This window comes from Asaia sp. SF2.1, assembly GCF_000505765.1.
Classification (GTDB): domain Bacteria; phylum Pseudomonadota; class Alphaproteobacteria; order Acetobacterales; family Acetobacteraceae; genus Asaia; species Asaia bogorensis.
Genome location: NZ_AYXS01000013.1, coordinates 1 through 57,671, shown reverse-complemented (window position 1 = coordinate 57,671; position 57,671 = coordinate 1). Strand labels below are relative to the sequence as shown.

Below are 57,671 nucleotides of genomic sequence, written 5' to 3'. Positions count from 1 at the left end.
TGAGCCAGCGCCGCGAGGTTATGCCGGACCGTAGTGCCGTCATCAGCTCCGCCAGCGACATAGCCGAAAATCGCGCGTGGCAGATGCCGTTTTGCAAGATGCTCGAAATCGTTGAGGTTCAGGATAGACGAGGCAGATTTCAGCATGGCTCATGTCTCACGTTGATAGGCTGTTGCGCTCTTGTGTCCTCGGATCTTTTGTCCAGCGGGAGAGGGGCAATGGGGCCGACAATGAAGAGATAGGATAGTGCCCCGAGCAGGCCAAAGAACCCGGTCGCGCAAAGCGGGACAAGGAATGAACCGTGGGTCAGACTGACCATTAGCCCCGTGAAGCTCGCAATCACGATACCGGCGATATTGGCCGCGCTGTTCTGCATCCCACCAAGTGTCGCAACAAGGTCCGGGCTGGGGGCGAGGTCGGCCGGCAGCGACCAGATATTCGCACCAGTAAAAGCAATGCCCCCGAAGGAAAGTGAAAGGAGCGTGATGCAAAGCCATGTCTCGGTCACGAAGGCGGTCAGGGCAATGACCGACGAGAGAAGCAATCCGCCAACGAGGCAGGTTTTGCGTGCGGCAGTAAGGCTCCACCCATGGTGGTGGAGGCGATCGGATGACCATCCTCCGAGCCAGGCAGCCGGAATGGCGATGACACCCGGGATCATGCCGATCAGCCCAAGATCCTTGAGCGAAAACCCGTGGGCTGTAACGAGGTAGCTCGGAAACCAGGTAGCGAAGAAATAGAAGACGAAATTGGCGCAGAAAAAGCCGAGCATCATACCCCAGACGGAGCGATGTTTCAGTAGGGCTTTCCAGCTACCGGGAGGGGCTTTCAGGGCTGGTGGCTGGGCGGCTTGCAGGCGCGCAAGCTCGTCTGCGCTGACCCTCGGATGGGCATCCGGGTCGTGATAGAGACTAAACCATACTGCGACCCAGACAAGCCCAAGTGCTCCTGCCGCCACAAAGGCGAGACGCCATCCCAGCCATGCGATGAGCAGCGCCACGACAGGCATCGAGAGAGCCGCGCCAGCGCGGGAGCCGCTATCGAATATGCCGGCTGCAAGGCCCCGCTCCGCCTTGGGGAACCAGAGCGATGCCACCTTGGCATTGGAGGGATAGCTACCAGCCTCACCGACGCCAAGCGCCAGTCTGAGCCCCAATATGCTCAAGGGGCCGCGAACAAGCGCCGTCAGAGCCGTGCAGACGGACCACCAGATCACGGCAAAAGCATAGGCAGAGCGCACCCCCACCCGATCCACGATCATGCCGAATGGCAGTTGCATGAATGCGTAGGTCCAGAAGAACCCACCCAGGATAACACCGAGGACAGCCGGATCGATATGCAGTTCGCGCGCCATGAACGGGGCGGCAATCGCGATTGTCGCCCTGTCGATATAATTGATGGTGGTGGCTGCGAAGCAGAGGATGATCATTAGCCAGCGAAGTCGGGGCATGATCTCTCTCCGATCATGAGCGAGGGAAGGAGTGTCAGTGTGGCAGACAGGCTGGGCCGGCTGACCGCCCAGTTCTCTGCAGGCCCAAAACGGTGGGGCCCGCAGAGAAGGGGAGGGTTCAGGCCTTGCGGGGTAGAACCCGACGCAGATACTCGCGATTGGTAGCGCTGACGCTCAGGCCGTCACCGCCGTAGTGCTCGACCAGAAAGGCGCTTTTGAAACCATGGGCGAGGGCCATCTTGATGGCCGCGCGATAGCTGATCACCCCGAATTCGAGGGGTGCCGGGGCCGTGACGACCATGCCAGTGGTCGCGTCTTCCGTGCGGTAGTAATTCTTGACGTGCCAGTAGCGGGCAAACGGTGCGACTTTCTGCATCGTCGAGGCCCAGTGCTCGACAGGGCGATGCAGCCGGACCAGATTGCCCAGATCGGCATTGATGCCCACTGCAGGGTGATCGACATCCTGTACGAAGCGTACCGCGCTGTCTGCCGCGCCCAGATAGGTATCCTCATACATCTCCAGCGACAGACCGACCCCGACTTCCTGGGCATGACGTGCAAGTTCGCGGATGCGATCGACCGCTTTCTTCCATACGGACGGGTCATCGGGATTGACGCTGCCCTGCGCGGTCCAGAACCAGAGCGCCGCCTTTTGCGGGGGCGTAAGGGGATAAAATAGGCCGAAAGAGACTTCGGCAATGCCAAGTCTGGCCGCTGTGTCGATCACCCTGTGGCTATAAGCCAGATTCTCGTCGCCAGCCTCGGGATCGATGACCGAGCGCCGTGCGGTGGAAAGGCCCGGCATGGTCAGGCCCGCTTCCCGGACGAGATCGGCGAAGATTTTCAGGCGGGCTTCCGGCAGATCAGCGAGGCGTATCCAGGAGTCCGTGGGGTCGATTTCCGTGAAACCTGCATCAGTCACTTCAGACAGCGTGGCGGCCCATTGCTCCGGCGTCTGGTCCTGCACGCTCGATCCATCTGGCAGGATATTGGCATACTGGATCATGGCGGCGGCGATGGGCCAGTTGGTGCGATCATAGGTGGTCGACATGGTCGGTTCCTTCATGATGATGGAGGGCGAGAGGCCCTGATATCGGGCAAGGCGCGTGCGCGTGCGCTCAATGCACGGGGCGATGCCGGGGGTGATGAGGGGGCGAATGCTCGGGGTTGTTGGTGCGCGGCAGGAACGCTGCGATGACAAGGCCGATCACGCCGGAGAGGGCGACGGCGTAAAGTCCGGCTATGGGGGTATGCCAGAACCCGGTGGCAAAGCTGCGGATGTTCGGGGCGGCGAACCCGCCGAGATTACCCAGCGCATTGATGAGCGCGATCGCGCCGGCGGCCTGAACCCCGGTGAAATGGGCAAGCGGGAAATTCCAGAACACGGCCTGCACCGTGACAACGCCCGCTGCGGCAATGCACAGACCGATCAGAGCGACAGGTCCGTAGCCAGAGCCTGATATTACGAGCCCGATTGCCGCCGCCGCGAGACAGCCCAACAGCCCGAAGCGCGGGGCATCGTGCTTCTGGACGAGTTTCGTGACAACATAGGTGGAGAGAATGGCGCAGGCCCAGGGAATGGCGCTGACCAGCCCGACACGCAGGCCGATTTTCTCATGCAGGATGGTCGAGACCTGCTCGGGCAGGTAAAAGACCACGCCATAGCTGGCAATCTGCATCACCATATAAAGCGCCAGAAACTGGAGCAGCTTGGTGGAATGAAGCAGGGCACCCAGTCTGACACTGTGGCCCCTCGCCCCAGCCTTACTGGCGGCCTCGCGCTCGAGGACGGTTGAGAGCGTCGCTTTCTCTTCTGTCGTCAGCCATTTGACGTCCTGTGGCCTGTCGGGCAGCACGAAATAGGTGGCGATCCCCATCGCTACGGCCAGTCCGCCCTCGAGCAGGAACATCCACTGCCATCCGGCAAGACCGAAGGCGCCATCAAGACCAAACAGCGCACCCGAGAGCGGATTGCCGAAGGTCATCGCGAGCGGATAGCCGAAATAGAACACGCCCAGGACGCGGGTGCGCTCTTTTTCAGGAAACCAGAATGTCAGATAGAGCATGATGCCGGGAAAGAAGCCGGCTTCTGTGACGCCCAGCAGCGTACGCAGCAGCACAAAGGACAGATTGCCCTGGGTGAACATCATGGCGGCCGAGACAAGCCCCCATGTCACCATGATGCGAGCCATCCAGCGTCTGGCCCCGACGCGATAGAGAATGAGATTGCTCGGGATTTCGAACAAGGCATAACCGACGAAGAAGATGCCTGCACCGAAGGCAAACATGGCATCCGAAACGCCGACATCGGTTTGTAGCGCCTGCTTGGCCGATGAGATATTCGACCGGTCAAGAAAGGCCACGATATACATGAGGATGAGGAAGGGCAGCAGCTTTGCAAAGGCCTTGCCGGTTGCTCGGGCGCGCAGCGTGTCTTGCGAAGGCGTTTCGGCGCGCGGACTTGTTTTCTGATCGGGGCTCATGGTGCATGTGCTCCTCGCTCGCGCTGGTCTTGTGAGACTGGCGCGATGCTGGCCGGGCGGAAGAGAGGGTCAGGCGATCCGCCCTGCGAGTTCGTCCTCGATGTGAGCCCGGATGATCTCATCGAAGCTCTGCTCTGTCGTGAAACCCAGGGAAAGGGCGCGGCTCGCGTCAAATCCTCTGGCCCATCCGGCCACGATGCGGGCTATGGCCTCGTCGGGCTCCCGGCGGATGAGCGCGACAGCTTTTTCTCCGGCAACGCGACGCAGGGCGGCAATCTGTTCTCCCACCGTGATCGACAGGGCGGGCAGGGAGAGATTGGGTCGCTCGCCCAGACGGTTCAGATCGAGCACTGCGGCATGACGCAGGAATTGCACAGCCGAACGAGGGCTCGTCATCCAGTGGCGTGTGGTGTCAGGCACGGGCAGAGTTGCCTCAAGCCCGACCAGCGGCTCGCGTATGATACCGGAAAAGAACCCGGAGGCCGCGCGGTTCGGTTTGCCGGGGCGGACGCAAATGGTCGGCAGACGCAGGCCGATACCATCGAATATCCCCCTGCGGCGGTAATCGGCCAGCAGCAATTCGCCCATGGCCTTTTGCGTGCCGTAGCTGGTTTGCGGTGTCAGGATGTAGTCATCGGGAATGACATCAGGGAAATCACCGCCGAATACGGCGTTGGATGAGGCAAAGACAACGCGGGGTTTCCAGCCCTCACGTGCGCCATGATGGCGAATGGCCTCAAACAGCGCCCGTGTCCCATCGAGATTGACGCTATAACCCTTTTCGAAATCGGCCTCGGCCTCTCCAGACACAATGGCAGCGAGATGGAAAATGATGTCCGGGCGACCGCTCAATAGCCGGTCGGCGGCGCCTGGCTGGGTGAGGTCGCATGTCATGGTTTCGCATCGTCCCGAGAACCCGGCTGGCGCTGAAGGTGCGACCACATCCGCGAGCGTCAGGATTTCGGGGCCGTCTGTGCCGGGGAGGGGATTTGCGACCAGGCTTTCAGTGAATTTGCGCCCGATCATGCCTGCGGCGCCAATGACGAGGATATGCATCTGTGTCACCTTTTCGTTCGGACTGGGCCGAATGGAGATGAACGAAACCTATCCGAAAGTTAATGGCGCGCTAGAAGCAAGATTGAACCGACCGATCAGGAATTCTGATCGACTCCTGTTCAATGGCGCTGAAAACCAGCTGTGCCGCGGGGGAAAGCGGTCGTCCCGGCTGGCTGATGAGCGAGAAGGGCCCGAGGAAATCGGGCATGACAACTGAAAGACGGCGTATGAGCCCGGCTTTTTCGTAATGTTGGCTCACGCTGCAGGGGATGACCGCCAGCAGGCAGGAATGAAGCAACAGGTCGATGGTCGCGAACATCGAAGACGCTTCGATGGGATGAGCAGGCAAGGGCAGAAGTGCCGTGGTGAATGCGGCTTCGATCGCCCGTCTCATGGGGCTTGGTGCCGTCTGGAGAATCCATTTTTCGTTCGCGACGTCCTGCAGTGTCAGGGTGCCGGGGTCGGGCATCGGGTTATGGATGCTGGTCACGACGCATAGCGGCTCCTGGGCGAGCTCACGGCAATCGAGCGCCATCGGGCCGTGCAAGCCGAGTGCGCGCCCAATGACAAAATCGAGGCGACCCGTTTCCATACCCAGCAAAAGCGCATCGCTCGTGTCGATGGTCAGTGAGAGACTGATGCCGGGTTGCGTCTGAGCGATGCGGGCAAAGACGGGCGAAATGATGTCGGGCAGGGCGGCGACAATCGAGCCCACACGCACCGTGCCATAGGTCCCTTCCTGCATTGCGTTCATATCGAGCTGAAGACGGTCGATATCATTGAGCATCAGGCGGGCATGACGCGCGGCCAAAACGCCGCTTGGGGTGGGAAATACCCCCTGTGACGAGCGCTCGAAAAGACGCGTGTTCAGCGCGTGTTCGACTTCCTGCAGCAGCTTGGACACCGAAGGCTGGGAGAGATTCATCCGCTCGGCAGCGCGGTGCAGGTTATTGGTTGCTTCAAGTTCCAGAATGAGCCGGAGGTGACGCAGCTTGAGACGGTTGATGAGAGAATGGGCGGTCATGAGATGGTTATCCGCGTCACATATCGAGTGGACAGCCGCTGGGGCTTAGGGGCGCGCATGGGGCTTCAGATGCGCTCTCGCGCCATGACAATTGCTGAATCATATGCTGTGTCGCGCGCAACTGCCGGGGCTTCACGCCTGATGTCATGATACAGGCGCACCTAGTCCTGCGGGCTCGACGACATCTGAGGGATGCACTGGCGCAGGAGTGTCATGACAGTAAGGGCTGCTGGAGTTGGAGCGCGTTCACGCACGGTCATGATCCCCCACGGGGCGACATTAAAGGAAAAATCGATCGGCAGAATGGCGATCTGACCGAAATCCGATTGCAGGGCGGCGGCCGGGGCCGAAAGCAGGGTGAGCGCCTGACTGCGCGTGATGTAGGCGAGTGTCATCATCCAGGAATCTGATGAGACGATGCGGGTTGGCAGGGGCAGTTCGCGCTCGAGAAATAGTTCCTCGAGGCGCTGGCGCGACCGGCTGCCGCGACGTTGGAGAATCCAGGGGAATTCAGACAGGGCTTCGAGCGTGTGCGGCCCTGAAGCTGCGAGCGGATGGTCTGGAGCTGCTGCGACAACGAGTTGCTCTGATGCAATCTCCTCGTAGCTTACAGGATGAGCCGACGGAATGACGGGACGCCGGCCCAGCATGATGTCGATCTGTCCATCAATGAGCATCTGAAAAAGACTGTCGCTCGGGCCACTGCGTATTTCGAGCTCGATTTCAGGATAATCATCCTGTGCGATGCGCAGCATGTCGGCGAGTGACTGCACCACAGGACCATCGATGGCGCCAATCGAGACATGGCCAATCCTGCCATCGACAAGGGCGTTCAGTTCAACGCGCGTACGTTCGAGTTCATCAAGCATGACAAGCGCATGGCGGGTCAGGACCTCGCCTGCAAAGGTGGGGATCATCCGTCGCCCCTCCAGCCGGAACAGCCGGATTTTCATCAACTCCTCGAGATCGCCGATGAGTTTTGAAGCGGCAGGCTGGGCCATGCCAAGGCTCTCGGCCGCGGCCAACAGCGTCGAGTGGCGCGAAAAAGCCGCGAGAAGTTGCAGATGCCGAAGCTTGAGGCGCGACGCGATGAACCAGAACGGGCCAAGATGGGAATGTGACATGGCAAGTTTCATATTAAAATAGGTATGGATCGTATCGATACGAATATTGGACGCTCCCCGTTCCGGGTGAATATTTCTACGTCCACGACATCGCTGGAACATCCCGTTTCCAGCGTCCATCAAAATGATCGTGAGGAAATATCATGGCCGTTCAGACAATCAGAAGTGCTGCTGTCATCGGTGCGGGCTATATGGGCGGCGGTATTGCGCAAAGCATGGCGGCGGCCGGCATGCGCGTCACGCTGGCCGATATTTCGCCCGAGGCCACACAGCGTGCGCATGAACGCCTGCTGGGCGAGGCGCGCGCCTTTGAGGATCAGGGGCTCATCCTGCCGGGCAGCTATGATCGTATCATGACCAACCTCACCACGGCTGCCTCGATTGAGGATGCCGTGCGCGACGTCGATTTCATCGAAGAGGCCGTTTTCGAGCGTGAAGACGTCAAGAAAGAGGTCCTGGGGCGCATCAGCGCAGCCGCGCGGCCGGATGCCATTATCGGAACCAACACCTCCACCATTCCGGTGCACGTGCTCGCCCCGTTTGTGACAGGGCAGGCCCGTTTTCTTACCGTACATTTCAGCAATCCGGCCCCGTTTATTCCGGGTGTCGAACTTGTATCGGGTGTGGAGACGACGAAGGAGGTCGTGGCAACGGTCAAGGAGATGCTGGGCCGTGTCAACCGTCAGTCAGCCGAGGTGGCAGACCGACCGACCTTCGTGCTGAACCGCCTGCAATATGTGCTTTTCAAGGAAGCGAACACCATTGTGGAGGAGGGGATTGCCACGCCGCAGGATGTAGACACGATCGTACGCTCCACCTTCGGCTTCCGCTTGCCTTTCTTCGGGCCTTTTGCGATTGCCGATATGGCGGGTCTGGAAGTGTATGTGAATGGTTTCGTGACGGCCGAGAATGCGTTTGGCGAGCGTCTTTCATGCCCGGACACGGTGAAGAAGCTTGTTGCGGAGGGCAAATACGGGGTCAAGAACGGCGCGGGATATTACGGGCAATATACACCGGAGGAGGCGGCAGCGCTCGTGGCCTACCGGAACAAGGCCTATGCTAAGATGGCGGAACTGCTGCGGGAGCTCGGCCCGTCGCCTCTTGAAAAGAAATGATCCTGGAAGCCCTGTCCTTTTCACAGCTCTTACGGGCGCCGTAAGAGCTGTTCGTTGTAAGGTTCAAAAAGGGCAAGGGCGCCGTAACGTGGTGTCTGGAACATAAGGGGCACATATTGCAAAGTAGAGCGTATTGGGAAAACCTCTCCGATACGGTGTCAGGACCTCCCCGTGGGACGCGATTTGTCACATGGTCACCAAGCCGAACTACATCTCGGCCTTAATCCCCATCAGGTCGAATAGGACGATGCCCGGCACAGGGCTGCGGTTTATTGTGTGCAACGATTTATTTACGAAGTTCGTTTCTCGTTAACTTTATACTTACAAATATTGCCTAAAAACGATTTCATGGTCCGGGCGGGAAAACTTCGAGTTTACATTGCGCTACAGAGTGATTTAAATGGAAAGTCATTCACGTTGGCGGAACGGAACTTCGAGATCATGTCTGATAGGGTGAGTTTCCCGGGATTGTCGTGCTGAACGCCGAAAGCTCCCGTCGTGCTGCGTTGCGCGCGCATGTGCATGAGGCGCACGAGCAACTCGATCACCTTATCGGAGAGCTCGCGTCAGTGGGGGACTATCGGCGCTATGTTGCCGGTGTTGCCGGTTTTCGCCTCGCTGCCGAAAATGCCCTTCATGGGCAAATCTACCCCACATGGTTTGAGGGCTGGCGGCCTGTCAGCATGCAGCGCAGCCTGAGTGAGGATCTGCGGTGTCTCGGGATCGTTCCGCCCGAGATGAGGGCGATTGCGGCGCCCGCAACGGATTCTGAACTTATGGGTATGCTTTACACGCTCGAGGGATCGGCACTGGGCGGGCGAGTGATTGCGCGACGCGCTGCGGTCCTTGGCTTCGATACGGCCTATGGAGCCAGTCATCTGGCCGAACAGACGGCGAAGCCGGAAAACTGGCGCAGGTTCCTGGACCTTCTGGAAAATGCTCCCGAATTTGATGCGGATGAAGCAGGGCGGGCTGCTGCCACTCTGTTCCGTCATGCGCGTGATGCCGTGAAGCAGGTCGATCGCGCCGAGGAAAAAGTCGATGGCTGAGTTTGGTCAGGTCGATCTGACGAGTTGTGATCGCGAGCCGATCCACATTCCAGGGAGCATCCAGCCTCATGGCTGTCTGATCACCTGCACGATCAGCGATTTTGTTGTTCTGCGGCACTCGGCCAATGCACCGGTAATGCTGCATCATGAGGGGCTGGGGATCGGGGCTGACCTGATCGCGCTTTTTGGTGCGGACGTCATTCACGACATCCGTAATGGCCTGACGCTGAGCGTGACGCAGCGTCGCCCGGTCTTCCTGCTCAATCAGGCGCTGGGACCCGATCTGTTTTTCGATCTGGCGGTGCATATTGTCAACGGAGAGGTGGTGCTCGAATGTGAGCCCGCCGCGCCGACACACCGTGCCACCAAGTTTCTCACCCAGCTTCACGGCATGATGGACCGTGTACGCAAGACGACTGATATCACCCGCCTTTTCGATGTCGTGACCATGCTCATGCGCGGCCTGCTCGAATATGACCGCGTGATGGTCTATCGCTTTGCCGATGACTGGTCTGGCAAGGTCGTCTCGGAAGCGCGGGCGCTTTCGCTGGAAAGCTTTCTGGGGCAGCATTTCCCAAGCGCCGATATCCCGGCTCAGGCGCGCGAACTCTATCGCCGTTCGCCCATTCGCATGATCGGGGACGTAAAGTTTGTCCCGGTGCCGCTGGTCGAGGGGGAGGGGCTTTCACCGCTCGATATGTCCCTGGGGCAGCTTCGCAGCGTTTCACCGATCCACTGCGAATATCTGACCAATATGGGGGTTCGCGCCTCCATGTCGATCTCGATTGTCATCGATGGCGCCCTGTGGGGCATGATTGCGTGTCACCATTACGCGCCCCGCATGCTCCCGATTGCCGAGCGCGCCGTCGTACAGATGTTTGCGGAGTTCTTTGCGCTTCAGGTTATCGTCATCCTCAAGACCACGCGCCTTCAGGTTGCGGAGCGAACGCACGGGCTGATCGAGAGCGTCCTGCGCAATGCCGCCTCTGTGTCCGATATGCCCGCCTATCTGCGCGGGCAGATCAGTCGTCTGGCACCGCTCATACAGTCCGATGGTATTGCCATCTGGATCGATAATGAATGGACGGGACACGGGATTGCAGCACCTCGCGAGGTGCAGGACCACTTCGTGGAGCTGGCCCGCACGAAGGCTGGAACACAGATCTGGCAGTCGGATCATCTGGTCAAGGATCACCCCTGGATCGCGGCGCATACAGCGCATGTTGCTGGTGTGCTGATCATTCCGATCTCGCCCCAGCCGGAAAACTACGTTTTCCTGTTTCGTCGTGAAATCGTGCAGACCATCAACTGGGGCGGGGATCCGCACAAGACTTATCAGCATGGGCCACACGGCCCGCGCCTGACACCGCGCCAGAGCTTCGCGATCTGGAAAGAGCAGGTGCATGAGCGCTGCCTTCCCTGGTCCAGCTTCGACATTGAGGCCGCGGCACAGCTGCGCTCGGCCCTGATCGAGGTCATGGGCGTCTATCATCAGCAGCAGCTTTCCGAGCGGGCTGACGCCGATTTGCGCCAGCGCATGCTTAATGAGGAACTCAACCACCGCGTGAAGAATATTCTGGCGGTTGTGCAGTCTCTCATCGGTCGCCCTGTGGCCAAAGAGCGCACCATTGAGGAATATGTCGAGATTCTGCGTGGGCGTATCAAGGCGCTTGCGAGTGCGCATGATCAGGTTGCGCGCACCGATGGCGGTGGATTGCTGCGCACCCTGCTGGAGGCCGAACTCGAACCCTACCGGCATCAGCCCACCGCCGTCATTCTTGATGGCCCCAATCTGTGGCTCTCCGGGCCTGCCCTGTCGGTTGCCGCCCTGACATTGCACGAACTGGCAACCAACGCGGCGAAATATGGCGCGCTGTCGGTGCCGAGCGGCAATCTGCATATCCGCTGGTTCATTGACGAGGCTGAAGGCTGCTGGGTGCTCGAATGGACCGAGACAGGCGGCCCACACGTCAATCCGCCCAAAGGCAACGGGTTTGGCTCCATTTTGCTCGAACGTGCGATTCCGCATGAACTGGGCGGAACGGCGAAGCGGGAGTTCAGGCCGGAAGGCCTTTTCATCCGCCTGACTTTCCCGGCCCGTCATGCTGTTCTGGTGGCCGAGACAGCGACCGTTCCCGAAACCGAAGGGCCGATTATGGCCGATACCGCCCAGACGGAGCGTCTGCATGCGGCCAATGTGCTCCTGGTCGAGGACCAGCTTTTGATTGCGATGGAAACAGAGCAGGCTCTCAGCACCTATGGTGTGCGTCATATCCGTACCGTCTCGTCGGTCTATGAGGCATTGCAGGCCATCAAGGACCGCTGCCCGGATATCGCGCTGCTCGATTTCAATCTGGGCAAGGAAAACTCCCACGAAGTGGCGACGCTTCTGCGCAAGAAGAATGTGCCGTTCATCTTCGCAACGGGCTATGCCGACCGGACGATGATTCCGGCTGAGTTCAGGGATGTTCCTGTTCTGCGCAAGCCCTACTCAATCAGGAGCGCTGTTCAGGAATTGCTCCGTGTTTTCCCTGAGGGAGGGGACGCCTGAGGCTAGGGACTGCGGCCTTTTCTGAACAAAATTAACGGTGTTTACCGCACTCTGACGTTCTTGACTTGTTCCTGCGCGATGCCCATTTCGGGTGTATGAAAAAGACCCTCGCCGCACGTCTGGAAATCCTCTCCGATGCCGCCAAATACGATGCGTCCTGCGCATCCAGCGGCGCGCGTTCGAAGAAGAAACCGGGTGAGGAAGGGCTGGGCTCGAAGGCCCCGAACGGGATCTGCCATGCCTACACGCCCGATGGACGCTGTATCTCGCTGCTCAAGATCCTGATGACCAATTTCTGCATCTATGACTGCGCTTACTGCATCAATCGTTCATCGTCGAAAATCGAGCGCACGCGGTTCACAGTCGAGGAAATCATCTGGATCACGCTCGAGTTCTACAGACGTAATTATATCGAGGGTCTGTTCCTCTCTTCGGGCGTCATCCGTTCCTCCGACTATACAATGGAGGAAATGGTGCGTGTGGCGCGTGAACTGCGTCTGGTCCACCATTTTCACGGCTACATCCACCTCAAGACAATCCCCGATGCGGCACCGAATCTCATTGAAGAAGCCGGTCTCTATGCAGATCGCCTTTCCATCAACGTGGAAATGCCGACCGATGCCGGATTGGCGGCTTATGCGCCCGAAAAGGATGCGGGCCATATCCGACAGAGCATGGGTGCGCTACGCCTGCGTATACAGGAGTCAGGCGACAAGACACTGAGCGGTCGCAAGCCAAGACGCTTTGCGCCGGGTGGCCAGAGCACACAGATGATCATCGGAGCCGATAAATCGACCGATCGCGATATCCTGCGCAGCAGTGCCTCGCTCTATTCCGGTTATGCGCTGCGTCGCGTCTATTATTCGGCTTTCAGCCCCATCCCAGATGCCTCGCTGGCCTTGCCTGCCCAGTCTCCCCCGCTCCTGCGGGAGCATCGCCTGTATCAGGCAGACTGGATGGTTCGGTTCTATGGGTTCTCCTTCGAGGAGATCGTTGCTGAACGGCAGGATGGCATGCTCGATCTGGAGCTCGATCCAAAGCTTGCCTGGGCTTTGCAAAACCGGGCCCAGTTTCCGCTCGATCTGAACCGTGCGAGCCGTGAGATGTTGTTGCGCGTACCGGGCCTTGGTCCGCGAAGTGTCGGTGCCCTGCTTTCGGCGCGCCGTCATCGGATCATCAGGCTGGAAGATGTGGAGCGTCTGAACGTGTCCCTGCGCAAGATCAAACCCTTTGTGGTGACAGCGGACTGGTCGCCCGGCCGTCTGATCGACAAGGAGAATCTCGCCGCATCGTTCCGCCCGCAGCCGCAGCAATTGAGCTTGCTGTGAAGTCGATTTCTCTCCCGGCAGATGCCGGGTTTGAACAGTGGCGTGGCACGGCGAGGGCTGCGCTATTACAGGGGCTGAGGCCAGACGACATCGAATGGGCTAGTCCTGACGCAGACCAGCCGGAACTGTTTGGAGCTGCTGAGCTGGTTGCTGCTTTTGAGCCGACCGCTGACGGCCCGACTCTCTCTGGCGCGCATGTCAGCAAGGCAGGGCTTGCCATGCTTCGTTCGATCCTGCGGTACCGCGATCCGAAGCGTTTCGCTCTTGCCTATCGCCTGCTTTGGCGGCTCCAGACAGAGCCCGCGCTTCCCGCAATCGCGACAGATCCGGATGTGCGTAAGGCGGCACGTATGGACCATCAGATCCGTCGCGACGCGCACAAGATGAAGGCATTCCTTCGGTTTCGAGAGGATAACGCAGAAGAGGGCGCGCGGAGGCGTTTTATCGCCTGGTTCGAGCCTGAGCACTATATTCTTGAGACGGTGGCCCCGTTCTTTGCCGAACGCTTTTCAGACATGGACTGGCTTATTCTAACGCCAATCGGGTCGATCCTTTTTGAGAACGGCAAGGCAGCCATCGAGAGAACGCCGTGCGAGCCTCCGGACCTCAAGGACGATGTCGAGACGTTGTGGCACCGTTATTACCAATCGATCTTCAACCCTGCGCGCATCAAGACGAAGGCGATGCGTTCGGAAATGCCAACCAAGTACTGGAAGAACCTTCCTGAGACGCGGCTGATCCCATCAATGCTTGCCAATGCTGAAAACCGTGTGGCAGCCATGGTTGCGTTGCAGAATGATGGAACGGCCCCCGGTTTTCATGAGCGCCATCAGGCGGAATGGCAGCGCAAGGCGGAGGAGGTCAGGGTAGCAGAGGCAGGTCTGACGGGACTTCCGGCGCTGGCGACGGCTCTGGAGCGCTGCCAACGCTGCTCATTGTGCCGTCATGCGACACAGGTGGTGCCCGGTATCGGGCCCGAGAACGCATCCCTCATGATGATCGGTGAACAGCCGGGCGATCAGGAAGATTTGCAGGGCAAGCCTTTCGTCGGCCCGGCTGGACAGGTTCTTGACCGTGTTCTTGCAACTGTGGGCATCGAGCGTGAGGATGTCTGGATGACCAATGCGGTCAAGCACTTCAAATTTGTCTCGAAAGGTCGCCGGCGAATTCATCAGACGCCGGACAGAACCGAAATCGTCGCGTGTTCGGACTGGCTTCGTCAGGAGATTGCCCTCGTCCAGCCAAAGCTCATCGTCACGCTGGGTGCAACCGCCTTGCAGTCACTTGAGGGGAAGAGTGCGAGGCTGGGGGCAAGCCGGGGGCATGTGCGCGGCGCCAATGGTCTGCGCCCCCCAAGCCTTGCTACCATCCACCCGTCCTATCTGCTTCGCCTCCCGGACCCGCAGCGGGCGCAGGAGGAGGAAGCCCGTTTCGAGCAGGAACTCGCCATCGCGCGCGACTGGCTCCGTGCGCAGCGGGCAGCGACGTAGCCAGCGCATTGCAGCAGGCTCCTGTCGAAACTTGAGGAGCGCGAAGGCTGTCGTCGCGCTCCTCATCCTCTCCCGCGTATTGACGCCGCGACCGCAACGCCTCCGGTGCGCCTCAGCTTTCCTGTGTCTCGCGCATCCAGACTGCGGCGTTACCCGGCAGAAAGCCCGGCTTTTCGACAGGATGGCTGGCCAGGATTATATCGCCCTTTGGAAGAGAGACAGGATCGCTGCCACAGTTCAGCACGACGCGGATCGGGCCATTCGTGAACTCGACCACGTTACGGCGTTCTTCTGCCCAGCTGAGCGCACCATGACCGAGCCCGGCGGCTTTGCGTTCGGCGAGCAGTGCGCGATAGAGCGCGAGTGTTGAGTCAGGGTCCTTTTCCTCTACCGAGACCGCATAGGTCTTGTAGTGATCGGGCTGGGGCAGCCAGAGGTTGCCTGTTTCATTGAAGCCAAGCGATGGCCCGTTGTCGCTCCACGGCAGGGGGATACGGCAACCGTCGCGACCGATTTCCTTGCCATCGGTGCGGAAAAAAGCGGGATCCTGCCGGTACTTCCGGTCCAGCGTGGTGTGATCCGGCAGGCCAAGCTCCTCTCCCTGATACAGCGTGGCGGAACCAGGCAGGGCAAGCGTCATGAAGATTACGGCCCGTGCCCTGCGCAGGCCGAGCGCCTCGTCAGGTTGCTCATGGGCCGCATCGATTCCCTGCGGGCGTGCGCCGGCGTCCTTCAGTCCCAGCCGTGAGGCATGGCGTACGGTGTCATGGTTGGACATGACCCATGCTGTTATGGCGCCAACCTTGTGCATGGCCTCAAGGGAGTCGGTGATGATTTCCCGATACTTGGCAGCGTTCCAGCGACAGAGCAGATAGTCGAAGTTGAACGTCTGCTGCATCTCGTCAGGCCGGACGTAGCGTGCAAGGCGTGAGAGCGGCTTGACCCAGGCCTCGGCAACCAGCATCCGGTCACCGGGGTAGCTGGCCAGAAGCCTGTGCCAGCTGCGATAGATTTCATGCACGCCGTCGCGGTCCCACATGGGGGCGTCGCTCGGGGTCTTGTCGTCGTCCTCACCCACCATCGTGGCGCGCTCGGTATAGGGCGGCAGGCCTTTTTCCTTGATCAGACCGTGAGCCACGTCGATGCGGAAGCCGTCGACGCCGCGATCCAGCCAGAAGCGCAGGACGGACTCGAATTCTGTCCGGACCTCGGGATTGTCCCAGTTCAGGTCGGGCTGACAGCTATCGAACAGATGCAGATACCATTGCCGGGGTTTGCCGTCCTTGCGCTCAGGTTCACGTGTCCAGGCTATCCCGCCAAAGACGCTCTGCCAGTTATTGGGTGGCTCATCGCCATTCTCTCCCTTGCCGTCACGAAACAGATATCGCGCACGGGCAACACTGCCGGGTTCGGAAGCCATCGCTTCCTTGAACCAGACATGCTGATCCGAGGTATGGTTGGGCACCATGTCGGCAATGACGCGCAGGCCGTGATCATGCGCCTGCTTGATCAGGGCTTCGTAGTCATCGACCGTACCGAAAATCGGGTCGATCTTTCGATAATCGGAAATGTCGTAACCCGCGTCCCCCTGCGGGGACTGGAAGCAGGGCGAGATCCACAAGGCATCAATCCCGAGATGCTCGAGATAGGGCAAATAGCTGATGATGCCCGGTAGATCGCCAATGCCATCACCATTGGAGTCTGCAAATGAGCGTGGATAGACCTGGTAGATAACCGCGTCTTTCCACCAGACAGGATTTGAACCGTTCTGAGACATCGCATTGTTTTCCATGAGATTAGTCTCGGGAAACATCTGGCCGGCAGCCGGGTTGGCTTAGTCACACTAAATTGCACCGATCCACCCACCCCGCAGGATGGATGGATCGCAGATTCCAGATCAATTGCCGCCGGGTAAAAGGCAAGGACGACTTACTTCTGATATCCCGCCTGACGGATGACGCGATTGGTGGCGGCATTGGCGGCTGAGAGGCCAGCGTCAACGGTGGTTGAGCCTGCCAGAACGGAGGCGATTGTCTGGCCAACCTGCGTGCCGATGCCCTGGAACGGGGTGATATCGACAAACTGCGCACCGACATAGGGGCGCGGCTGGGCCGTCTGGCCTGAGGGGTTCGAGCTTTCGATGGCCTTCAGCACGAAAGACGAGAAGGGTGCGACCCTCTGGTATTCAGCAGACTGATAGGACGAGCTGCGCGTGCCGGGGGGAATATTCACCCAGCCATCCGTCTTGGCCACAAGCTGGATATATTCCTTGGAGGTCGCCCACTGGATGAACGTGCTGGCGGCCTCGGCGTGGGTGGACGATGCCGGAATGGCAAGGTTCCACGACCAGAGCCAGGTCGGGCCACCCTTGAAGCTGCCGGTGGGCAGGGAGGCAAAACCGACCTTGTCAGCCACAGAGCTCTGCTTGGGGTCGAATACCGTGCCCGCGGCACTGGTGGCATCGACCCAGATGGCGCAATGCCCGGTAGCGAAGAGGGACAGGTTCTCATTGAACCCGTTTGCACTGGCACCCGGCGGCCCGAACTGCTTGAGAATAGAGCTGTAATAGGTGATGGCGTTATGCCAAGCTGGGGTATTGAGCGTCGGCTTCCAGCTCATATCGAACCACTGACCGCCAAAGCTCGTGACCATGGTGGTGACCACCGTCATGTTTTCGCCCCAGCCCGGTTTGCCGCGCAGGCAGATGCCATAGGTATCGGTCGATTTGTCGGTCGTCTTGGCGGCAAAGTCGCGGATCTGGTCCCAGCTTGGCGTTTCGGGCATCGTGATCCCGGCCTTGGCGAAGAGATCCTTGCGATAAAGCGTCATGACGCTTTCGGCATAGAAGGGCAGGGCATAGACCTTGCCCTCATAGCTTACGCTCTCACGCACAGGCGCGATGATGTCCGGCAGGTCATAGGCAGCAGACAGATTATCGAATTTGTAGAGCCAGCCCTGCTTCGCCCAGAGCGGAACCTCGTAATTGCCGATGGTGAGGATATCGAACTGACCGGCATGGGTGGCAATATCGGTCGTCACGCGCTGGCGCAGCACGTTTTCCTCAAGCGTGACCCAGTTGAGGTGGATATCGGGATGCGCTTTCTCGAACACGCTCGACAGCTTGCGCATCTCGATCATCTGCACGTTGTTGACGGTCGCAATCGTCAGGGTCGTATCGGCCTTGGCCTGGGCGCCAAGTCCCAGCCCGAGGGCGGCGCTGGCCAGAAGCAGGGATTTCTTCATGTGGGCTGTCCTTGGAAAAACTCTGGTGAGGTAAGGCGCTAGGGTAGAGTCTGGCTGGCGGCAGAGGGGCCGGCCATGCGGGACAGGCAGAGCCATGTTCCGCGAGGGAGCGGCTTAAATGTAACAGCCATTCCCTGTCGCCAGGCGCTCAGGGCACGGCGAACAGGGCAGGGTGATATCAGGGCCGTTGGCAGCGGGGTCGGTATGATGCCTGAGCATGGATCAAGTAACTCTTGGCGTTCGGGTTCCTGCGTCCCATTCCTTGAGGAAACGCGTCGGCACACGCTGTCATCCTTTCGGTAAATTAACAAGAAGATGACAAGCCTGTAACATGAATGTGTTATGCGTGTCCGTGCCTTGTGGGGCGGGCAGGCATTGGCAGGTCGCGCCTTGCGGTGCGGGCGGTAGAGGCTCTGTAACAATCCATACAATCTGTAGTGCTTTCGCCCTAGTTCTCCGCATTCTTCTTGCTAATACGGAGGTCAAGGACATCGTTCTTGGTGTCTTCACAAATATAGGAAGATGACGAGCATGATCTCGAAGAAAACTTTCTGCATGTTGGCACTCGCTGCCGCGCCTTCTCTTGCGGCTCTTGCCTATGCACATCCTCCGGTTCCCGGTCCTGTTGATCCCGTTCCCCCGCCGCCGGGCCACATGGGCATGATGATGCCCCCGCCGCTGATGGGCATGCTGCGCGGTGTGGATCTGACGAAGGAGCAACGCGACAAGATCCATGCTCTCATGCATGCCCATCGTCAGGATCGTCGCGAGGCGATGCACCAGCGCCGTGATCTGGACACCCAGATTGGCGCCCTGCTTCTTGCCAAGGGGCCTGTCGACAAGGCGAAACTCGATGGGCTGATCAAGCAGAAGGAGGCTCTGAACGCCAAGGATGAAGAGGCGATGGCCGCCGATGCCGTGGCTATCCATGATGTTCTGACACCCGAGCAGCTCGACAAGGCCCGCGTGACGCAGGACAAGCTCGACGCGCTTGAAGGCCAGATCCGTGATCTGCTGCGGCCTCCCCATGTAAAGGGCGCCGCCGACAAGGATGACGACGACGCACCCTGATCCCGCAACGCCGCGAGGTGCTGCCGAGGGGGCGGGTAGCCGCCCCTGAAGGTCGGGTCCATGACGATCACTGCTGCTCAGCCTGTGTGGGTCGGGCGGCCTGATTGATGTGTGACCGGGAAGAGGAGGGGCAGGTGGGGCAGATCGCTGTCCCGCCTGCCCTTTTTCTGTCATCGTGATGCTGAAGCGGGGGCAGGCGGGCGCAGGGCAGGTTTTGCCTTGACTTTGCCGCCCCACCGCTTTAGCTCCCTGTCCAGATTTGAAACGCCACCCCGCGAAGACTCGCGCAGTGGCGTCTTTCTGTTGCTTATAAGGGTTCAACGTGTTCGACACGCTTTCTGGCAAGCTTTCCGGTGTATTTGAGGGTCTGTCCAAGCGCGGCAGGCTGTCCGAGGCGGATGTTGCCGAAGCGATGCGTGAAGTGCGTCTGGCTATGCTGGATGCCGACGTGGCGCTCCCCGTTGTGCGCGACTTCGTCAACAAGGTGAAGGAAAAGGCCGTCGGGACGGAGGTGCTGGAAAGCATTTCTCCCGGTCAGGCTGTTGCCAAGATCGTCAATGATGCCCTGATCGAGGCGCTTGGCGGTGCGGGCAATGTGCCGTTGAACCTTGCTGCTGCGGCGCCGGTGCCCATCCTGATGGTCGGTCTTCAGGGCTCGGGCAAGACCACGACATCGGGCAAGATTGCCCTGCGTCTTCTGACCCGTGAGCGCAAGCGCGTTCTGCTGGCCTCGCTCGACGTGCAGCGTCCTGCCGCGCAGCTTCAGCTTCAGCAGCTGGCCGAGCGCGTCGGCGTGGGCTCGCTTCCCATCATCGCTGGCCAGCAGCCTGTCGAGATTGCGAAGCGCGCTCTCGAGACGGGGCGTCGCGAAGGCTATGACGTCGTCATTCTCGATACGGCAGGTCGTCTGTCGATCGACGAAGCCCTGATGCAGGAAGTGCGCGACGTACGCGACGCGACCAGCCCGGTCGAGACACTGCTCGTGGTCGATGCCATGACGGGTCAGGACGCGGTGAACACTGCGCAGCGCTTCAACGAGGCGGTCGGCATCACCGGTGTCGTCATGACCCGTATGGACGGCGATGCACGCGGTGGTGCGGCGCTGTCGATGCGTGCGATTACCGGCGCGCCCATCAAGCTGGTGGGTATGGGCGAAAAGCTCGAGGCGCTGGACGATTTCTATCCCGAGCGTGTGGCCGGGCGTATTCTCGGCCTCGGCGATATCGCCGGGCTGGTCGAGAAGGCCAGCGAGACGCTCGACCATGAAGAGAGCGAACGCGTCGCCAAGAAGATGATGGCGGGCAAGTTCGACCTTGACGACTATGCCTCGCAGCTGCGTCAGATCGGCAAGATGGGTTCCATCTCCGGTATCATCGGCATGCTGCCGGGCATGGGCAAGCTGAAGGACAAGCTTGGCGATCAGGATCTCGATACCTCGATCTTCCGGCGCCATCAGGCCATTATTTCCTCGATGACCAAGGACGAGCGCAAGACGCCCTCAATCATCAAGGCCTCCCGCAAGAAGCGTATCGCTGCCGGTTCCGGCACGACGGTTCAGGAGGTCAACAAGTTGCTCAAGCAGTTTGACGACATGTCTACCATCATGAAGCGCATCAGCAAGATGGGCCTCGGTGGCATGAAGCAGATGCTTTCCGGTCTCATGTCGGGCGGTGCTCCCGGCGGGCGGCCCGGCGGTGGCTTTGGCGGCCCGCGTCGCTAACCCCAACCGGCATGATTTTCACATAGTTTTCGATACCCTGGAGTAAAAATATGAGCGTTAAGATCCGCCTTTCGCGCGCTGGTGCCAAGAAGCGTCCGTACTACCACATCGTGATTGCTGACAGCCGTAGCCCCCGCGATGGCCGCTTCATCGAGAAGGTTGGCGCCTATAACCCGATGCTGCCTTCCGACCATGCTGACCGCATCCGTCTGAACGACGAGCGCATCAAGCACTGGCTGTCGAACGGCGCACAGGCGACCGATCGCGTTGCCCGCTTCCTTGGCAATGCCGGCCTGATCGAGAAGCCCGTTTACAACGAGCAGCCCAAGCAGTCCGCGCCGAAGAAGCGCGCCCAGGAGCGTGCAGCCGCCAAGGCCGCAGCCTGAGCCATAGACCAGGGATAGGCTTCAGTAATCCATGACGACCGTCAGCGCCCCTTCGGATGTATCGAAAGATATTCTGGTCGCGACCGTGGGCAGGCCCCATGGCGTGAAGGGGCTCGTGCATCTTTTCGCGGCAACCGATGACCCGGCTTCGGTCGAGGATATCGGGGCATTGCATGACGAGAAGGGGCGCGTATGGCGGGCGGAATGGCAGGGTCATGGCATCGCGCGTCTGTTCGACGCGTCGGGTCGCCCCGTTACTGACCGCGATGAAGCGTCGCGTCTCGTGAACCTCAAGCTCTATGTCGGCCGGGACTGCCTGCCCGATACGGATGAGGACGAGTTCTATCATGCCGATCTGATCGGGCTGCGCGCCGAAACCCGCGAGGGTGCGGTTCTCGGCACGGTCGCGGTCATTCATGATTACGGCGCGGGCGTCAGCCTGGAAATCACGGCAGCCGGGCAGGGAGGCAAGGGTCAGGATCTGATCGTGCCTTTCACCCATGCCTGCGTGCCCGAAATCCTGTTCGATCAGGGCCGGATCATTGTCGAGCCGCCGCATGAGGTGGAGGTCGAGGGTGATCTGTCGGGCAAGGCCGATGTGGCGGTGCGGTCATGACCTGGCGCGCAGATGTTCTCACCCTCTTCCCGGACATGTTTCCGGGGCCGCTGGGGTTCTCCCTGGCGGGGCGGGCGCTTGAAGAAGGCGTCTGGTCACTGGGTGTGCATGATCTGCGTGACTTCGGGCGTGGGCGTCATCGCGCCGTGGATGACACGCCATTTGGCGGTGGTGCGGGCATGGTGCTTCGGGCCGATGTGGTTGCGGAAGCGCTGGACTCGATCGAGGCCGATGGCCGCCCGGTCATCTACCCGACGCCGCGTGGTGCGCGCCTGACGCAGGCGCAGTCGCGCGCATTTGCGTCGGGTGACGGGGTTGTGGTGCTGTGCGGGCGCTTCGAGGGCGTCGATGAGCGTGTTCTGGAGCGACGCAATGTCGTGCAGATTTCGCTTGGCGATTTCGTGCTGTCGGGCGGGGAAATCCCTGCCTATGCACTGCTCGATTCCTGCGTGCGCCTCCTGCCCGGTGTGATGGGGTCCGAGCTGAGCGATGCCGAAGAAAGCTTCGGTGACGGTCTGCTTGAATACCCGCATTACACCAAGCCAGCCTCATGGGATGGCATGGATGTGCCGGACATCCTGCTTTCAGGACATCATGCTGCGATTGCGGCCTGGCGTCACGAGCAGGCCTGCCTTGTGACACAGGCCAGACGCCCCGACCTCTGGGCGGCCTATGCTGAAGCCAAGACCAACAGATAAATTTTCGTTTTCTCGGAGAAGTACCATGAACATTGTCCAGCAGTATGAGGCGCGCGAAATCGAGCGTCTGACCGCCGCCCGTCCGGTTCCCGAATTCCAGGCCGGTGACACCGTGCGCGTTGGCGTGCGCGTCGTTGAAGGCACGCGTGAGCGCGTACAGGCCTATGAAGGCGTTGTGATTGCCCGTTCCAACAAGGGCCTGAACAGCAACTTCACGGTTCGCAAGATTTCGAACGGTGAAGGCGTTGAGCGTATCTTCCCGCTCTACTCCCCTTCCATCGCCGAGATCGCTGTTGTCCGTCGCGGCAAGGTGCGTCGTGCAAAGCTGTATTATCTGCGTGAGCGTAGCGGCAAGTCGGCTCGTATTGCCGAGCGTCCCCGTGACGTTGCCAAGACGGCTTCCTAAATCAGGATAGTCGAAACCGGTTCATGACAAAGGAGAGTACGGTGGCGCGAACATTGTTCGATAAAATCTGGGATGACCATGTGGTCGAACGCCTCCCGGACGGCACCTGCGTCCTATACATAGACCGGCACCTTCTCCATGAGGTGACAAGCCCGCAGGCTTTCGAGGGCCTGCGGATGTCCGGGCGGCGCCTGCGCCGTCCGGATGCGACGGTGGCCGTGGTCGATCACAATGTGCCGACCTCCGACCGCTCGCTGCCGATCGAGGAGCCGGAATCCCGGCTCCAGATCGAAACGCTCGAAAAGAACGTTGCCGAATTCGGCGTTCCCTATTTCAAGCTGCGCTCGAAAGACCAGGGGATCGTGCATGTGGTGGGGCCCGAACAGGGCATCTCCCTGCCTGGCATGACCATCGTCTGCGGTGACAGCCATACATCGACCCATGGTGCGATGGGCGCTCTGGCCTTCGGTATCGGCACTTCCGAGGTCGAGCATGTCATGGCCACGCAGACCCTGCTGCAGAAGCCGGCCAAGAACATGCGCATCACGGTGGCAGGCCAGGTTGGCCCCGGCGTGACGGCGAAGGACATCATGCTGGCGATCATCGGCAAGATCGGGACCGCTGGCGGGACCGGCCATGTGATGGAGTTCGCAGGCGACGCCATCCGTGCGCTCGACATGGCCGGGCGCATGACGCTGTGCAACATGTCGATCGAAGCAGGTGCCCGCGCCGGGTTGATTGCGCCGGACGAGACGACTTTTGCCTATGTTGAAGGTCGCCGCTTTGCCCCCAAAGGCGAGGATTTCGAGAAGGCCTGCGCCTATTGGCGTACGCTGGCCACCGATGAGGGCGCTGTGTTCGACACTGAGGTGACGCTCGATGCCGCCTCCATCCAGCCCAATCTGACCTGGGGCACCAGCCCTGAGGACGTGATTGCCATTGATGGTGTCGTGCCCGATCCGGCAAGCTGCAACGATCCGGCCCGTGCGCGTCAGGTACAGCGTATGCTCGATTATATGGGTCTCGAAGCCGGTCAGAAGATCGCCGGGACCAAGATCGACGTAGCGTTTATCGGCTCCTGCACCAATAGCCGCATCGAGGATCTGCGCTCAGCAGCCGCCATTGCCAAGGGCCGCCATGTGGCACCGGGCGTGCGCGCCATGGTCGTGCCGGGTTCGGGCCATGTGAAGGCCGCTGCCGAGGCCGAGGGGCTGGACCGGATCTTTCTCGACGCCGGATTTGAATGGCGCGAGGCAGGGTGCTCGATGTGTCTGGGCATGAACCCGGACAAGCTGACATCTGGCCAGCGTTGTGCCTCGACCTCGAACCGTAATTTCGAAGGGCGTCAGGGGCCGGGTGGCCGGACGCATCTTTGCTCGCCCGCGATGGCGGCGGCTGCGGCGGTCACAGGCTGCTTTGTCGATGTGCGGGAGATGGCATGATGGACAAGTTCACCACACTCACCGCCATTGCGGCTCCGATGCCGGTCGAGAACATCGACACGGACCAGATTATCCCGGCACGCTTTCTCAAGACCATCCAGCGAAGCGGCCTTGGCAAGAACGCCTTTGCCGCGCAGCGCTATAACGAGGACGGATCGGAAAAGCCGGAATTCGTGCTGAATCGTGAGCCATACCGCCAGGCCGAAATTCTGGTCACGCTGGACAATTTCGGCTGCGGGTCATCGCGTGAACACGCGCCCTGGGCGCTGCTGGATTTCGGTATCCGCTGCGTGATCGCGCCGAGCTTTGCCGATATCTTCTTCAATAACTGCTTCAAGAACGGCATCCTGCCGATCCGTCTGCCGCGCGAAATCTGTGAGAGCCTCATGGAAGATGCGCAGATGGGGGCCAATGCCCGCATCACTGTCGATCTGGAGAAACAGGTCGTACAGCGCCCCGATGGCAGCACCATTGCGTTTGAGGTTGATGCGTTTCGCAAGCACATGCTGATCGAGGGGCTCGATGATATCGGGCAGACCCTGCAGCATGACAGCGCCATCGCGTCCTTCGAACAGAAGCGTCAGAGAGACGAATCCTGGCGCCCCACCATTGTGATGGAGACGGTTTCGTGAGCCAGGCCCATAAGCTACTCGTTCTTCCCGGTGACGGGATTGGCCCCGAGGTCATGCGCGAAGTCGTCAAGATTGCGCGCTGGCTGGATGAGGCCAAGGGCCTCAAGCTGGAAATGACGGAAGAACTCGTCGGGGGGGCTTCGCTGGCTGTTCACGGCGTGCCATTACGCCCCGAAGTTGTGGCGCTGGCCAAGGAAGCCGATGCCGTGCTGTTCGGCTCGGTAGGCGATCCGAAATGGAGCGAGGTCTCGTTCGACAAGCGTCCCGAGGCAGCTATTCTGGGCCTGCGTCAGGAACTCGAGCTTTTCGCCAATCTGCGCCCGGCTCAGGTCTTTCCGCCTCTGGTCAATGCCTCTTCGCTTAAGCCGGAGCTCGTGGCCGGTCTCGACATCATGATCGTGCGCGAGACGGTGGGTGGCATCTATTTTGGCGAACCACGTGGCATTGAAACGCTGGCCGATGGCTCACAGCGTGGAATCAATACCGAGGTCTATACGACGTCGGAAATCGAGCGCGTGGCCCGTGTTGCGTTCGAACTGGCCCGCCTGCGCGATAATCGCGTCTGCTCGGTCGAGAAGTGCAACGTGATGGAAAGCGGCCTGCTGTGGAAGCAGGTTGTGACCGCGCTGCATGCGCGTGAGTACAGCGATGTCACGCTCAGCCATATGCTGGCCGATAACTGCGCCATGCAGCTGGTCCGCAACCCGAAGCAGTTCGACGTGATCGTGACCGGCAATCTGTTTGGTGACCTTCTCTCCGATCTGGCCTCCATGCTGACCGGCTCGCTGGGCATGCTGCCCTCGGCCACGCTGGGCCCGGTGCAGGAGAGCGGCAAGCGCCATGCGCTGTACGAGCCCATTCATGGTTCGGCACCGGATATTGCAGGGCAGGGTATTGCAAATCCGCTGGCGCAGATCCTCTCTTTCGCCATGCTGCTGCGTTATTCGCTTCAGCGTGAAGATGAGGCCTGTCTGATCGAGAAGGCGGTATCAAATGTGCTCGCCAGTGGCTTGCGCACGGCCGATATCATGTCCGATGGTATGAACCGCGTCGGCACCGAGGAAATGGGCGCCGCTGTTCTTCAGGAAATGCAGAAGCTGGCCTGAGAGCCAGCCGGAGGAAGATATGTCCCTGATCGCTGCCCGGCTCAACCGGATCTCCCCAAGCCAGACGATCGCCATCACGCAGAAAGCGCGGGCCCTGAAAGAAGCAGGGCGGGACATTATCAGCCTCTCTGCCGGTGAGCCGGATTTCGACACGCCGCAAAACGTCAAACAGGCCGCCTGCAACGCCATCGCCCGTGGCGAGACGCGTTACACGGACGTCGCCGGTACGGCCCCGCTGCGAAAGGCGGTTGCCGCCTGGCTGAACCGTGATTTCGGCCTTGATTACAAGGCCGAGGAGATTGTCGTCTCCACTGGCGGCAAGCAGGTCATCTATGACGTGTTCACGGCCACGCTCGATGCCGGGGACGAGGTGATCATCCCGGCACCTGCCTGGGTCTCCTATCCCGATATCGTGGCGCTGGCCGATGGCACGCCTGTCATCGTGCAGACGAAGCCAGAGAAGGGCTTCCGGCTCGACGCCGAAGCCCTTCGTGCAGCGATCACACCCAAGACCAAGTGGCTGGTGCTCAACTCGCCCTGCAACCCGACCGGCGCGGTTTACTCTGAAGCCGATCTGCGTGCGCTGTGCGACGTGCTGCTCGATCACCCGCGCATCTGGGTGCTGACCGACGATATCTATGCCAAGCTGGTCTATGACGGCCATGTGAGCAAGACACTGGTGCAGGTCGAGCCGAAGCTGCGCGAGCGCGTGGTGACCATGAATGGTGTGTCCAAGGCCTATGCCATGACGGGCTGGCGCATCGGTTTCTCGGCTGCACCCGTCGAACTCACCAAGGCGCTCATCAAGCTTCAGGGACAGAGCACGAGCAATCCTTGCTCTATCGCTCAGGCCGCAGCGCTTGAGGCCGTGACAGGGCCGCAGGATTTCATTGGTGAGATGGTATCTGTCTATCAGGGCCGACGTGATCTGGTTCTGTCCATGCTGGCTCAGGCACCGGGTCTGACCTGCACAAGACCAGAGGGCGCATTCTATGTGTTCCCCTCCATCGCGGGGCTGATCGGCAAGAAGACAACGTCCGGCAAGGTCATTGAGAATGACGAGGTCTTTGTCACTGAACTGCTAGAGGAGACGGGTGTCGCCGCTGTTCATGGCAGTGCCTTCCTGACGCCTGGATATTTCCGTATCTCTTATGCGACCGATACCGAGAGTCTGCGCGAGGCTTGCACCCGTATCCAGCGCTTCTGCGCCTCTCTGAGCTGAAGCAGTGAGTTTTCGTCTTGCGCAGCGCCTGCACGGCCTGCCGCAGCCTGCCACCATAGCCATGTCCGCCAAGGCGCGCGCCCTGCGTGCGGCGGGTGTGGATGTGATTTCTCTCGCATTGGGCGAGCCCGATTTCCCTTCACCGCCCGAGGCGGTGGAGGCGGCCTATCAGGCGGGGCTGCGCGGTGATACGAAATATCCGCCCGTTGGCGGGCAGCCCGCGCTCAAGGCAGCCGTCGCGAAGAAATTCCTCGACGAGAACGGGCTGAGCTACGCGCCGGAAGAAATCCTGATCGGCAATGGCGGCAAGCAACTCATCTATAATGCGTTTGCCGCAACCATCGACCCGGGCGACGAGGTGATTGTTCCCGTGCCCTATTGGGTAAGTTATCCGATCATCGCACAGATGATGGGTGGCGTTGCGGTGCCGGTACCCTGCCTCGAAAGCGATCGGTTTCGACTGCGTGCCGAAGCTTTGCGCACTGCGATCACATCGCGCACACGCTGGCTTGTTCTCAATTTCCCGAACAATCCCAGCGGGGCCATTCTCGAACGCGATGATCTGGAGGCGATCGCCGCCGTGCTGCGTGACGCACCGCATGTTCTGGTCATGGCCGATGAGATTTATGAGCATCTGACTTTCGACGGACGCCGTCATGTGTCTCTCGCTTCTGTCGCGCCGGATCTGAAAAACCGCATCCTGACGATCAATGGCATGGCCAAGGCCTATGCCATGACCGGATGGCGTGTCGGGTTCTGTGGTGGGCCTCAGCCCTTGATCAAGGCCATGACGAGCATACAGAGCAACGCGACGTCAGGCATCTGCACGCTGGCGCAGGCGGGGGCAGTGGCCGCACTGTCCACACCCGCAGCGCGACGCGCTGCCATGCGCGACGTGTATCAGCAGCGGCGCGACATTGTTGTTACTGCCCTGCGCGCCATGCAGCATGTCTCCTGCGCCATGCCGGAGGGCGCTTTCTATGCGTTTCCGGGTATTGGTGCAGCGCTGGGCAAGATGACAGCCAAGGGGCGTGTTCTGACCGATGATGTCGCGTTTGCTGAGGCGCTTCTGGAAGAGGCGCATGTGAGTGTGGTGCCGGGCAGTGCCTTCGGTCAGCCCGGTCACATCCGTCTCTCCGTCGCCGCCTCGGATGATATGCTGCGCGAAGCCTGTCAGCGCCTTTCGCATTTTCTAGATACGCTGGGCTGACCATTCTTATGGGGGCAATATCGCCGTAGGGGTTGTCAAACCGGGTGCGGATTAAACCTGCTCTGGCCAAAGGGGCGCCGTCTGGACGTGTGCTTCGGGGGATGCGACCATGAGCCATGATCACACCCTTTCCAGAATTCAATACGCTTGATTTTCCTACCCCAAGCCGGGAGAGCCTCGATAAGGCTTACGCGGTTATTGGCGAGACACTCGAATCCGGTGATATCGCCGCGGCCATCGAACTGTTCGATACGCAGCGCCGCGCCTACGAATCCTGGTCCGCGCTGGTCGAACTGCGTTTCGCTCAGGATACGCGTAATGCCGATTATGTGGCGGCTCGCGACTATGCCGATACGCTGACGCCTTACGCGACCGGGCTTGAAACCGATATCAAGAAGCGCCTCCTCGCGTCGCAAGAAGAGACCGCGAAGCATCTCTCTGCCCATGTGCTTTCCTTGTGGGAGGCCGATATCACCACCTTCGATGAGCGTATCGAGAATATGCTGGCCGAAGAGGCCCGTCTTTGCGCAGAGTACACGGCGCTCCTCGCAACGGCCGAGATTCCGTTTCGTGGCGAGACGCACAACCTCTCCGGCATCGAGCCATTCCAGCAGGAGTCGGATCGGGCCACGCGTCATGAGGCTGAAGCGGCGCGCTGGGGCTTTTACGAAGCAAATGGTGAGACGCTGGACCGGATCTTCGACGACCTGGTGCGCGTACGTGTCGCGATGGCCCAGACGCTCGGCTTCAACTCCTATGTCGAGCTAGGTTACCGCCGTATGCGGCGTACGGATTATACGGCGGCAGATGTTGCCCGTTTCCGCGAGCGTATTGCCACCCATGTAACACCGCTGGTTCAGGCCCTGCTGCAGCGTCGTCAGCTTGAAATGGGGTGGGATAGTCTGAGGGCCTGGGATGAGGCGCTAGTCGATCCAAGGGGAAATCCGGCCCCGGCCGGCGATTATGATCTGATGATCACCCGTGCCCGCGAGATGTTCTCGCGCCTCGATGAGAGCGGCGAAATGGCTGCTTTTTTCGCTGAAATGGTCGAGCGCCATTATGTCGATCTCAAAAACCGCGGGGGGAAGGCCGGGGGTGGTTTCTGTACGTCGTTCTCCACGCAGGGTACGCCATTCATCTTTGCCAATTTCAACGGAACACATGGCGATATCGGCGTCTTTACCCATGAGATGGGTCACGCCTATCAGAACTGGAAAAGCCGCACACAACCGGTAATTGACATGCTCTGGCCCACCATGGAGGCAGCCGAGATTCATTCGATGGGGCTGGAGTTCCTGACCTGGCCAGAAATCGACTTGTTGGTGGAAGATGGGGCAGGCGAGCGTTATCGCCGGCTGCACCTGATCGAAAGCCTGTGCTTCCTGCCCTATGGCGCCTGTGTGGATCATTTCCAGCACGAGATTTACGCCCACCCGGAAATGACACCGCAGGAACGCCACGCAACATGGCGGCGTCTGGAACAGCAATACATGCCTTGGCGTGATTGGGGCGATCTGGCCTATCCGGCCAAGGGCGGCCGCTGGCAGGCCCAGCGCCACATCTATAATTCGCCGTTCTATTATATCGATTACACGCTCGCGCTATGCGTCGCGTTGCAGATTTGGCTGATTGCCCAGGTCGATGCACCACGTGCGCTCGATCTTTATCGCGGCCTCTGCGAGGTCGGCGGGAGCGAGGCTTTCTGTACCATCGTGCGTCAGGCCGGGTTGACTGTACCGTTCGAGGACGATGCTCTGGCTGAGATTGTGCACGAGGCCGAGCAGATGCTCATGATGTGACGCCGGCACACTGATCCGGCGCGGCCGGATCAGGTATCGCGCCGACCCAGCCCCTTGGCATTCGTGGTTCGGGGCAGGTCGGTGCGATCGGGCACGTCAGCCGCGGCGATTCCATTTATCAAGCAGGTCGAGCACGGCCTGTGTGGACATGGCACGCGCATTGCCCAGCGTGTTCGCCCCATCGGCATTGAGCAGTTTGCGCCCCGGCGTGACGATCAGGACTGTGGGTACTTCGTGAATGGTCACGCCGTATTGCTTGGCGATGTCGAGATTCTTGTCGATGCGACCGACATTGACCGGCACGACAACGAATTGCGATTCGAGCCACTGTGCCACTTCGGGCTGCTCGAAGATGCCAGCAAGCATGCGGCAGTCAGGGCACCAGTTGCCGCCAAAGTCGATCAGAACCTTGCGCTTGGTACGGGCCGCTGTGGCGAAGGCTTCCTCAACCTGCTTTTTGGCCAGTGCGATATCGGGATAGACATCCTTCGCCGGGGTGATCTGCACATCCTTGTCGAGCACCGGCGGCGCGGGTGGCCCGTCCTCTGCATAAGCCACGTTGCTGGTGAGGGCAGGGGCCGCCACAGAAAGCGTCGAGAGACCGAGGGCAAGGGACGTCAAAACACCGAATTTGCGATGGAACACGAGGCGGGCCTTTCGGATGGCAGAGGCATTCGGGCAGGACAGTTGGACCAGAGGTCCGGAGATAAAAGCGCCTGTCCGATGGCGGGGGGTTGAAAGTCTGACAGAGTATGAAATGTTCCCTGTCCCGTGGGAATACAAGAGAGCGAGGAACGCATCATGAAACAGCGCCAGCCAGTAGGCGACCCGGGCACAGAGGTCTCGATCACCACAACCCTGCTGCGCACCATCGGGCTTGTCGGCCTGACGCTCGTCCTTGCCTGCCTGATTCGTTTCGTGCCCTTTCTCTCTCACGGCGTTCAGTTCATTGCAGGAACGCAAATCTGGCAGAAGCTCTATGCATTGCTGGGTATTGATACGAGCCTTGGGCGTGAGCAGCTTATCCTGATCGGGATCATGATGGCCTGCTTCATTGTGGCTTTGGCTGTGCAGACCGGTCTGGTTTACGCGTGGTCGCGTTTCCGGCGCTGAGAGCGCCAGGCCAGTACGGCGAGCAGCAGCCAGGACAGCATCGTGAGCGTGCCGCCCCAGGGCGCAATGAAACCGAGGGCTGGGCCGTTCAGGGCCAGCATCACCACCGGGGCAACAAAAAGGACCATGCCGAGCGCCATGAGGTAGGCCGCCCAGCGCAGATCGTTCCAGCCGCTCAAGGCGATGCCCATAAGCGCGATGGCGTGCCACATGAGCATCTCGACCCCTCGTGCCAGCATGGCTCTGCCGCCGATAATGAAATGCGTATCCGGCAGATGGGCATCGAGCGCAGCCAGCATGACGCCGGCACAGCCGGACAGCCCTGCCAGGGTCAGAATCAAACGTTGCCATCTTATCATGGGAAGCACACTCTTCATTACTGCGCGGTTCAACCGGGAAAACAAACCTTTACCACGCGCGTTGCACCGCCGGGATAACGAGAAAGAGGGAACGCCCATGAAATTCGGATTGAGACCAGAGCTGCGTGTCGGTCTTGCACTTTTGCCGCTTTGTGCCTGCACGCCGGCCTATCCGAAGCTGCCCCCTCTTCCTGACAAGGCCCCGCCTTTCACGACGGCTGATGCCGCCTTCCTTCAGCAGGCGAACGAGCATGACCTGACACAGATCGCGCTGGCGAAGCTGACCGTCGACCATGCCCGATCTAACGATGTGAAGACGCTGGGTCAGGACGCGCTGAAGGATTATGAGGCCCATCGCAAGACGCTCTCGACGCTGGCAGGCAAGCATGACCTTGCTCTTACAACCACCGTGCTGGTCGCTGATCAGGAGAAGAGAGACCGACTGTCAAAGCTGCACGGCCTCGCGTTCGATCGCGCCTATATGAAGGCGATACGCGACGACGCGCAGGCCAATCAGGCTTCCATCGGGACGGTGTTTACCACCACCAAGGACAGTGATGTGAAAGCAGCGGCGACCGATCTGCAGAAGCTCGATCAGCGCTATATCTCCTCAGCCTTCAGCTGGCTGCCGCAACTCGCAACGCGCAAGCACCGGTCCGGTACTCATCGATGAGTGTACGCCTCGATCGCATTGTGACGCGCGGTGGTGATGGCGGGATGACATCCCTTGGCGATGGCGAGCGCGTGCGCAAGGATGATCCGTTGATCGAGGCCATGGGCTGCCTCGACGAACTCAACGCAACTACCGGTCTGGTGTGCCTTGCTGGTGCCTGTCAGGAACAGCTCGCACGGGTGCAGAATATTCTGTTCGATATTGGAGCCGTTCTGTGCATGCCAGGGCGCGACATGCCGCAAGCGCTCGCGGCGGATCAGATTGGATGGCTGGAGCGAGAAATCGAGGTGCTGCGTGCAAGGCAGGAACCACTCAGGAGTTTCGTGCTGCCCGGTGGGAGTGCCGGATCGAGTTGGGCGCATCTGGCCCGAACGATCACCCGACGGGCCGAGCGGCGGATCGTCTCGCTCGATCAGACGCGACTGGCTGGCGCAGCGGCGTTTCTGAACAGGCTTTCAGACTACTTTTTTGTTCTCGCCCGTCATCTCAATGACGATGGGCGCAATGATGTTCTCTGGCAGCGCCATCATGTGTGAATTGTGTCACGGATCCAGCTTGTGCGCGTTCTGTGAGGTTCTTCGCGCAGTTGGCCCCGGTGCACACGCGTTGCTCCCTGACGGGGTGGGGTGGATGGTCCCACATCCTGCCGTTGAACCGCCGATGAATTTGACCGCATGCGACGAACAAATGGTATGACGGAACAAATAACTGTGATATGCGTCGTTCCGTTACGCCATAAGCCCTCGGTTGCGCGGGAATGTGAATTTCTGTCATCGCATCCATTATTATGACGAACTATGTGACGGTAGGCATAATCATCTTGTGGGATGTAATAGAAGCCCGTCATTTCTGTTTTTCGCCCAAGTATTTCATAAAGCCGTATTTGTTACGCAATCGCGAATAACGAGGTTGGATTACTTTCCGCGTGGTGACATCGGGAAATAATTGGTCTAGGAGCAGAGGCAAATATGAACGCCTCGGCAATTATCAGGGAGACTAGTTGTCTCCTGCGTCAGGATTATGACTTCAAGGTAATGGCAAAAGTAATATCTTTCTACCGGACGAAATAAAGTGGATATGAACCCGGATTTATCAAGTAAAGACGACCGTACAGAAAACGAAATCAGCGAGGATTCTCTCCGCCTCGCTCTCGAACGCCTGGGGGCCAATAATCGCAAGCGCCCCGGTCATGTCACCCATACCAAATCATCTCCCGAGCCGCGCCGCCGTCGTTTCGTGCAGGAAGGGCAGGTGGTCGTCGAGCACCATCAGGTATCACGCACGACACAGCGTGCCGCGCCTGCGACGAGCGATGACCAGAGCGATGAGATCAATCGCCTGCGCAACCTCGTCAAACTCGAACAGCGCCGGGCAGAAGATGCCCAGAGGGAACTGAGCGACGCTCAGGTACAGTTGCGTACGCTCGAGACGCATCTCGTGCACGAAAAACTGCATGTCAAGGAACTCAAGACGCGCTGTGCCGATATCGAGCAGGCGCTGCTCGACTCTCAGGTTATGGTCGAGCGCCTGCGCGAGCAGGCACCGGCACCCAAAATGGCTGTTGAGCGCGTTGCACTTTCGGGCGCGGAAGGTGTCAGGAAGACTCGCGGGCCTGGTCGTCCGCCCAAGGTCCGGCCGCCCGTTGATCCTTCCAATGAGCCTGAGCCGGTTCAGTGGTGGAAAGACTGAGGCAGCAAGCACCGCACCTGCCGGGCAGGATGTTCGAATTGGCCGGGCGACAAGCCCGGCTAATCTGTTTTGGGGCTATGGGGCCTGAGGGTGAGGCAACGAGATGCGCGACGCTCGGACCAGGCCTTGCTTGCGCCTCAGGCCTGTAGCAGGCCCGTCCGTTATCCGGGCTTGCGGGACTGCGCCAGCTGACGCGCAAACCAGACCAGGCTTGCTGCAAACACGACAAGGCCGATGATTTGTGCTGCGCCTGCGCCGACCGGCAACGCGAGGAGATCGCCGTGGCCGCTCATGCCGCTCAGCACGGCAACCACGACACCGATCAGGCTCTCACCAACGATGAAGCCGGAGGCAATCATCGTGCCTGCACTGTCATCGTCATGCACGTCATTACGATGGGCCTTGTCGAATAGCCGACCGATAACGGCGCCGATGGCGATAGTGACCGATACATCGGCAGGGAGGTAGATGCCCATGCCGACAGCCAGCGGCGGCAGGGCAAGGTTACGCAGCCTGAACAGGCGGTCGATCACGATCAGGGCCGCGCCAATCGCAGCGCCGATCAGGATCATGGTCCAGTCAAGGTTACGCAGCAGAATGCCGCGCGCCAGATCGACCATAAGGGCGGGCTGCGGTGCGGCGAGGGCGCGTGTGGGATCCATGTCCGGACGAGGCATTGTGCCGACAAAACCATAGGCCTGATATAGCACGTTCAACACGGGCGGGATGATCAGGGCGCCCACCACGCAGCCAACCAGCAGCACGACTTCCTGCTTCCAGGGAGAGGCACCGACAAGCTGGCCGGTTTTCAAATCCTGCAGATTATCGTTTGAAATCGCGGCCGAGCCTGTGAGGGCCGTAAGTACGAACAGGATATAGGCGATGGCGATGTGCTGGTCATGGGCCGAGAGTGCGTCCGGCACCAGATGAAGGGCCTCGAGCCCCATCAGGGCCATGCAGAGCGCCACGACACTGATGATCGAGATGCCGGAGATGGGAGAGGAGGAAGACCCGATAATCCCGGCCATGTAGCCGCAGGCGCTGGCTACAAGAAAACCGATGAACAGACAGGCAGCGAGGCCCAGAGCCAGCATGACGACCAGCAGGAAATCATGCGGTGTGACCGGCCACAGGAAGAGCGTGAACAGAGCGCCCAGTCCGAGAATGAGCGCTGCGAGCAGGATGTTCATGACAGTGGGGGGCAGGTCACGGTCCGTCTCGTCCAGCGTCTGGCGATGCGTGCCAGAAAAGGCTTCCCTCAGGCCACGCGCGACGGGACCAAGCAGGGAGCCGACGGTCCAGAGTGCCGCGATGGCGATTGTGCCAGCGCCCATGAAACGCACCTTGTGTACCCATATCCCTGTCGCGAAATCGGTCGCTGAAACGCCAGCCGGGTGGGGCAGAATGGCCGTGAGCCAGGGCACGGCAATTCCCCAGCCCAGCACAACGCCACCCAGCATGGCAAGCCCACCCGTCAGCCCGACCAGATAGCCCGTGCCAATCAGCGCAAAGGAGTACGCCCCCTGCAGGCGGAAGATGGACTGACCGAGACTGAGCGTCAGGCTCCAGCCATCCTGCATCACGCGCAAGCCTGTGCTCATGAAGGTCACAACGGCAGCAAGCACGCTGCCGCGGATCAGGGATCTGAGCGCCTGCTGGTTCCCTTCCGGAGACGCAACGCGCAGGATCTCGGCGCAGGCGACGCCTTCGGGGTAGGGCAGGGCGCTATGGGTGACCAATGCGCGGCGCAGGGGGATTGTGAACAGGACACCCGTCGCGCCGCCGAGCAGGGTAATGAAGAAGCTCTGCCAGAACGGAAAGCCGCCCCAGAACCCGATCATGACCAGACCGGGGATGGTGGCAAACACGCAGCTCAACGTTCCCGCTGCCGAAGCCTGTGTCTGGACCAGATTGTTTTCCAGAATCGTGCTGCCACCGAGAGCCCGCAGAACGGCCATCGATATAACGGTCGCCGGAATGGATGAGGCAAAGGTCAGGCCGATCTTGAGGCCAAGATAGACATTGGACGCGGTGAAGATGACCGTGATCAGAGCGCCGAGAATGAGTCCTCTTATGGTTAATTCCCGTGTCGCCTTGCTCATGCTGTCTCTCTGTGTCGATGTCGTAAGGAACTGGTCCTACGACGAAGCGATCAGAAACGAAAGACGAAGTTGGACTGGTAGTAACTTCCGCTCTTGCCACCGGCTGCGCGCAGCCCGTCCGAGCCGATGAAGCGCGCCCCATATTGTGTCCATGTGAGGTGACGATTGAGCTGCAGCGTCAGCGAGGCCTGCGGCACGATACCGATAAACCCGCCATGCAGGTTATTGAACGTGTAAGCGCCCGAGGGACCGTAAACAGCATCATCCGTCGATTCACGCCAGAAGAAGGGGCTCTTGAACTGAAGGCTCAGCCAGTTGCGTGGCGTGATGCGCAGGACTGGCGACAGACTCACGAGGTTGCTGGGCGCAATATAGGTCGTGGTATCGAGATAGTTCGTTTGTGGATTGAATGGGGCGATGTAGGTGCCAATCGTGCCGTTATTGCTCCTTGAGGAACCGCCAGAATACAAATCAACCTGCACACCGATGAAGGGATGCAGCGGCGAGGGCGTATGGCGGTAGCCTGCGATGGCATTGAAGGCGTAGGCCGAGACAGCGCGGTTCTGTCCGCTACGGTTCAGTTCGAAACTGCCCCCCTGATAGAGCCCACCCACTGAGAATTCGAAGGATGGTGCGCCGCCATACCAGCGAAATCCGTAATCCTGACGTGCCGTCGTTCCGTTGAGCGTCGACCGGTTATAGGCGAGAGCCGCTGAACTGCCGCCCAAGCGAAACGCAATCAGGAAGAGGTCCAGAAAGGACGACACGCGCTCTGCCCCAAGAGAGAAGGAAGGCGGTGCCCAAGTGACGTCGATACCGTGCAGACGCGTGCTCCAGTCGACGCGGTCATGGAACATCTTGTTGAACGTCACATTCGTGCCGACGAAATCGTAAACATCTGCGCGCAGGCGCGGCCAGATGGCATAGCCACGCACACCGTTCCAGGAGAGGGGAACGTTGGGCGTCTCACGGTTGTAGAGAATATAGGACGGTGCATCGAGAAACTGCTGGCGGCCCACAATCACTCCAGCTTTTGCGCCAGCAAGCCTGGAGCGCAGTTCCACAAACCCCTGTTGCAGGTCGAGGCGTTTGCGATAAGTGGTGTTATAGCCAAACCCGCCCCAGCCAGCCGCATCGCCATTCACGAGTTGGCCAAAGAACCGCACATGCTCGCCCAGATGAAGATCGGCACCGTAGAGGTTGCGCACGGTAAATCGCCCTGAGCCTGCCGGGCCACGTGTTCCGAGAAACGGCGTCTCCTCCGACCAGTTGCGCAGGCGGGTTTCGCCGGAAAAGCTGAGCCACCAACGGCCACTGGCATTGAGCGGGATGTATTTGATGGCATCGAACAGATCATCATGGCGCTTCCTGTCGCGCAGGAAAGACCAGTCTTCCGCCCAGGGGGCAACACCGTAGCGGCCTATCGGGCCGAACCCGGCAGATTCACCGTTTCCCCGCGTGAAAACGCCCCAGTCGCCCTGCGTCCCGTGCGGGGGGCGGTTTTGAAGCGGGGTCACGCGTCGCGGCTGCCCCACCGGCCCGGCATGGGGAAAGTTCTGGATTTCGGGTCGGTTGGTGCCGCTTACCGTCACCTGTTCCTCGGCCGCTGTGGGATCAATCCGCGGTGTCTGGCGTGAAACCGATGGGGCGGTCGTCGCCGTGCGGCCTGTGTTGACCTGATTGATGGTTTCGCCATGCGCGGCGCAGGGAAGCGAGCCTGCAAGCAGGAGCAGGGCAGGCAGGGCAGGATATGGGCGCATGACGAAACGTTCCGGAGGAAGATGGTTCCCCAGCGTATCAGCATAAAACGAAAATACAAAGTGTTTCTATAAAAACACTCGAAATTTGTGTGGTTTAGTTCGTGTGGGCTGTGAACTTTGCCGGGCGCAAATGGGTCTGGTTGTAGTCGAGCTGCTCGCGGCTGAGCTGGAAGCCGATCTTCAGGGAGTAGTTGGTCAGCTGCAGATCGGGCGATGCAGGCACATCGATGATGCGTACCGGCGTACGCAGCGAGACGGTGGACTGGTTGCCGGCAAACGAGACAGGAACCTCGAATTCCTTCTTGTCGATGATCTTGCCGTCGCGCATCACGGCCACGAAATACGGCAGGACGATATCCTTGCCATCAGAGGCCGGGCCGCGCTCGACCGTAATGCCCAGGCTGAGGCGTGAGCGAACGGTTTTCTTGGGCGCGCCTTCACAATTGCCGGTCAGACCGCTCATGGCCGCGTGGGTCACAAGGCTGCCTGCATCCAGTCCGTGGCCGTCATACTGATAATAATCGGCTGCCGAACTCAGGATTTCGACCGGAGGGCAGACAGGGGCGAAGGCGCTCTGATCATCCTGATCGCACGCTGTGAGGGCTGTGCCCGTGCCGAGTATGGCGAGGAGAGGGAGGAACTGGCGGGCATATCTGGTCATGAACAAGGCTCTCGTCTATTCACCGGTGCGGAAACCGAGCCCGGTATGGTATGGTGGCGACACAATGCCAAATGATCATGCAATAACGGCCTCACATCAATCATGGGCTTGCATACTGGCAACGGGTTGCGTAGCTCCCATATGCGAGCCCATATCGCGAAGCGTTGCATCATCTGACATGCGTGCTGCCATGGGGCTTGTTCGCATATACCGCCTGCCGTGAGATTGGGGAACACCATGCCCGACACCTTGACCACTTCACGCCCGCAAGAGACCTCGGAGCAGGCGTCCGGGGCACAAACGCTTCGCGTTCTTCTGGCCGGGCCGCGTGGCTTCTGTGCTGGCGTGGACCGGGCCATCCGCGTGGTGGAAGAAGCCATCCGCCGTTATGGCGCTCCTGTCTATGTCCGCCACGAGATCGTGCATAACCGTACTGTCGTCGAGAATCTCGAGGAACAGGGCGCGATCTTCGTTGAAGAGCTCGACGAGGTCCCTGCGGATGGCCATGTCGTGTTTTCGGCGCATGGCGTGCCGAAATCGGTTCCGGCCGAGGCGCAGCGTCGCAACCTGCTTTACCTAGATGCGACCTGCCCGCTGGTCTCGAAAGTGCATCGTGAAGCCGAGCGCCATTTTGCCGGTGGTGGTCCCGATGCCCGTCATATCCTCATGATCGGCCATGCAGGCCATCCTGAAGTGGTCGGCACGATGGGCCAGCTGCCCAACGGCGCGGTGACGCTCATCAACGATGCGGAAGAAGCCCGTACCGTCCAGCCCGCCGACCCGACGCGTCTTGCCTTCATTACCCAGACGACGCTTTCGGTGGATGATACATCAGAGATCGTTGCGATCCTGCGTGAGCGTTTCCCGCTCATCGAAGGGCCGAAGAAGGAAGATATCTGCTACGCCACCACCAATCGTCAGGAGGCCGTGAAGGCCATTGCGCCGGAGAGCGACCTGGTGATCGTGATTGGCTCGCCCAACTCGTCGAATTCGCAGCGCCTGCGTGAAGTGGCCGAGCGTTCTGGCGCCAAGCGTGCGCTTCTGGTGCCCAAGCTGGCGGCGCTCGACTGGAGCGTGCTTGAAGGTGTTTCCACGGTCGGGATCACGGCAGGGGCCTCGGCACCTGAATCGCTGGTTCAGGAAATGGTCGATGCTCTCTCGACGCGCTACAAGCTCGATATCGAAGAGCGTATCGTGAAGAAGGAAAACGTGGCGTTCCGTCTGCCCAGCCCGCTCGGCGAACCCGTCTGAGATCTGGCGGAACACGCATGAACGCTTTTTTGTCCGCCTAAATCGATGGCGGTCTATACAACCATCCCGCCGGAGACGCTTGAAGCGTTTCTGGCGGAATACGATCTCGGTCCGCTCAAGAGCGTGGACGGAATCGCCGAGGGTGTCGAGAACACCAATTATCTGATCGAGACCGAAGCCGGGCGTGCGATCCTCACCCTGTATGAAAAGCGGGTGAATGAGGCCGAACTACCCTGGTTTCTTGGCCTGATGCAGCATCTTGCCCGTCGTGGTCTCAAATGCCCGACCCCGGTGATTGCGCGTGACGGCGTTGCCCTGCGGCGCCTTATGGATCGTCCGGCGGCCATCACGACCTTTCTCACTGGCCGACCGATCGCCACAATCACAGCGGGAGCGTGCTTCTCGCTGGGGCAGGCGCTGGCGCGGTTGCACCTGCTGGGAGACGGCTTTCGGGCGCGTCGTGAAAACAGTCTCGGCCCGCAAGCCTGGCAGCCATTGCTCGATTCCTGCCACGGGGCAGGGGACAGCCTGTATCCGGGCCTGACTGAAGAGCTTCAGCTTGCCATTGCCGATGTGCTGAAAGCATGGCCGCAGGAAGGGACTCTCCCGCAGGGGCAGATCCATGCGGATCTCTTTCCAGACAACGTGTTTTTTGAGGGCGGCAACGTCTCGGGGCTGATCGATTTCTATTTCGCCTGCACCGATCTCTATGTCTATGATCTGGCGATCTGCCTCAATGCGTGGTGCTTTCCCGACGAGCAGACAGCCTCGCCTGCGCTCATTGCCGGGATGATGGGGGGCTATCAATCCGTGCGGCCGCTCGCGGCTGAGGAAAAGGCGGCTATGCCGGCGCTCGTTCAGGGGGCAGCCATCCGTTTCCTGCTGACCCGGCTCTTTGACTGGATCAACACGCCAGCGGATGCGATCGTCACGCGCAAGGACCCGCTGGCCTATCATCACAGGCTTCGAGCCTGGCGCGAGAATGCGAGGGGGTTGCTCCATGTCTGAGGCAGCCAAGCCGCCGCTCCCCGAGGGCGCGCCGCACGTCGAGATCTGGACCGATGGGGGTTGTCGCCCCAATCCGGGACCCGGAGGCTGGGGCGCGTTGCTCTGTGCCAACGGGCATGAACGTGAGCTTTCGGGTGGTGAACTCGAGACCACCAATAACCGCATGGAACTCACGGCAGCGGCTGAGGCGCTTGAGGCGCTCAACCGCCCCTGTCATGTGACGCTCCATACCGACAGCGAGTATCTGCGTAATGGCATCACGCGCTGGCATACCGGCTGGGTGAGGCGCAATTGGCGCAATGCGGCAGGTGATCCGGTCAAGAACATGGATTTGTGGCAGCGTATCCTGGAAGCAGAAAAACGCCACCATGTGACCTGGCTCTGGGTGCGCGGTCATAGCGGTAACGTCAATAATGAACGCGTGGACCAGCTTGCCACAGCAGGACGCGAGGCCATCGAGCGGGGCTGATGGCCCCGGCCATCGCTGGCCGACACATGTCTCTGTTAAATCTGTTTTCTCGTCCCGCGTAGACAAGCGATTACCCGATGTCTCGGGTTTTCGCCGGGTCACAACGCTGTCGGGCATAGCGGGGCGTTACCCCGCGCGTCCAAGCCTTCCAGAAACCCCGGATCAGACGGGCAGGCAGATACGATGGGCGATGTCGGTCGCGTTATCGGCGTCCTGCATCAGGCCGAGCAGCTTGAGCTCGTCCACATATTGCTCGACCTGCACTCGAAGCGGATGCCCTGTGACCGGATGGCTGGTGATTTCACGATCCAGCATGCCCTTCGCATCGTCCGGTGCGTCCTTGTCCTTGTCCCATAGCAACGCCAGTTCGTCGCGATGCGCGGGGAATTCGTGCTGGGCATCGCTGAGCGCGGCGGTGAGAGCGGCAGCGAGGCCGGGGTCCTGAGCCAGAGCCCTGGTTGCGATACCGAGTGTAAGATCGATTCTTTCGCGTTCAGCCCCCGTCATGCTGTCGAGCATGTTCCAGCTGACACCCTGAGTCTGTTGCAGGATTCGCCATCCCATCGGGTCATGCACGGCGACGGCATCCAGCTCCCCTGCGCGCAGGGCATCGGCCATGTCGTCTGCAGGAATCGCGACCCAATGGACCGAATCGGTTGGATGCAGCCCGCGTCGACGAAGTTGGATGCTGACGAATCGGCGATCTGCACCCTCAAGGCTCATGACACCAATCTTCTTTCCAGCGAGGTCAGCCACCTTGTGCAGCTTCAGGTCGCGCCGCACCAGAAGCCGGTAGCTGCCGCCCCTGACGCCGCAGGCCAGTTTCGCCGGCAGATCTTCGGCGTCATCCTGATAGAGCGCAGGCAGCCAGTCGAGCAGGGGGCTGAGCGCGGCATCGGCGCGACCGTTCTGCACAGCATCGATCGCACTGTTTCCGCCGCCCACCTCGACGATATCGACCTGCACATTGTAGCGCCCGAAAAGCCCCTGCTGGCACAGCCAGAGCAGGGGATCATAATCAGATTCGGGCCAGGCGAGGCGTACGCGCCTCGGCTTTCCATCTGTCGCGATCTGCGTGCGATGATGGAAAACATGCCGTGATTGCAGGACTGTAGCTAGAATGATGCCGCCTGCACCCATGAGAACAAGTCGGCGGGAGGGCGCTGCCATCAGAAGAAAAACTCCATATGCAAAAAAAATGACAGAGGGGGGTTTACCCCATGAAAAGCTTTCGCTAGATAGTGCCTCGCCGGTCCCGAATAGCTCAGTTGGTAGAGCAAGCGACTGTTAATCGCTGGGTCGTAGGTTCGAGTCCTACTTCGGGAGCCAGGCATTTTTCCTTCAAAATTCATGTTTCATCCGGTGTGATCGTATCTAGGCGATCCAGCGCCCACAGGCGCGGGAACATTCTGATCCAGAGCCCCGCGACGACAAGCGTGCCAATGCCGCCTGCCACAACGGCGGCTTCAGTGCCGATGGCTGTCGCCAGCATACCGCTCTCGAATTCACCCAGCTGATTGCTCGAGCCGATAAACAGCATGTTCACGGCAGACACACGGCCCCGCATGCCATCGGGCGTGGCAAGCTGTGTGAGGGCACCACGCACCACCACACTCACCACGTCGGCAGCGCCCAGCACGGCCAGGGAGAGGACAGACAGGGTGAGGGAATGCGAGACGCCAAACACAATCGTGGCGATGCCGAAAATACCGACAGAGGCAAACATGATGGGGCCAGCATAAGATCTGAGCGGATAGCGGGCGAGCACCAGCGAGCCCATGAGCGCCCCCACAGCCGGTGAAGCCCGGAGTATGCCCAGTCCTATGGGGCCAAGATGCAGGATATCATCGGCATAGACAGGCAACATTGCTGTTGCCCCACCCAGCAGCACTGCGAACAGATCGAGCGAGATTGCCCCCAGCAGGTCGCGGCGACGCTTGAGGAAGGCAATACCGCCGAACAGCGATTCAAGGCTCATCGGCGAACGATTGCCCACATAGGGCTTCAGCCTGAGCAACGAGGTCGAGACCAGCGCGATGGCAAAACCACAGGCGCAGGTCAGGTAACAGAAATCCGCGCCCATGCCGTACAGCAAGCCACCCAGAGACGGGCCAATAATCGAGGCTGTCTGGAACAGGGAGGATGACAGCGCCGCCGCCCGAGGGAACTGTGCCGGAGTGGCGATCGAAGGCAGAAAGGTCTGCTGGCAGGGCCCTTCGAAGGACCGAAGTGCTCCGAAACACGCGACGAGCGCATAGAGGGCCCAAGGCGCCAACTGGCCCGTCATGGTGGCGAAGGCCATGAGAAGTGCACCGCACACCTCGATTGCCTGACAGATCTGCACGATACGCTTGCGATTATAGCGATCGGCTACATGGCCCGAGATGAATACCAGCGCGAGCATGGGCAGGAACTGGGCGAGACCGATAAGGCCAAGCGCCGTGACGCTATGGGTCAGGGCATAGGTTTGCCAGGCAACCGCCACGGCAAGCACCTGTGCAGACAGGGCAGAGAGCGTGCGACTGGCGAGAAAGGGCTTGAGCCCGATGATATCGCGCAGCGCGTCGGAGGGAGGAGGGGGCGAAGCGTCGGGAGAAAGGGGCTCTGGCATGGCGTAATCACTATAGACAGCGCCCGCAATCCAGCAATGTTGTGTATGAAAATCGGCAGCACACCTTCGCGCAGGTTTTTGCCCCATAGCAAGCGTCAGAATGCCCGCGCAGCATGGTGATTGCGCGATTGCATTTCACGGGTTGCGCAGGCAGGTTCCGCCGCATGACTTCAGACAGCGACATTGCCCCCGAATCGTCTCCGGCCCCGGTGCAGGCAGGGGCCGTTCAGCCCGATATACGTGTCGGGACCATCGCCTCGGCGCAGGAAGAGGGGGGCAAGACGCTGCTCTGGATCGATTTCGGCGCCCATCTGGGTGTCCGTCGTGCCACAATGACCCTGGCAAGAAACTACAAGGCACCGCAGCTGGTTGGCAGGCAGGTTTGCGCTGTGGTTAACCCGCAACTGCAAAACACGACCGTCAATCAAGTGCTGGCGCTCGGCATGCCTGATCGCTCCGGCGACATGGTGCTGATCTGCCCGGACCACCGGGTGCCAGATGGAGGAAAACTGTTCTGATGGCTACCAACTACGCAACCGTCACCTGGGACCAGCTGCACCGCGATGCCCGCACCCTCGCTTCGGCCCTGATGGCGCGCGGCGAATTCAAGGGCATCGTAGCCGTCACAAGGGGCGGACTTATCCCGGCGGCCATTATCGCGCGTGAGCTCGATTGCCGTCTTGTCGAATCCATCTCGGTCATCAGCTATTCGGGCGAAAGCGCGCAAGACCAGAAGGAACCCCGCGTGGTGAAAGCCCCGATTGCTGCCGGTGACGGCGAGGGCTTTCTGGTAATCGATGATCTGGTCGATTCCGGTGAGACGGCCAAGGTCGTGCGCGATGTGCTCCCCAAAGCGCATTTTGCCTGCCTTTACGCCAAACCCAACGGCAAGCCCCATACCGATCAGTATGTGATGGAAGTGGCACAAGATACCTGGGTGCTCTTCCCGTGGGACACGGCGCCGCTTTTCGTACCGCCGCTGGCCCGCAACCTAGGCGCTTGAACTGGGCACCTAACTTGGGCGCGCAACTTCTGGGCGTAACCTCGGATAATTCTTCAGTTTTTTCGAGAGTGCACCTTTCACCCTGCCGCGAGTTGCGGTAGGGTCCGCGCGTTCGGGGCGTGGCGCAGCCTGGTAGCGCGCTTGTTTTGGGTACAAGAGGCCCCCGGTTCGAGTCCGGGCGCCCCGACCACCACCACCAAGGGTATGGCGATACGCGCCCTTAGCTCAGTTGGATAGAGCAACAGCCTTCTAAGCTGTGGGTCGCTGGTTCGAATCCAGCAGGGCGCGCCACCCCCCTTTATCCGTATGTGGTCCTTCTCTCAGGTTTCAAAGCTTGCATCTTCTGTCGTCAGGTCAGGAGATTATGTCAGTCTCGACCACAGAGCAGTCGACTTGTGCAAACATCGTCGAAACTTGCTGCAATCGCGGCGCTGCCCCATCAGATCAGCTTTTTGCAGGGCCACCCGCAATGCTTCTGGCGCGTCTGGCCAGTAGATCTCCGGGTCCGACTATGGGGATGGTCTTGCCATGAGATGCTGTTCGGATGCCTCATCTCAACCCCATCTGCAGCAGCGTTGCGAAAAGGCAACGTCGAGCTGCAGGATGCTCTCGATGCTTTTCCCCAGGCGGGGGCAGGGCTATAAGAATCGTACTCTGCCCGCATGATGAACGTGACAGATGACGAAGCCCGACGATCAGACAGACCGAACGACCCGATGCAAGGTATTGCCCTCATGGCCCGGCCCATGCGGGTGTTCATGTCTTGGCTGAGGTCCCGTACAAATCTGCCTCTCCTACACGCAGGCGCGATCGAGTTTCCGGGGTGAGCGAGATTCGGGCCGGGCTGTGCAGTCTGGCAATGCTCGCCTTGCCTGCCTTTTCGGCTCATGCAGCGTCCAGTGACGACGTTTCCTCGCTGGGCAATTACGCCATCAAGCATTGGACCACACAGGACGGACTGCCGCAGAATTCCATACGCGACATCGTTCAGACACCTGATGGCCGCATGTGGTTTGCGACATGGGAGGGTCTCGTCTCCTATGACGGGCTGGATTTTCACGTGCAGAACCGCGGCAGTGATCCGGCCCTGCCCGATAACGGAATTGGTGCGCTGACTCTCGATGCCGCGGGCGATATGTGGTTCAGCGACTCCCGTGGTGATGTCGGTCGTCATGACAGCGATGGCAGCTGGCATTTCTGGCCGCATGAGGCCAGCGCGCCCTCGACAATCGTCCAGTCGATGAAAGTGGATAGGCATGACGATGTCTGGATGCTTTATGAAAATCACGGTCTGGGCACCATGTCCCATTCCGGCAGGTTTCATTATCTGACGCCAGGGCATAACGAGCCGCTTTCAAGCATTTATCGCAACATGGCGTTCGATGCCTCGGATTCCCTGTGGCTCGGCACCTATAGCGGTATCATCATACGCGACAAGGATGGCCATGTGCGTCAGCCTCCGGCGTCATGGGACCTGCCCCATGGGCTGTCATGGCCCTATCACGCGCCGGACGGCACATTCTGGATTGTCTCGGACAGCCGCATATTCTCCATAACTGATAACAAGCCTCGTCTGGCCTATGATCTGAGGGATCAGGGACGGGTTACCGCACTGCTCCAGGACCGGCATGGGTCGCTCTGGGTAGGCACCGAGGATCACGGGTTGCTGCGCCTCAGCGGGAACAGGGTGGAGGTCATGCCTGACACGCTCGACCCTACGGGCGGGCGTATCCTGTCTCTGGCCGAGGATACAGAGGGGTCGATCTGGGTTGGCACCAATGCCGGACTGTTTCGGTTGCAGGAAACACCCTTCAGCAGTCTGCGCCGTCATAACGGGTTGTCGGGTGATTTCGTCCGCACCGTCATGGAAGATCATACCGGTGCATTATGGGTCGGAACAGATGGTGGAGTGTCGCGTATCATCAAGGGAGATTCGCCCGAGACCATGTATCTGCCGACGCGTTCGGGGCATCAGCCCGAGGTGTTGTCGAGTATCGAGGATCATGACGGCACGGTCTGGCTCGGCACCTATGCAGACGGGCTTTTTGCCTTAGCGCCGGATGGAACCATACGCCATCTGGACAGTGCAAGCGGCCTGCCTGCAGGCAATGTGCGCGCGCTGGCTTTTGACGGTAGTCATAGCCTGATTGTCGGGACACAGCGCGGCTTGTTCCGACTGATGCCGGATGACAAAGTAGAGCGTTACGCGGCTTCCAAGGCATTGAGTGGCTTGATCACTGCCATTTTCACCAAGGGTGATACGCTCTGGATCGGAACGCTTGATGGTGTGCGGGTCATCCGTGACGGCAAGGTTCGTGCCACACGCTTCAGCGGGGTCGATGGGGCCCACACGATTTTCGGCTTCGTTGCCATTGGTGACGATCTCTGGCTGACCACTGATCGTGGGCTCTATCGCTATCGTCAGGGGACAATGACCCATATCGGGCGTGATGCCGGGCTGCCTGTCGACTCAGTGTTCACCCTGATTCGGGATAACAGGGGTTATCTCTGGCTCACCAGCAATCGAGGCCTTTTCCGCATCGCGCTGACAGATCTGGAGGCCGTGGCCGATGGCAGACGCAAGGCCCTGAGTTATATCCAGCTGGACGAGACCAACGGGCTTAGCAGCAGTCAGGCCAGCGGAAGCGCGCAGCCCAGTGCCGTGCTTGCACGGGATGGAACGCTCTGGATCGCAACGGCCATCGGTCTAGCCAGAACCGACACGAACAGCTTCGACAAATTTCTCGTTAAACCACCCCCACCCCCTGTCGCACTCGACGGCGTGGCTCTGGACGGGCGCGATATTCTTAATCTGCGCAAGGGTGACGTTTTGCATGTACCGTCGCGTCATAACCTGACCATACGCTACACGGCACCAAGCTATATCGCACCCAAAGAAATCCTTTTCCGCACCACGATCACGGGGGCAGGGAGTGCCTGGACGACAACCGGACGTTCGCGCACGCTCGAACTGACATCGCTCCCCCCCGGCGCTTACACTCTCACCACCTCGGCCGCGCATCCAGGGCAGGTATGGCCCCGACCTGTGACGCTGGTGCGCTTCGTGATCGATCCCAAATGGTGGCAGAGGCGCCAGTTCTGGGTCTCCTGTGCGGTAGCGCTCTGCATCGTCATCGCACTGTCCTACTGGGGCATTGTCTGGAGCTACCGGGCGGAGGCAAATCGTCTGGCGCGCGTCATCCGGTCTCGCACGACCGATCTTGAGGCCCAGACGAGGGAAAAAGATGCCTTGTTGGCGCGTCTGGAAATACAGATCGACCTGACTGCCCGACAGGCGCGTGAAGATGCCCTGACCGGGGTTTACAACCGGCGCGCCTTCGATGAGGCGGTGGAGAAAATGCTGACAGGGGCCAATGCCGGTGGCCCTGATTTCTGTCTGGCGATTGTCGATATCGATCATTTCAAGGCGATCAATGATACCTATTCCCACCAGACGGGGGATCAGGTTCTGCGGCAGGTCGCCCACGTACTCGAGACCCATACCCATCCAGCTGACATGGTGGCCCGTATCGGGGGGGAGGAGTTCGGGATTCTCCTGCCTGCCCAGACATTGGAGACGGCCATAGCCCGTCTCGACGGTGTACGTGAGGCTTTTCATGAAAAGACCGATTGGGAAATCTCACGGTCTACTGGGTTGGTTACCTTCAGCGCAGGGCTGACCCGCTTTGAAGCTGGTGATACGATCAAGACGCTTATGAAACGCGCTGATCTGCTGCTCTATGGAGCCAAGAACGCGGGGCGCGATCGAATCCACAACGGCTGATCACGGGTGGGAAGCGAGCGAGGCCAAAACGTAAACAAACAATGGTTGTCCATTGGGCATGTAACACCGTATGGTCGCATTCCTCCGCTTAGTTCAGTTGTCGCACAAGCTTGAAGCCGTAAGCCGGAATGATCCTGCGGGCATTCCGGACCTGAGGTGCATGGAACCGGGTATGGTTGATAAGATGGCGACACCGCATGGGCTGCGTGCCTATGACATTCTCGATACGCCACCTGAGCGTGGCTATGATGATCTGGTCGCGCTCGCCAGCCAGATCTGCGAAACCCGCTCTGGCGTCGTGAGTCTGATCGACAGGGATCGCCAGTGGTTCAAGGCCCGTCAGGGGATCGGCCTGTGCCAGACTGATCTTGACCATGCCATTTGCGGCATGGTGGTCGCCACGGACTCAATCATCGAGATCGAGGATCTCCGGCTTGATCCCCGCACTGATCGCAACCCGCTCGTGGTCGAGGCGCCTTATCTGCGGTTTTACGCGGGCGTACCTCTGCGGACCCCGTTTGGCACAATCGGGGCGCTCGCGGTGTTCGACCCGGCGCCGAAGCCAGGGGGGCTGTCCGATGTGCAGCGAGCATCGCTCGAAAAGCTGGCGCGTCTGGTGGTCGATCTGCTGGAACTGCGTCGTCAGAGCATGGCCCATGATCGGGCACAGATGCATTGGCGCAGCCTCATCCAGACCATGAACGAGGGCTATATTCTCGCAAAACTCATGCGTGATGAGGAAGGGCAGGTGTTTGACTGGCGATATCAGGATGTCAACCCGGCCTGGGAGCGCCATCTTGGCATTGCGGCAACCGATGCCATCAACAAGACATGCCGCGATATCTTCCCGGGGGTTGAGCCACGCTGGATTTCCCTCGCGGCGCAGGCAGTCGATGAAAACCGCCCTGTGTCCTTCGTACAGGAAGTACGCACCTTGCGTCGCTGGTTCGAGGGAACGTTCTACCCTGTGGGGCAGGACTTCTTTTCACTCACCTTTCGGGAAATTACCGCTCAGGTCGCGGCGGAAAAGCGACAGACCGGCCTCATTGCGCTTGGGGATGTGTTGCGGGACGAACGGGATGTCGAGGTTATGATATGCCGGGCCATGGCGGTTGTCGGTGAGGCGTTCGACGCCGATCGGGCCACTTATGGCGAGCTCGACCACGAAATCGAAACCCTGACTGTCAGTGAGGGATGGGCGGTAGAGGGGATGCCCTCCATCAAGGGGCGTTATCGCTTTGATGATTACGGCAGACTGCGCGAGACGCTTCTCGCCGGCGAAGCGCTCGTGATCGACGATATCCTGACCGATCCGCGCACGGCTGATGAGAGTGCTGGCTGGCTGGCCCTGCGCGCGCGCGGCGTGATCAATATTCCGGTGCGTGAGGACGGTCGCAACGTGGCACTCATGCTGGTGCATTTCTCTCACCCGCATGAGTGGGGTGCGGATGAGATTCACTGGCTGCATAACGCGGCAGACCGTCTGGAGGTGGCCATAGCGCGGCGTCGTGCTGACGAGATGCAGGCAGTGGTCAATGGCGAGATAGCCCATCGTCTGCGCAATACGCTGGCAATGGTGCAGGCGGTTGCCCGAATGACCCTGCGTGATGCGCTCTCAAAAGAGGACGCCACGCGCTTCTATGAACGGCTGCAGTCACTGGGGCGCGCTCATGACCTGCTGCATGGTGATGACCAGCGCGCCGCCCATCTTGGCGATCTGATCGCCAATATCCTGCGCGATGCCAGTATGGATGAGCGATGCCGCCTGTCGGGGCCTGTCATCCGCCTGGGCTCGCGTGCGGCGATGTCTACGGCGCTTCTGATCCACGAAATGACCACCAATGCCTGCAAGCACGGGGCGCTTTCAGTGCCTGAAGGCGAGATCGAGATTGACTGGGAGATCGAGTGCCAGACCGGGGGCGGCGAACTCGTATTGAACTGGCGGGAGCGCTACGGTCCACCTGCCGCCAAGCCAGTACGTGGCGGATTTGGCTCACGCCTTATTTCCTTTGGTTTGATTGGAACGGGCGGCGTTGCGCTGCGCTATGAGCCTGAAGGTCTGTCGGCCAGTTTCCGGGCCGATGCAGAAAAGATCATGAGGACATGATGGCGCACGCGATATCGGGCAAGACGTCAGGTTTCCCTACCGTACTGGTTGTGGAGGACGAGCCGCTGCAGCGCATGTGTCTGATGGATATGGTCGAGGAAGCCGGTTACGCTGTGGCGGAGGCCTCGGATGCCGATCAGGCCCTGATTGTTCTGGAAACCCGACCTGACATCCGTATCGTTCTGGCCGATGTGGACATGCCTGGCAGCATGGACGGATTACGTCTGGCTGCCCTCGTCCGTGATCGCTGGCCGCCCATCGAGATTATTGTGACAAGTGGTCGCGGCGTACCCCAGCTCGCGACCTTTCCGGCACGGGCCAGATTCCTGCCCAAACCGCTGAACGAGCAGCGCGTGAAGGAAGCCCTGACCCTCTTCGCCTAAAAGTGTACGCCGTGATTTTCCTGACGGATCAGCCGGACAGGCATTACATCGCCTGTTCAGTTACGGCCACTGGGGCGGGACGACGATGCGCGGCGACACATGACAAGACGCTGGCGATGATAAACACGAAGGAGCCGATCTCCAGCGGGCGTGGCAAGCGCTGCTCCCACGCAAACCCGTAGATCAGCGCAAAAAGCGTCTCGAACAGGATCATTTGCCCGGTGAGGGTGAGCGGTAGCAACCGGCTCATGCGGTTCCACAAGGCATTGCCACAGACCGAAGCGATAAAGGCCACTCCCGCCGAAACTGCCCAGAAAACAAGCCAGTCATGATGGCTATGCTGCGCCGGGTCGCTCAGGATGGCGGCAGGAAGGAGCACAAGAGCTTGGGCGCCGGTCATGATCCCCGTAAGTAGGTTCCAGTCATGTGCTGAGACATGATCGAGGCGCGCAAGGGCGCGACTGTTCCCGACAGCAAAGCCGGTCCAGGAGGCCAGTGCAGCGCAGGCGCATGCAAGGCCGAGAACAGGGTTGTGCCCCGGAATTCCCGGCGACAGATCTACCTGAAACAGGGCCTGCCAGCCGATGCAGAAAGCGCCGATCATGCAGAAGAACAGCGATGGCGCGAGTTTGAGCAGCGGCGGGGCATCGCTGTCGCGACTGCCGATGATCGTTACGGCCACAGGCATAAACCCTATGACAAGGGAAGTCAGGGCAATCCCGCCCTTCTGCACGGCCATGGACAACATGATATAGTAGAAACTGTTCCCCAGAAACGAGAGACGAAACAATGTGCTCCAGTCACGAGCGGCAAGAATCCGGCATAGCGCGGGCAATCGCGCGCCAATCAGGACCAGTGCAATAACGCCATAGGCGAGGTAGCGCCCGGCAGCGAGATAAAGCGGCGAGAAATGACGCACCAGCTCAGGGGCGAGAAAAACCAGTCCCCACAGGGCCCCTGCGCCTGCACCGCATAAAATACCCAGGGGATAGGCTTGTCGGTCAGGCTGTGTGGCGGAAGGGTGTGTCATCTTGGCTCTCTTGCATCACGATCTTGCATGGCGGCGTGGCTTTCTTCCTGATCTGTTACGTGTTGCACGGTCAAGCCTCGCCGGGCTGTGGCGTCGATGCCGGCAGCGCTGCACGCCGATCCACAGTCCAGACAGGCATATCAGGCTGACACCGCAGAGCAGAGGCAGAATGATCCAAAGCCGTGCGTCTGGCTCACGCAGCCAAGAAAAGAAATCGAGATCATGGGGACCATAGATGACCCAGCGTGAGCCTTTTTCTGCTGTGTCGATACGTAGCAGCGCCTCGCCTGACCGGGCATCGAGATAGAGTCTTGCCCTGTCTTTTCCGATGAGACGAAAAACCGGGAAGACGCGGCGTTTGTGATGCGTCGAGAAATAATAGGCATCATCGTTCTGTAAGAGCGTTACCTCAGCCGCTGTGCCCGTCTGAGCCATTGTATCGACAAGTTCCGACGCGGTGAGGGGTGAGGGAGCGAGCGTCAGATCCAGCCGCTGCGGGTTGCCCTCTGCGTCTGTCACCAAAAGTCTCGTTCCATGCACGCCGGGTAGGGCAAGAATGTCGCGAAACGACTGATGGGGTACGCGGGTAAGTGCCGCAACTGTCTCTTCCACTGCCGAGGCGGGCAGTGTACCGCGCCATTGGGACATCCAGAGGGGGGAGGGCTTGTGAGCCATCAGCCCCGCCGGGTTCATGCTGAGAAACCCGGTCAGGATCCATGACAGGAGGAAGAGCCCGAACACCGACCCGGTAGCATGATGAATGAGATGCGTGCCGCGATAGGGTGAGAGACGACGCCCGACCCGGAAGCGGCGCAGACCGATCCAGAGCCCGAGCGTGGTCAGGGTGACGCCAAGGCCTGACAGGACAATGAGCGTGTCCGACCAGATGACCGGGTGACGGCGCAGTTGTGAAAAATACAGCCAGTGGGGGATAGCGCCAAGCCATGACCAGAACCGTGTCTTGCGGGTGGTGGCCTGTACGACATCGCCCGTCAGCGGAGAGAGATAGAGGATCGTGTGGCGCGGGCTGTCGAAATCGAAGCGATAGAACCCTGCATCATGGCCTTTGGTATTCAGGATCCATTGATCTACGCGGCGTAGACCTCTGAAAACGGGTGGGACGGTTTCGCCCTCCAGCGCAGCATAGCGGCCAGCTACCTCCGCCAGAGCGGCAGGGTCGGGATAAATATCCTTAGGGCCCAGAATCTGGCCTGTGCGCAGGTCGTAATTCCGGCTTTCTGCCTTGTCGTCCATGACCTGCAAAACCGGGACAGAGCCGGCCATAACCAGCCGGAACTGCCGATAGGAACCATGCAGATCCGGAAGCACAGGAGGGCGATCAAACCGGAGAGGCTCATGTGCCAGTCTGGCAAGCTGCTCGTCTGGCTGGGGCCAGGGTTTCCAGAGCATGACCATCCCGGACAGGCACCAGAGAAGCATCAGCGCGCCAAGGCCAATACCCAGCCAGCGATGAATCAGAAACGCCGCTCGAACGGCTTTTTTTCGCCATTGCTTCGCGCGGTCAGTCATGATGAAGGAGGCGCGGGCGCATGGTCGATCCGGATAAAAGCAGAGGGAGGCGACTTTTACCTGCCGCCTCGTGATCGCCCTGACAAGACGCCTGTATCGTGCGGCGCTGCATCAATGCCGCCTGCTCAGGCCTCGATGAGGTTCACGCCAAGCATGCGCAGTTCCTTCAGGCAGGCGGCAGGGTCAGGGGCAATGCCGCGACAGGCAGGGAGCGCGATATCAGTTGCGAGGCCAAGCCGCCGCGCATCCCGGGCCGTAGTGGCAACACAGTAATCGAGCGCTAGGCCGCAAAGCGTGACATGCCCGATATCGAGCCCGCGCAGGAGGCCTTCAAGCCCGGTGGCGTGGACCTGATCGTTATCGAAAAAGGCCGAGTAGGAATCACAGGCAATATCCAGCCCCTTATGGACGATATGGCTGAGTCGGCTCTGGTTCAGGCGGGGAGAAAAATCGGCCCCTCTCGTGCCTGCTACGCAGTGAACGGGCCAGGGGCCGCCATAGGGCGTGAAAGAGCAGTGTTCAGGCGGGTGCCAGTCACGGCTGGCGATAACAGCTGCAAAATCAAGAGACAGAAGCGTGTCGATTGCCGGGAAAATCGCATCGCCATTGGGCACGCCGAGTGCGCCGCCGGGTAGAAAATCGTTCTGTACGTCAATCAGGAGGAGGGCTTTTCGCATGGTCACTCCGGTGGCTCCCTGTTTCTCCAGAAGGCTAGGCGCCTGCGTGCCATCGCATCATTCCGCTTTCCTAATGGCCGATAACATGACGCATGTCGTCTCCGAAATGATGAAGCGCGTCCTTTGTGGACATGTGCCGCCTGTGGCCGTTTTCGGAGACAATCGTGACGGTGGCCGTCATGCCCGCTGCCAGATGCAGGTCAGGCGGGAGCTTGTCGATATGGATACGCACCGGAATACGCTGTGCGAGCCTTACCCATGTATAGACCGGGTCCACCGACGGCAGGCCCTGTGTTGCAGTCGAGGCATTCATGCTTGAAATGCCGCGGGTAATGCTCTCGACATGGCCGAAAACAGGATGATGGCCGCCCATAAGGTCCATCCGGACAGGGTCGCCGATCTCGATATTATGGACCTTGGTCTCCTCGAAATAGCCGTCAACCCAGTAGGAGGCGGAATCGATGATCTGGATATTCACATGACCGGCTGTGGCAAAATCGCCGGGCCGCATGAGCAGGTTTGTCACGTAGCCATCGATCGAACTATGCACGATCGTCCGCTCCAGATCGATGCGGGCCTGTCTGAGGGCTGCCTGAGCGGCATCATACTGGGCACGGGCTTGAGCGGCGGCGGCGGCATATTGCTGTTTTTCCTCGCCCGATACAGCAACCCCCGGGATGATCCGACGCCGCTGGAACTGCGAATTCCTGAAATCGAGATCGGCCTTGCGCTCGGCCAGATTGGCCTCGGCGGAGGCGACACGCACCTTGAAGTCGAAAGGATCGATGACATAGAGCACGTCGCCCCGATGTACGAATTCGTTATCCTGCACCCGAACCTCGATAATTTCGCCTGAAACACGCGGCGCCATGTTCACGACCTGCGCGCGGACCTGCCCGTTACGGGTCCAGGGGGCTGCGGTATAGTAATCCCACAGGATCACGATAACGATCCCGGCGACCACAAGGATCGACAGAGTGATGAACCACCGGATCAGGCGGGAGGCGCGAGCGAGCACGAGCGGATTACCTTCACAAAAGCCAGGTATAAAGGCCAAGCAGACAGACAAGCAGACCGAATTGCGCGAGTGGCGGATTCCAGAAAAAACGCCACAGATTGAGACGGCCGAAGCACCAGCGCACAATGGCCAGCGTGAGGAGAGCGAGAAACAGATTGGCGACAAAGGCCGAGACGAGAACGCCTTCGAGGTCGATGACTTCACTCATACCCATCACCCGTGTTGCGTGTGGAAATCCCGCCTACCATCGCCGACGCCCCAGGCCGAAATGGCGCAAGGTCGAGCGATTATCCTCAAGTGTGGACCGCACAGCCTCAAGACTGCCCGCGCAGAGCACGGCCAGATTGCGCTCATGGTCGCGGGCCGTGCGCGCGATATCGAGAAAGCGGTTGCTGATTTGTGGCAGGGCATGGCCAAGGGTGGGAAACGAAGCAGTGTTGATCAGCCCATGTGCTTCAGTGGCGAGAAGGCGCAGGCACGGCGAGGCCGCAGCCTCATCCAGATAATGACGCACCCGCGCCAGAGTGGTGGCGAGGTCCTCCAGCATGACAAGGCGATTGAAGACATGGCGGTTGACGCGGCGATGCGCGTCCATGCGTTTTGTCCAGGTCAGCAATTGCGCGAGCCTGTCATATTTGAGGCTGAGCAAACGCGCCCCGGCTGGCTTCCCGTTTCCATGCAGCTGGGCCTCAAGATCCTGACCGATTGAGGCAGCGATACGAAAACGCCGGCTTTTGGGCGTGGGAGGGAACAGCAGGACCAGAATGACGAAGGCAACGACACCCGAGATCAGATAGAAAATATTGCGCGAGATGAAGGCGAGCGGGTCGTAATCCTGATGATTGCTGAGACCGAGGATGATTGGGAAAAACGCCCCGTAATTGAACCCGATGGCGCTGGTACGGGCGTTCATCAGCATGACGCAGGCAAAGATCGTGTGGGGCAGAAAAACCAGGGCCAGCGCACCGAAAGCAGCGATATGCGGAAGCACGAAATAATTCATGACGATGGCCACAGCCACGGCCAATGAGAGGCCGAGTATTGCACCCATGCCGAATTGGGAGGTGTCGAGTGCGGTCGACGCCAGAGTCAAGATCAGCGCGGCCTGTGACAGAGCCGCCATGGAGGCAGGCTGATCGCTGGCGATGCAAAGCCCGGCGGTGATCGAGAATCCCAACAGGACCCGTAGCGCGTTGATAAACGCGGCGACATGATCGGCATGCTGGCCAAGCTGTGCCAGTTTGAGGGCGTTCCCTGCCGGGGTGGCGTGCTGCAGCGTATCGATGCCCGTTGCAATATGAAGCCGGTTGCTCAGCATGACGGCGCTGCGCTCCAGAAAATGCGCATCATGGGCGTCGGGGTGATAATCCGGTGCTTCGGCCTGCATGGCGTCCATCAGGGAGCCAACCGTCTCGTAACGGTCGCTATTGTCCTCACGTAACTCGTGCCATGCCAGCACGTGACGATGCGCGAGAGCCGAGACACTCTTGTGACGCAGGATATGGGCGATGGCGCGTCCTGAGCCGAGGACTGTGAGCATGCCGATGATCGCGAGACGCGCCCCGGCGGTACGCCGCGTTGAGCGGTCGATCTCGGTACGGGCATAGGTAATCTGGGCCGAGAGCGAAAGAATCTCGCCTGCGATGGCGGTGGTCTCCATCGCATCAGGCACGGAATCGCCCCGCATGGCGTCGCGTCCGAAAGCCCGGATCTGACCCGCCTTGGCCTCAAGACTATCCGCCAGTTTCTGCCACGCCTTGGGTGAGCCGGTAAGCATGTTGACGAAGGCCACAGAGGCGATGCCGATTGCGACACAGCTTGCGCGGGAAAGGGCGACGTCAAACACATTCTGCGGTGTGTCGATCACGTTGATGGCGACCAGAGCGATCGTGTAACCGGCGAGCAGCGCACCATAGGAACGGAAATGGCGTTCCAGCGACCCGATATAGGTGCAGCCTGCCAGCCACAGCGCGCATCCACCCAGCATCATGCCGCGATCCTGGCTGAAACAGGCGATGAGCAGGATGGAAGCCCCCACGCCAAGGGCTGTGCCAACCAGCCGGTAGAGCGCCTTGGAAAGGGCCTGTCCGCGCAGGGGCTGGGTAATGATCATGACGGTGACGGCGGCACCAGCGGGGGAGTCGAGCTGCGCCCAGAAGGCGGTGGCAAGGGCGAGGCAGACTGCCGCCCAGCTGCGCAGGGAAAAACCGATCCAGCCGGAC

General features: G+C 60.1%; 51 protein-coding genes, 3 tRNA genes and 1 pseudogene (1 of these 55 running past the window's edge). 32 read left to right on the top strand and 23 right to left on the bottom strand.

Annotated elements, in window-relative coordinates; all coding sequences use genetic code 11:
• From P792_RS28080 to P792_RS28050, 7 genes are all read right to left on the bottom strand, one after another.
• On the bottom strand, nt 1–146 hold the beginning of the coding sequence (locus P792_RS28080) for an alpha-hydroxy acid oxidase (protein WP_031240752.1). 1,000 nt of this gene lie to the left of the window's left edge; the window shows 146 of its 1,146 coding nt (coding positions 1–146); its start codon is at nt 144–146; its stop codon lies beyond the left edge, outside the window.
• Nucleotides 140–1,450, bottom strand: coding sequence for an MFS transporter (locus P792_RS28075; RefSeq protein ID WP_023978644.1), 1,311 nt, complete (start codon nt 1,448–1,450; stop codon nt 140–142). The genes P792_RS28080 and P792_RS28075 overlap by 7 nt, the downstream gene beginning before the upstream one ends.
• A 118-nt stretch (nt 1,451–1,568) precedes the next feature.
• Nucleotides 1,569–2,501 (bottom strand): sugar phosphate isomerase/epimerase, encoded by a 933-nt coding sequence (locus tag P792_RS28070; RefSeq protein WP_023978643.1) that lies wholly within the window; start codon nt 2,499–2,501, stop codon nt 1,569–1,571.
• A 67-nt stretch (nt 2,502–2,568) separates the two neighbouring features.
• Entirely contained in the window at nt 2,569–3,933 is a 1,365-nt protein-coding gene (locus P792_RS28065) for an MFS transporter (protein WP_023978642.1), read from the bottom strand.
• A gap of 69 nt (nt 3,934–4,002) precedes the next feature.
• On the bottom strand, nt 4,003–4,989 hold the full coding sequence (gene denD / locus P792_RS28060; protein WP_023978641.1) for a D-erythronate dehydrogenase: 987 nt from the start codon (nt 4,987–4,989) through the stop codon (nt 4,003–4,005).
• Between the two features lie 70 nt (nt 4,990–5,059).
• Nucleotides 5,060–6,013 carry a LysR family transcriptional regulator gene (locus P792_RS28055; RefSeq protein ID WP_023978640.1) on the bottom strand — a complete coding sequence of 318 codons (954 nt, stop codon included), beginning with the start codon at nt 6,011–6,013 and terminating at the stop codon, nt 5,060–5,062.
• A 161-nt stretch (nt 6,014–6,174) separates the two neighbouring features.
• Nucleotides 6,175–7,137 (bottom strand): LysR family transcriptional regulator, encoded by a 963-nt coding sequence (locus tag P792_RS28050; RefSeq protein ID WP_161630839.1) that lies wholly within the window; start codon nt 7,135–7,137, stop codon nt 6,175–6,177.
• 143 nt (nt 7,138–7,280) lie between these two features.
• On the opposite strand from P792_RS28050, the gene P792_RS28045 reads away from it, so the two are divergent.
• From P792_RS28045 to P792_RS28025, 5 genes are all read left to right on the top strand, one after another.
• A complete protein-coding gene (locus tag P792_RS28045; RefSeq protein ID WP_023978637.1) occupies nt 7,281–8,252 on the top strand; it encodes a 3-hydroxyacyl-CoA dehydrogenase family protein in 972 nt (323 codons plus the stop codon).
• 473 nt (nt 8,253–8,725) lie between these two features.
• Nucleotides 8,726–9,301, top strand: a complete 576-nt coding sequence (locus P792_RS28040; protein ID WP_023978635.1) for a biliverdin-producing heme oxygenase — start codon at nt 8,726–8,728, stop codon at nt 9,299–9,301.
• On the top strand, nt 9,294–11,852 hold the full coding sequence (locus P792_RS28035) for an HWE histidine kinase domain-containing protein (protein WP_023978634.1): 2,559 nt from the start codon (nt 9,294–9,296) through the stop codon (nt 11,850–11,852). Before P792_RS28040 ends, P792_RS28035 begins: the two co-directional genes overlap by 8 nt.
• A gap of 95 nt (nt 11,853–11,947) precedes the next feature.
• Complete coding sequence (locus P792_RS28030; RefSeq protein WP_023978633.1) at nt 11,948–13,180, top strand: putative DNA modification/repair radical SAM protein; 1,233 nt, start codon at nt 11,948–11,950, stop codon at nt 13,178–13,180.
• The gene (locus P792_RS28025; RefSeq protein WP_235075457.1) at nt 13,177–14,670 is read left to right on the top strand and encodes a UdgX family uracil-DNA binding protein; all 1,494 of its coding nucleotides are present in this window, start codon (nt 13,177–13,179) and stop codon (nt 14,668–14,670) included. Before P792_RS28030 ends, P792_RS28025 begins: the two co-directional genes overlap by 4 nt.
• A 112-nt stretch (nt 14,671–14,782) precedes the next feature.
• Here P792_RS28025 and P792_RS28020 read toward each other — a convergent pair whose 3' ends face one another.
• From P792_RS28020 to P792_RS39665, 3 genes and pseudogenes are all read right to left on the bottom strand, one after another.
• A complete protein-coding gene (locus tag P792_RS28020) occupies nt 14,783–16,447 on the bottom strand; it encodes a glycoside hydrolase family 13 protein (protein WP_235075456.1) in 1,665 nt (554 codons plus the stop codon).
• Between the two features lie 152 nt (nt 16,448–16,599).
• A complete protein-coding gene (locus P792_RS28015; protein ID WP_023978630.1) occupies nt 16,600–17,913 on the bottom strand; it encodes a sugar ABC transporter substrate-binding protein in 1,314 nt (437 codons plus the stop codon).
• Between the two features lie 55 nt (nt 17,914–17,968).
• Nucleotides 17,969–18,040, bottom strand: a pseudogene (locus tag P792_RS39665) (EspF repeat-containing protein); the annotation flags it as partial.
• A gap of 404 nt (nt 18,041–18,444) precedes the next feature.
• Between P792_RS39665 and P792_RS36020 the strand changes: the two are divergent.
• The 12 genes from P792_RS36020 to P792_RS27955 all read left to right on the top strand — a co-directional run bounded on the left by P792_RS36020 (nt 18,445) and on the right by P792_RS27955 (nt 30,221).
• Nucleotides 18,445–18,984, top strand: a complete 540-nt coding sequence (locus P792_RS36020) for a Spy/CpxP family protein refolding chaperone (RefSeq protein ID WP_051395869.1) — start codon at nt 18,445–18,447, stop codon at nt 18,982–18,984.
• Between the two features lie 322 nt (nt 18,985–19,306).
• Nucleotides 19,307–20,704, top strand: coding sequence for a signal recognition particle protein (ffh, locus tag P792_RS28005; RefSeq protein WP_023978628.1), 1,398 nt, complete (start codon nt 19,307–19,309; stop codon nt 20,702–20,704).
• Nucleotides 20,705–20,754: 50 nt separating this feature from the next.
• Nucleotides 20,755–21,090, top strand: a complete 336-nt coding sequence (gene rpsP, locus P792_RS28000) for a 30S ribosomal protein S16 (RefSeq protein ID WP_023978627.1) — start codon at nt 20,755–20,757, stop codon at nt 21,088–21,090.
• A 31-nt stretch (nt 21,091–21,121) separates the two neighbouring features.
• Nucleotides 21,122–21,706: a ribosome maturation factor RimM gene (gene rimM / locus P792_RS27995; RefSeq protein WP_035439857.1), complete on the top strand. Its 585-nt coding sequence runs from the start codon at nt 21,122–21,124 to the stop codon at nt 21,704–21,706.
• The gene (gene trmD / locus P792_RS27990) at nt 21,703–22,404 is read left to right on the top strand and encodes a tRNA (guanosine(37)-N1)-methyltransferase TrmD (RefSeq protein WP_023978625.1); all 702 of its coding nucleotides are present in this window, start codon (nt 21,703–21,705) and stop codon (nt 22,402–22,404) included. The genes rimM and trmD overlap by 4 nt, the downstream gene beginning before the upstream one ends.
• Nucleotides 22,405–22,429: 25 nt before the next feature.
• Entirely contained in the window at nt 22,430–22,810 is a 381-nt protein-coding gene (gene rplS / locus P792_RS27985) for a 50S ribosomal protein L19 (protein WP_023978624.1), read from the top strand.
• Between the two features lie 23 nt (nt 22,811–22,833).
• Complete coding sequence (leuC, locus tag P792_RS27980; protein ID WP_031240743.1) at nt 22,834–24,252, top strand: 3-isopropylmalate dehydratase large subunit; 1,419 nt, start codon at nt 22,834–22,836, stop codon at nt 24,250–24,252.
• The gene (leuD, locus tag P792_RS27975; protein WP_023978622.1) at nt 24,252–24,884 is read left to right on the top strand and encodes a 3-isopropylmalate dehydratase small subunit; all 633 of its coding nucleotides are present in this window, start codon (nt 24,252–24,254) and stop codon (nt 24,882–24,884) included. Before leuC ends, leuD begins: the two co-directional genes overlap by 1 nt.
• Before the next feature lie 53 nt (nt 24,885–24,937).
• Nucleotides 24,938–25,990: a 3-isopropylmalate dehydrogenase gene (leuB, locus tag P792_RS27970; RefSeq protein ID WP_369794228.1), complete on the top strand. Its 1,053-nt coding sequence runs from the start codon at nt 24,938–24,940 to the stop codon at nt 25,988–25,990.
• Nucleotides 25,991–26,009: 19 nt separating this feature from the next.
• The gene (locus tag P792_RS27965; RefSeq protein ID WP_023978620.1) at nt 26,010–27,212 is read left to right on the top strand and encodes a pyridoxal phosphate-dependent aminotransferase; all 1,203 of its coding nucleotides are present in this window, start codon (nt 26,010–26,012) and stop codon (nt 27,210–27,212) included.
• A 61-nt stretch (nt 27,213–27,273) separates the two neighbouring features.
• Complete coding sequence (locus P792_RS27960) at nt 27,274–28,422, top strand: pyridoxal phosphate-dependent aminotransferase (RefSeq protein WP_369794227.1); 1,149 nt, start codon at nt 27,274–27,276, stop codon at nt 28,420–28,422.
• 116 nt (nt 28,423–28,538) lie between these two features.
• Nucleotides 28,539–30,221, top strand: coding sequence for a M3 family oligoendopeptidase (locus P792_RS27955; RefSeq protein ID WP_023978618.1), 1,683 nt, complete (start codon nt 28,539–28,541; stop codon nt 30,219–30,221).
• A gap of 96 nt (nt 30,222–30,317) precedes the next feature.
• On the opposite strand, the gene P792_RS27950 is transcribed toward P792_RS27955, so the two are convergent.
• Nucleotides 30,318–30,866, bottom strand: a complete 549-nt coding sequence (locus P792_RS27950; RefSeq protein ID WP_023978617.1) for a co-chaperone YbbN — start codon at nt 30,864–30,866, stop codon at nt 30,318–30,320.
• A 156-nt stretch (nt 30,867–31,022) separates the two neighbouring features.
• Here P792_RS27950 and P792_RS27945 point away from each other — a divergent pair, with 156 nt between their 5' ends.
• Nucleotides 31,023–31,334 carry a hypothetical protein gene (locus tag P792_RS27945; RefSeq protein WP_023978616.1) on the top strand — a complete coding sequence of 104 codons (312 nt, stop codon included), beginning with the start codon at nt 31,023–31,025 and terminating at the stop codon, nt 31,332–31,334.
• Here the strand turns inward: P792_RS27945 and P792_RS27940 are convergent.
• Nucleotides 31,307–31,675: a DUF423 domain-containing protein gene (locus P792_RS27940; RefSeq protein WP_023978615.1), complete on the bottom strand. Its 369-nt coding sequence runs from the start codon at nt 31,673–31,675 to the stop codon at nt 31,307–31,309. The two genes, P792_RS27945 and P792_RS27940, sit on opposite strands and share 28 nt — an antisense overlap.
• Nucleotides 31,676–31,790: 115 nt before the next feature.
• On the opposite strand from P792_RS27940, the gene P792_RS36015 reads away from it, so the two are divergent.
• From P792_RS36015 to P792_RS0119000, 3 genes are all read left to right on the top strand, one after another.
• Nucleotides 31,791–32,366 (top strand): DUF4142 domain-containing protein, encoded by a 576-nt coding sequence (locus tag P792_RS36015; protein ID WP_023978614.1) that lies wholly within the window; start codon nt 31,791–31,793, stop codon nt 32,364–32,366.
• Nucleotides 32,363–32,902 carry a cob(I)yrinic acid a,c-diamide adenosyltransferase gene (locus tag P792_RS27930; RefSeq protein ID WP_023978613.1) on the top strand — a complete coding sequence of 180 codons (540 nt, stop codon included), beginning with the start codon at nt 32,363–32,365 and terminating at the stop codon, nt 32,900–32,902. Before P792_RS36015 ends, P792_RS27930 begins: the two co-directional genes overlap by 4 nt.
• A 535-nt stretch (nt 32,903–33,437) precedes the next feature.
• Entirely contained in the window at nt 33,438–34,055 is a 618-nt protein-coding gene (locus tag P792_RS0119000) for a hypothetical protein (protein WP_051395867.1), read from the top strand.
• A 161-nt stretch (nt 34,056–34,216) separates the two neighbouring features.
• On the opposite strand, the gene P792_RS27925 is transcribed toward P792_RS0119000, so the two are convergent.
• The 3 genes from P792_RS27925 to P792_RS27915 all read right to left on the bottom strand — a co-directional run bounded on the left by P792_RS27925 (nt 34,217) and on the right by P792_RS27915 (nt 38,578).
• Nucleotides 34,217–36,157: an OPT family oligopeptide transporter gene (locus P792_RS27925; RefSeq protein WP_023978611.1), complete on the bottom strand. Its 1,941-nt coding sequence runs from the start codon at nt 36,155–36,157 to the stop codon at nt 34,217–34,219.
• Between the two features lie 50 nt (nt 36,158–36,207).
• Nucleotides 36,208–37,917, bottom strand: a complete 1,710-nt coding sequence (locus tag P792_RS27920) for an alginate export family protein (protein ID WP_023978610.1) — start codon at nt 37,915–37,917, stop codon at nt 36,208–36,210.
• Between the two features lie 94 nt (nt 37,918–38,011).
• Nucleotides 38,012–38,578, bottom strand: a complete 567-nt coding sequence (locus P792_RS27915) for a hypothetical protein (protein ID WP_023978609.1) — start codon at nt 38,576–38,578, stop codon at nt 38,012–38,014.
• Between the two features lie 237 nt (nt 38,579–38,815).
• Here P792_RS27915 and ispH point away from each other — a divergent pair, with 237 nt between their 5' ends.
• From ispH to rnhA, 3 genes are read left to right on the top strand one after another with little or no spacing between them, the layout of a single operon-like run.
• Complete coding sequence (gene ispH, locus P792_RS27910) at nt 38,816–39,829, top strand: 4-hydroxy-3-methylbut-2-enyl diphosphate reductase (protein WP_023978608.1); 1,014 nt, start codon at nt 38,816–38,818, stop codon at nt 39,827–39,829.
• A 45-nt stretch (nt 39,830–39,874) separates the two neighbouring features.
• Nucleotides 39,875–40,837: a homoserine kinase gene (gene thrB, locus P792_RS27905; RefSeq protein ID WP_023978607.1), complete on the top strand. Its 963-nt coding sequence runs from the start codon at nt 39,875–39,877 to the stop codon at nt 40,835–40,837.
• Nucleotides 40,830–41,306 carry a ribonuclease HI gene (gene rnhA / locus P792_RS27900; RefSeq protein ID WP_023978606.1) on the top strand — a complete coding sequence of 159 codons (477 nt, stop codon included), beginning with the start codon at nt 40,830–40,832 and terminating at the stop codon, nt 41,304–41,306. The genes thrB and rnhA overlap by 8 nt, the downstream gene beginning before the upstream one ends.
• 162 nt (nt 41,307–41,468) lie before the next feature.
• On the opposite strand, the gene P792_RS27895 is transcribed toward rnhA, so the two are convergent.
• Complete coding sequence (locus P792_RS27895; protein ID WP_023978605.1) at nt 41,469–42,476, bottom strand: ABC transporter substrate-binding protein; 1,008 nt, start codon at nt 42,474–42,476, stop codon at nt 41,469–41,471.
• A gap of 83 nt (nt 42,477–42,559) precedes the next feature.
• On the opposite strand from P792_RS27895, the gene P792_RS27890 reads away from it, so the two are divergent.
• Nucleotides 42,560–42,635 (top strand) — tRNA-Asn (locus P792_RS27890).
• Between the two features lie 19 nt (nt 42,636–42,654).
• On the opposite strand, the gene P792_RS27885 is transcribed toward P792_RS27890, so the two are convergent.
• Nucleotides 42,655–43,917 carry an MFS transporter gene (locus P792_RS27885; protein ID WP_023978604.1) on the bottom strand — a complete coding sequence of 421 codons (1,263 nt, stop codon included), beginning with the start codon at nt 43,915–43,917 and terminating at the stop codon, nt 42,655–42,657.
• A gap of 164 nt (nt 43,918–44,081) precedes the next feature.
• Here P792_RS27885 and P792_RS27880 point away from each other — a divergent pair, with 164 nt between their 5' ends.
• The 7 genes from P792_RS27880 (at nt 44,082) to P792_RS27850 (ending at nt 51,194) form a co-directional block, all read left to right on the top strand.
• Nucleotides 44,082–44,435: a hypothetical protein gene (locus P792_RS27880; RefSeq protein WP_031240730.1), complete on the top strand. Its 354-nt coding sequence runs from the start codon at nt 44,082–44,084 to the stop codon at nt 44,433–44,435.
• On the top strand, nt 44,435–44,920 hold the full coding sequence (gpt, locus tag P792_RS27875; protein ID WP_023978602.1) for a xanthine phosphoribosyltransferase: 486 nt from the start codon (nt 44,435–44,437) through the stop codon (nt 44,918–44,920). The genes P792_RS27880 and gpt overlap by 1 nt, the downstream gene beginning before the upstream one ends.
• A gap of 113 nt (nt 44,921–45,033) precedes the next feature.
• Nucleotides 45,034–45,110: transfer RNA gene (locus tag P792_RS27870), tRNA-Pro, on the top strand.
• 24 nt (nt 45,111–45,134) lie between these two features.
• A tRNA-Arg gene (locus P792_RS27865) sits at nt 45,135–45,211 on the top strand.
• Between the two features lie 532 nt (nt 45,212–45,743).
• Complete coding sequence (locus P792_RS27860) at nt 45,744–48,704, top strand: ligand-binding sensor domain-containing diguanylate cyclase (RefSeq protein ID WP_152530187.1); 2,961 nt, start codon at nt 45,744–45,746, stop codon at nt 48,702–48,704.
• A 172-nt stretch (nt 48,705–48,876) separates the two neighbouring features.
• The gene (locus tag P792_RS27855) at nt 48,877–50,811 is read left to right on the top strand and encodes a GAF domain-containing protein (protein ID WP_200863472.1); all 1,935 of its coding nucleotides are present in this window, start codon (nt 48,877–48,879) and stop codon (nt 50,809–50,811) included.
• Nucleotides 50,808–51,194 (top strand): response regulator, encoded by a 387-nt coding sequence (locus P792_RS27850; RefSeq protein ID WP_197669055.1) that lies wholly within the window; start codon nt 50,808–50,810, stop codon nt 51,192–51,194. The genes P792_RS27855 and P792_RS27850 overlap by 4 nt, the downstream gene beginning before the upstream one ends.
• Nucleotides 51,195–51,237: 43 nt before the next feature.
• Here the strand turns inward: P792_RS27850 and P792_RS27845 are convergent, their stop codons facing one another.
• From P792_RS27845 to P792_RS27820, 6 genes are all read right to left on the bottom strand, one after another.
• Complete coding sequence (locus tag P792_RS27845) at nt 51,238–52,224, bottom strand: DMT family transporter (protein ID WP_023978598.1); 987 nt, start codon at nt 52,222–52,224, stop codon at nt 51,238–51,240.
• Nucleotides 52,225–52,239: 15 nt separating this feature from the next.
• Nucleotides 52,240–53,754, bottom strand: coding sequence for a PepSY domain-containing protein (locus P792_RS27840; RefSeq protein ID WP_023978597.1), 1,515 nt, complete (start codon nt 53,752–53,754; stop codon nt 52,240–52,242).
• A gap of 125 nt (nt 53,755–53,879) precedes the next feature.
• Nucleotides 53,880–54,431: a nicotinamidase gene (locus P792_RS27835; RefSeq protein WP_031240723.1), complete on the bottom strand. Its 552-nt coding sequence runs from the start codon at nt 54,429–54,431 to the stop codon at nt 53,880–53,882.
• A 70-nt stretch (nt 54,432–54,501) separates the two neighbouring features.
• Nucleotides 54,502–55,449, bottom strand: a complete 948-nt coding sequence (locus P792_RS27830; protein ID WP_023978595.1) for an HlyD family secretion protein — start codon at nt 55,447–55,449, stop codon at nt 54,502–54,504.
• Nucleotides 55,450–55,462: 13 nt separating this feature from the next.
• Nucleotides 55,463–55,657 carry a DUF1656 domain-containing protein gene (locus P792_RS27825; RefSeq protein ID WP_023978594.1) on the bottom strand — a complete coding sequence of 65 codons (195 nt, stop codon included), beginning with the start codon at nt 55,655–55,657 and terminating at the stop codon, nt 55,463–55,465.
• A 33-nt stretch (nt 55,658–55,690) separates the two neighbouring features.
• Nucleotides 55,691–57,671 (bottom strand): FUSC family protein (locus P792_RS27820; protein ID WP_035439854.1); only part of this gene is annotated, 1,981 nt, incomplete at its 5' end.

What these genes read in the sequence shown, in the direction of transcription:
- P792_RS36015 (WP_023978614.1), top strand. Translation starts at nt 31,791, where the DNA reads ATGAAATTCGGATTGAGACCAGAGCTGCGTGTCGGTCTTGCACTTTTG.
- P792_RS28045 (WP_023978637.1), top strand. Translation starts at nt 7,281, where the DNA reads ATGGCCGTTCAGACAATCAGAAGTGCTGCTGTCATCGGTGCGGGCTAT.
- P792_RS27930 (WP_023978613.1), top strand. Translation starts at nt 32,363, where the DNA reads ATGAGTGTACGCCTCGATCGCATTGTGACGCGCGGTGGTGATGGCGGG.
- P792_RS27960 (WP_369794227.1), top strand. Translation starts at nt 27,274, where the DNA reads ATGTCCGCCAAGGCGCGCGCCCTGCGTGCGGCGGGTGTGGATGTGATT.
- P792_RS27845 (WP_023978598.1), bottom strand. Translation starts at nt 52,224, where the DNA reads ATGACACACCCTTCCGCCACACAGCCTGACCGACAAGCCTATCCCCTG.
- P792_RS27895 (WP_023978605.1), bottom strand. Translation starts at nt 42,476, where the DNA reads ATGGCAGCGCCCTCCCGCCGACTTGTTCTCATGGGTGCAGGCGGCATC.
- P792_RS27835 (WP_031240723.1), bottom strand. Translation starts at nt 54,431, where the DNA reads ATGCGAAAAGCCCTCCTCCTGATTGACGTACAGAACGATTTTCTACCC.
- trmD (WP_023978625.1), top strand. Translation starts at nt 21,703, where the DNA reads ATGACCTGGCGCGCAGATGTTCTCACCCTCTTCCCGGACATGTTTCCG.
- gpt (WP_023978602.1), top strand. Translation starts at nt 44,435, where the DNA reads ATGGCTACCAACTACGCAACCGTCACCTGGGACCAGCTGCACCGCGAT.
- rimM (WP_035439857.1), top strand. Translation starts at nt 21,122, where the DNA reads ATGACGACCGTCAGCGCCCCTTCGGATGTATCGAAAGATATTCTGGTC.
- P792_RS27880 (WP_031240730.1), top strand. Translation starts at nt 44,082, where the DNA reads ATGACTTCAGACAGCGACATTGCCCCCGAATCGTCTCCGGCCCCGGTG.
- P792_RS36020 (WP_051395869.1), top strand. Translation starts at nt 18,445, where the DNA reads ATGATCTCGAAGAAAACTTTCTGCATGTTGGCACTCGCTGCCGCGCCT.
- leuD (WP_023978622.1), top strand. Translation starts at nt 24,252, where the DNA reads ATGGACAAGTTCACCACACTCACCGCCATTGCGGCTCCGATGCCGGTC.
- denD (WP_023978641.1), bottom strand. Translation starts at nt 4,989, where the DNA reads ATGCATATCCTCGTCATTGGCGCCGCAGGCATGATCGGGCGCAAATTC.
- ispH (WP_023978608.1), top strand. Translation starts at nt 38,816, where the DNA reads ATGCCCGACACCTTGACCACTTCACGCCCGCAAGAGACCTCGGAGCAG.
- leuC (WP_031240743.1), top strand. Translation starts at nt 22,834, where the DNA reads ATGACAAAGGAGAGTACGGTGGCGCGAACATTGTTCGATAAAATCTGG.
- P792_RS27825 (WP_023978594.1), bottom strand. Translation starts at nt 55,657, where the DNA reads ATGAGTGAAGTCATCGACCTCGAAGGCGTTCTCGTCTCGGCCTTTGTC.
- P792_RS28020 (WP_235075456.1), bottom strand. Translation starts at nt 16,447, where the DNA reads ATGTCTCAGAACGGTTCAAATCCTGTCTGGTGGAAAGACGCGGTTATC.
- P792_RS28030 (WP_023978633.1), top strand. Translation starts at nt 11,948, where the DNA reads ATGAAAAAGACCCTCGCCGCACGTCTGGAAATCCTCTCCGATGCCGCC.
- P792_RS27925 (WP_023978611.1), bottom strand. Translation starts at nt 36,157, where the DNA reads ATGAGCAAGGCGACACGGGAATTAACCATAAGAGGACTCATTCTCGGC.
- P792_RS28055 (WP_023978640.1), bottom strand. Translation starts at nt 6,013, where the DNA reads ATGACCGCCCATTCTCTCATCAACCGTCTCAAGCTGCGTCACCTCCGG.
- P792_RS27965 (WP_023978620.1), top strand. Translation starts at nt 26,010, where the DNA reads ATGTCCCTGATCGCTGCCCGGCTCAACCGGATCTCCCCAAGCCAGACG.
- P792_RS27955 (WP_023978618.1), top strand. Translation starts at nt 28,539, where the DNA reads ATGATCACACCCTTTCCAGAATTCAATACGCTTGATTTTCCTACCCCA.
- leuB (WP_369794228.1), top strand. Translation starts at nt 24,938, where the DNA reads ATGCGCGAAGTCGTCAAGATTGCGCGCTGGCTGGATGAGGCCAAGGGC.
- P792_RS28070 (WP_023978643.1), bottom strand. Translation starts at nt 2,501, where the DNA reads ATGTCGACCACCTATGATCGCACCAACTGGCCCATCGCCGCCGCCATG.
- P792_RS27920 (WP_023978610.1), bottom strand. Translation starts at nt 37,917, where the DNA reads ATGCGCCCATATCCTGCCCTGCCTGCCCTGCTCCTGCTTGCAGGCTCG.
- P792_RS27850 (WP_197669055.1), top strand. Translation starts at nt 50,808, where the DNA reads ATGATGGCGCACGCGATATCGGGCAAGACGTCAGGTTTCCCTACCGTA.
- rpsP (WP_023978627.1), top strand. Translation starts at nt 20,755, where the DNA reads ATGAGCGTTAAGATCCGCCTTTCGCGCGCTGGTGCCAAGAAGCGTCCG.
- rplS (WP_023978624.1), top strand. Translation starts at nt 22,430, where the DNA reads ATGAACATTGTCCAGCAGTATGAGGCGCGCGAAATCGAGCGTCTGACC.
- P792_RS28065 (WP_023978642.1), bottom strand. Translation starts at nt 3,933, where the DNA reads ATGAGCCCCGATCAGAAAACAAGTCCGCGCGCCGAAACGCCTTCGCAA.
- P792_RS28015 (WP_023978630.1), bottom strand. Translation starts at nt 17,913, where the DNA reads ATGAAGAAATCCCTGCTTCTGGCCAGCGCCGCCCTCGGGCTGGGACTT.
- P792_RS27885 (WP_023978604.1), bottom strand. Translation starts at nt 43,917, where the DNA reads ATGCCAGAGCCCCTTTCTCCCGACGCTTCGCCCCCTCCTCCCTCCGAC.
- rnhA (WP_023978606.1), top strand. Translation starts at nt 40,830, where the DNA reads ATGTCTGAGGCAGCCAAGCCGCCGCTCCCCGAGGGCGCGCCGCACGTC.
- P792_RS28050 (WP_161630839.1), bottom strand. Translation starts at nt 7,137, where the DNA reads ATGTCACATTCCCATCTTGGCCCGTTCTGGTTCATCGCGTCGCGCCTC.
- thrB (WP_023978607.1), top strand. Translation starts at nt 39,875, where the DNA reads ATGGCGGTCTATACAACCATCCCGCCGGAGACGCTTGAAGCGTTTCTG.
- P792_RS27840 (WP_023978597.1), bottom strand. Translation starts at nt 53,754, where the DNA reads ATGACTGACCGCGCGAAGCAATGGCGAAAAAAAGCCGTTCGAGCGGCG.
- P792_RS27945 (WP_023978616.1), top strand. Translation starts at nt 31,023, where the DNA reads ATGAAACAGCGCCAGCCAGTAGGCGACCCGGGCACAGAGGTCTCGATC.
- P792_RS27855 (WP_200863472.1), top strand. Translation starts at nt 48,877, where the DNA reads ATGGTTGATAAGATGGCGACACCGCATGGGCTGCGTGCCTATGACATT.
- P792_RS28035 (WP_023978634.1), top strand. Translation starts at nt 9,294, where the DNA reads ATGGCTGAGTTTGGTCAGGTCGATCTGACGAGTTGTGATCGCGAGCCG.
- P792_RS28075 (WP_023978644.1), bottom strand. Translation starts at nt 1,450, where the DNA reads ATGCCCCGACTTCGCTGGCTAATGATCATCCTCTGCTTCGCAGCCACC.
- P792_RS27915 (WP_023978609.1), bottom strand. Translation starts at nt 38,578, where the DNA reads ATGACCAGATATGCCCGCCAGTTCCTCCCTCTCCTCGCCATACTCGGC.